Source organism: Thiohalophilus sp. (genome assembly GCF_034521165.1).
Classification (GTDB): Bacteria; Pseudomonadota; Gammaproteobacteria; order UBA6429; family Thiohalophilaceae; genus Thiohalophilus.
In genome coordinates this window covers 170,310-227,980 of record NZ_JAXHMV010000002.1, presented here as the reverse complement: position 1 = coordinate 227,980, position 57,671 = coordinate 170,310, and the positions used below count along the sequence as shown (strand labels likewise).

51 protein-coding genes (2 of these 51 cut by a window edge) are annotated in these 57,671 nt (G+C 59.2%); 33 read left to right on the top strand and 18 right to left on the bottom strand.

Going from position 1 to position 57,671, the window contains the following annotated elements; genetic code table 11:
- The 5 genes from U5K34_RS02840 to yccX form a co-directional block, all read left to right on the top strand.
- Positions 1-205 carry the final stretch of a LysM peptidoglycan-binding domain-containing protein gene (locus U5K34_RS02840; protein ID WP_322567007.1) on the top strand. 254 nt of this gene lie to the left of the window's left edge, so 205 of the gene's 459 nt are visible here — the last part of the coding sequence; its start codon lies off the left edge, out of view; its stop codon occupies positions 203-205.
- A gap of 339 nt (positions 206-544) precedes the next feature.
- A complete protein-coding gene (locus U5K34_RS02835) occupies positions 545-1,075 on the top strand; it encodes a thioredoxin family protein (protein WP_322567006.1) in 531 nt (176 codons plus the stop codon).
- A gap of 9 nt (positions 1,076-1,084) precedes the next feature.
- Positions 1,085-2,452, top strand: coding sequence for a TolC family protein (locus U5K34_RS02830; protein WP_322567005.1), 1,368 nt, complete (start codon positions 1,085-1,087; stop codon positions 2,450-2,452).
- Complete coding sequence (locus U5K34_RS02825; protein ID WP_322567004.1) at positions 2,436-3,194, top strand: efflux RND transporter periplasmic adaptor subunit; 759 nt, start codon at positions 2,436-2,438, stop codon at positions 3,192-3,194. Before U5K34_RS02830 ends, U5K34_RS02825 begins: the two co-directional genes overlap by 17 nt.
- Positions 3,191-3,460 (top strand): acylphosphatase, encoded by a 270-nt coding sequence (yccX, locus tag U5K34_RS02820; protein WP_322567003.1) that lies wholly within the window; start codon positions 3,191-3,193, stop codon positions 3,458-3,460. Before U5K34_RS02825 ends, yccX begins: the two co-directional genes overlap by 4 nt.
- A gap of 242 nt (positions 3,461-3,702) precedes the next feature.
- Here the strand turns inward: yccX and U5K34_RS02815 are convergent, their stop codons facing one another.
- The 4 genes from U5K34_RS02815 to U5K34_RS02800 form a co-directional block, all read right to left on the bottom strand.
- Positions 3,703-4,302, bottom strand: a complete 600-nt coding sequence (locus U5K34_RS02815) for a lytic transglycosylase domain-containing protein (protein ID WP_322567002.1) — start codon at positions 4,300-4,302, stop codon at positions 3,703-3,705.
- A gap of 14 nt (positions 4,303-4,316) precedes the next feature.
- Entirely contained in the window at positions 4,317-6,020 is a 1,704-nt protein-coding gene (locus U5K34_RS02810; RefSeq protein ID WP_322567001.1) for a proline--tRNA ligase, read from the bottom strand.
- Positions 6,021-6,210: 190 nt separating this feature from the next.
- Entirely contained in the window at positions 6,211-6,555 is a 345-nt protein-coding gene (locus U5K34_RS02805; protein WP_322567000.1) for a phenylpyruvate tautomerase MIF-related protein, read from the bottom strand.
- A gap of 35 nt (positions 6,556-6,590) precedes the next feature.
- Positions 6,591-7,037, bottom strand: coding sequence for a DUF4124 domain-containing protein (locus tag U5K34_RS02800; RefSeq protein ID WP_322566999.1), 447 nt, complete (start codon positions 7,035-7,037; stop codon positions 6,591-6,593).
- Between the two features lie 273 nt (positions 7,038-7,310).
- On the opposite strand from U5K34_RS02800, the gene U5K34_RS02795 reads away from it, so the two are divergent.
- From U5K34_RS02795 to U5K34_RS02735, 13 genes are all read left to right on the top strand, one after another.
- Positions 7,311-9,029 carry an acetolactate synthase 3 large subunit gene (locus tag U5K34_RS02795; RefSeq protein ID WP_322566998.1) on the top strand — a complete coding sequence of 573 codons (1,719 nt, stop codon included), beginning with the start codon at positions 7,311-7,313 and terminating at the stop codon, positions 9,027-9,029.
- Positions 9,029-9,523, top strand: coding sequence for an acetolactate synthase small subunit (gene ilvN, locus U5K34_RS02790; RefSeq protein WP_322566997.1), 495 nt, complete (start codon positions 9,029-9,031; stop codon positions 9,521-9,523). Before U5K34_RS02795 ends, ilvN begins: the two co-directional genes overlap by 1 nt.
- Positions 9,524-9,562: 39 nt before the next feature.
- Complete coding sequence (gene ilvC, locus U5K34_RS02785) at positions 9,563-10,579, top strand: ketol-acid reductoisomerase (protein WP_322566996.1); 1,017 nt, start codon at positions 9,563-9,565, stop codon at positions 10,577-10,579.
- Between the two features lie 144 nt (positions 10,580-10,723).
- A complete protein-coding gene (pssA, locus tag U5K34_RS02780) occupies positions 10,724-11,488 on the top strand; it encodes a CDP-diacylglycerol--serine O-phosphatidyltransferase (protein WP_322566995.1) in 765 nt (254 codons plus the stop codon).
- A 303-nt stretch (positions 11,489-11,791) separates the two neighbouring features.
- Positions 11,792-13,342 carry a 2-isopropylmalate synthase gene (locus tag U5K34_RS02775; protein WP_322566994.1) on the top strand — a complete coding sequence of 517 codons (1,551 nt, stop codon included), beginning with the start codon at positions 11,792-11,794 and terminating at the stop codon, positions 13,340-13,342.
- Positions 13,343-13,522: 180 nt separating this feature from the next.
- Positions 13,523-14,272 (top strand): uracil-DNA glycosylase, encoded by a 750-nt coding sequence (locus U5K34_RS02770; RefSeq protein ID WP_322566993.1) that lies wholly within the window; start codon positions 13,523-13,525, stop codon positions 14,270-14,272.
- Positions 14,273-14,290: 18 nt separating this feature from the next.
- Positions 14,291-14,761, top strand: a complete 471-nt coding sequence (rimI, locus tag U5K34_RS02765) for a ribosomal protein S18-alanine N-acetyltransferase (protein WP_322566992.1) — start codon at positions 14,291-14,293, stop codon at positions 14,759-14,761.
- Positions 14,762-14,788: 27 nt separating this feature from the next.
- Positions 14,789-15,592 (top strand): inositol monophosphatase family protein, encoded by an 804-nt coding sequence (locus U5K34_RS02760; protein WP_322566991.1) that lies wholly within the window; start codon positions 14,789-14,791, stop codon positions 15,590-15,592.
- Between the two features lie 162 nt (positions 15,593-15,754).
- Positions 15,755-16,372: a DUF502 domain-containing protein gene (locus tag U5K34_RS02755; protein ID WP_322566990.1), complete on the top strand. Its 618-nt coding sequence runs from the start codon at positions 15,755-15,757 to the stop codon at positions 16,370-16,372.
- A 102-nt stretch (positions 16,373-16,474) separates the two neighbouring features.
- Complete coding sequence (locus U5K34_RS02750) at positions 16,475-18,055, top strand: peptide chain release factor 3 (protein ID WP_322566989.1); 1,581 nt, start codon at positions 16,475-16,477, stop codon at positions 18,053-18,055.
- A gap of 198 nt (positions 18,056-18,253) precedes the next feature.
- Positions 18,254-20,422, top strand: coding sequence for an AMP-binding protein (locus U5K34_RS02745; RefSeq protein ID WP_322566988.1), 2,169 nt, complete (start codon positions 18,254-18,256; stop codon positions 20,420-20,422).
- Positions 20,423-20,481: 59 nt separating this feature from the next.
- The gene (locus U5K34_RS02740; protein WP_322566987.1) at positions 20,482-21,753 is read left to right on the top strand and encodes an MFS transporter; all 1,272 of its coding nucleotides are present in this window, start codon (positions 20,482-20,484) and stop codon (positions 21,751-21,753) included.
- Between the two features lie 65 nt (positions 21,754-21,818).
- Positions 21,819-22,034 carry a DUF2970 domain-containing protein gene (locus tag U5K34_RS02735; RefSeq protein ID WP_322566986.1) on the top strand — a complete coding sequence of 72 codons (216 nt, stop codon included), beginning with the start codon at positions 21,819-21,821 and terminating at the stop codon, positions 22,032-22,034.
- A 384-nt stretch (positions 22,035-22,418) separates the two neighbouring features.
- On the opposite strand, the gene U5K34_RS02730 is transcribed toward U5K34_RS02735, so the two are convergent.
- The 4 genes from U5K34_RS02730 to U5K34_RS02715 are packed head-to-tail and all read right to left on the bottom strand — an operon-like array spanning position 22,419 to position 26,672.
- Complete coding sequence (locus U5K34_RS02730; protein WP_322566985.1) at positions 22,419-23,009, bottom strand: nucleotidyltransferase family protein; 591 nt, start codon at positions 23,007-23,009, stop codon at positions 22,419-22,421.
- Entirely contained in the window at positions 23,006-23,992 is a 987-nt protein-coding gene (locus tag U5K34_RS02725) for an XdhC family protein (RefSeq protein WP_322566984.1), read from the bottom strand. Before U5K34_RS02725 ends, U5K34_RS02730 begins: the two co-directional genes overlap by 4 nt.
- Before the next feature lie 11 nt (positions 23,993-24,003).
- Entirely contained in the window at positions 24,004-26,202 is a 2,199-nt protein-coding gene (locus tag U5K34_RS02720; RefSeq protein WP_322566983.1) for a xanthine dehydrogenase family protein molybdopterin-binding subunit, read from the bottom strand.
- Positions 26,199-26,672, bottom strand: coding sequence for a (2Fe-2S)-binding protein (locus tag U5K34_RS02715; RefSeq protein ID WP_322566982.1), 474 nt, complete (start codon positions 26,670-26,672; stop codon positions 26,199-26,201). The genes U5K34_RS02720 and U5K34_RS02715 overlap by 4 nt, the downstream gene beginning before the upstream one ends.
- Positions 26,673-27,261: 589 nt before the next feature.
- On the opposite strand from U5K34_RS02715, the gene U5K34_RS02710 reads away from it, so the two are divergent.
- Positions 27,262-27,462 carry a cold-shock protein gene (locus tag U5K34_RS02710; protein ID WP_322566981.1) on the top strand — a complete coding sequence of 67 codons (201 nt, stop codon included), beginning with the start codon at positions 27,262-27,264 and terminating at the stop codon, positions 27,460-27,462.
- A gap of 164 nt (positions 27,463-27,626) precedes the next feature.
- Here the strand turns inward: U5K34_RS02710 and U5K34_RS02705 are convergent, their stop codons facing one another.
- Positions 27,627-30,443, bottom strand: a complete 2,817-nt coding sequence (locus U5K34_RS02705) for a valine--tRNA ligase (RefSeq protein WP_322566980.1) — start codon at positions 30,441-30,443, stop codon at positions 27,627-27,629.
- Positions 30,444-30,589: 146 nt separating this feature from the next.
- Here U5K34_RS02705 and U5K34_RS02700 point away from each other — a divergent pair, with 146 nt between their 5' ends.
- A complete protein-coding gene (locus U5K34_RS02700) occupies positions 30,590-32,086 on the top strand; it encodes an ArnT family glycosyltransferase (RefSeq protein ID WP_322566979.1) in 1,497 nt (498 codons plus the stop codon).
- A 92-nt stretch (positions 32,087-32,178) separates the two neighbouring features.
- Here the strand turns inward: U5K34_RS02700 and U5K34_RS02695 are convergent, their stop codons facing one another.
- Genes U5K34_RS02695 through U5K34_RS02685 form a run of 3 tightly spaced genes read right to left on the bottom strand, consistent with a single transcriptional unit; the run spans position 32,179 to position 34,633 of the window.
- On the bottom strand, positions 32,179-32,694 hold the full coding sequence (locus tag U5K34_RS02695) for a hypothetical protein (protein WP_322566978.1): 516 nt from the start codon (positions 32,692-32,694) through the stop codon (positions 32,179-32,181).
- Positions 32,695-32,696: 2 nt separating this feature from the next.
- Positions 32,697-33,131: a DNA polymerase III subunit chi gene (locus U5K34_RS02690; RefSeq protein WP_322566977.1), complete on the bottom strand. Its 435-nt coding sequence runs from the start codon at positions 33,129-33,131 to the stop codon at positions 32,697-32,699.
- Positions 33,131-34,633, bottom strand: a complete 1,503-nt coding sequence (locus tag U5K34_RS02685; protein ID WP_322566976.1) for a leucyl aminopeptidase — start codon at positions 34,631-34,633, stop codon at positions 33,131-33,133. Before U5K34_RS02685 ends, U5K34_RS02690 begins: the two co-directional genes overlap by 1 nt.
- Positions 34,634-34,757: 124 nt before the next feature.
- Between U5K34_RS02685 and lptF the strand changes: the two genes are divergently transcribed.
- Both lptF and lptG read left to right on the top strand, forming a co-directional pair.
- Positions 34,758-35,849, top strand: a complete 1,092-nt coding sequence (gene lptF, locus U5K34_RS02680) for an LPS export ABC transporter permease LptF (protein ID WP_322566975.1) — start codon at positions 34,758-34,760, stop codon at positions 35,847-35,849.
- A complete protein-coding gene (gene lptG / locus U5K34_RS02675) occupies positions 35,846-36,907 on the top strand; it encodes an LPS export ABC transporter permease LptG (RefSeq protein WP_322566974.1) in 1,062 nt (353 codons plus the stop codon). Before lptF ends, lptG begins: the two co-directional genes overlap by 4 nt.
- Positions 36,908-37,167: 260 nt before the next feature.
- On the opposite strand, the gene U5K34_RS02670 is transcribed toward lptG, so the two are convergent.
- On the bottom strand, positions 37,168-37,686 hold the full coding sequence (locus tag U5K34_RS02670) for an RDD family protein (protein WP_322566973.1): 519 nt from the start codon (positions 37,684-37,686) through the stop codon (positions 37,168-37,170).
- 216 nt (positions 37,687-37,902) lie between these two features.
- Between U5K34_RS02670 and U5K34_RS02665 the strand changes: the two genes are divergently transcribed.
- The 3 genes from U5K34_RS02665 to U5K34_RS02655 are packed head-to-tail and all read left to right on the top strand — an operon-like array spanning position 37,903 to position 38,989.
- Positions 37,903-38,259, top strand: coding sequence for a DUF2173 family protein (locus U5K34_RS02665; RefSeq protein WP_322566972.1), 357 nt, complete (start codon positions 37,903-37,905; stop codon positions 38,257-38,259).
- A gap of 49 nt (positions 38,260-38,308) precedes the next feature.
- Entirely contained in the window at positions 38,309-38,647 is a 339-nt protein-coding gene (locus U5K34_RS02660; RefSeq protein ID WP_322566971.1) for a DUF2173 family protein, read from the top strand.
- A gap of 9 nt (positions 38,648-38,656) precedes the next feature.
- Positions 38,657-38,989 carry a DUF2173 family protein gene (locus tag U5K34_RS02655; RefSeq protein WP_322566970.1) on the top strand — a complete coding sequence of 111 codons (333 nt, stop codon included), beginning with the start codon at positions 38,657-38,659 and terminating at the stop codon, positions 38,987-38,989.
- Between the two features lie 48 nt (positions 38,990-39,037).
- On the opposite strand, the gene U5K34_RS02650 is transcribed toward U5K34_RS02655, so the two are convergent.
- Entirely contained in the window at positions 39,038-40,156 is a 1,119-nt protein-coding gene (locus U5K34_RS02650; protein WP_322566969.1) for a glycosyltransferase, read from the bottom strand.
- Positions 40,157-40,352: 196 nt separating this feature from the next.
- Between U5K34_RS02650 and purL the strand changes: the two genes are divergently transcribed.
- From purL to U5K34_RS02630, 4 genes are all read left to right on the top strand, one after another.
- Entirely contained in the window at positions 40,353-44,249 is a 3,897-nt protein-coding gene (purL, locus tag U5K34_RS02645; RefSeq protein ID WP_322566968.1) for a phosphoribosylformylglycinamidine synthase, read from the top strand.
- Positions 44,250-44,291: 42 nt separating this feature from the next.
- Positions 44,292-45,536: an HD-GYP domain-containing protein gene (locus tag U5K34_RS02640; RefSeq protein ID WP_322566967.1), complete on the top strand. Its 1,245-nt coding sequence runs from the start codon at positions 44,292-44,294 to the stop codon at positions 45,534-45,536.
- Between the two features lie 289 nt (positions 45,537-45,825).
- Positions 45,826-46,746 (top strand): ABC transporter ATP-binding protein, encoded by a 921-nt coding sequence (locus U5K34_RS02635; protein WP_322566966.1) that lies wholly within the window; start codon positions 45,826-45,828, stop codon positions 46,744-46,746.
- Entirely contained in the window at positions 46,743-47,516 is a 774-nt protein-coding gene (locus U5K34_RS02630) for an ABC transporter permease (RefSeq protein ID WP_322566965.1), read from the top strand. Before U5K34_RS02635 ends, U5K34_RS02630 begins: the two co-directional genes overlap by 4 nt.
- A 214-nt stretch (positions 47,517-47,730) precedes the next feature.
- Here U5K34_RS02630 and U5K34_RS02625 read toward each other — a convergent pair whose 3' ends face one another.
- From U5K34_RS02625 to U5K34_RS02610, 4 genes are all read right to left on the bottom strand, one after another.
- Complete coding sequence (locus U5K34_RS02625) at positions 47,731-48,573, bottom strand: SDR family oxidoreductase (RefSeq protein WP_322566964.1); 843 nt, start codon at positions 48,571-48,573, stop codon at positions 47,731-47,733.
- 261 nt (positions 48,574-48,834) lie between these two features.
- The gene (locus tag U5K34_RS02620; RefSeq protein WP_322566963.1) at positions 48,835-49,488 is read right to left on the bottom strand and encodes a DUF1614 domain-containing protein; all 654 of its coding nucleotides are present in this window, start codon (positions 49,486-49,488) and stop codon (positions 48,835-48,837) included.
- 3 nt (positions 49,489-49,491) lie between these two features.
- Positions 49,492-50,373, bottom strand: a complete 882-nt coding sequence (locus U5K34_RS02615; protein WP_322566962.1) for a ribose-phosphate diphosphokinase — start codon at positions 50,371-50,373, stop codon at positions 49,492-49,494.
- Positions 50,374-50,391: 18 nt separating this feature from the next.
- A complete protein-coding gene (locus U5K34_RS02610) occupies positions 50,392-51,957 on the bottom strand; it encodes a thymidine phosphorylase family protein (protein ID WP_322566961.1) in 1,566 nt (521 codons plus the stop codon).
- Positions 51,958-52,140: 183 nt separating this feature from the next.
- Between U5K34_RS02610 and U5K34_RS02605 the strand changes: the two genes are divergently transcribed.
- The 4 genes from U5K34_RS02605 to U5K34_RS02590 form a co-directional block, all read left to right on the top strand.
- Positions 52,141-52,389: a zinc ribbon domain-containing protein gene (locus tag U5K34_RS02605; protein WP_322566960.1), complete on the top strand. Its 249-nt coding sequence runs from the start codon at positions 52,141-52,143 to the stop codon at positions 52,387-52,389.
- 102 nt (positions 52,390-52,491) lie between these two features.
- Positions 52,492-54,282 carry an aspartate--tRNA ligase gene (gene aspS, locus U5K34_RS02600; protein ID WP_322566959.1) on the top strand — a complete coding sequence of 597 codons (1,791 nt, stop codon included), beginning with the start codon at positions 52,492-52,494 and terminating at the stop codon, positions 54,280-54,282.
- Between the two features lie 176 nt (positions 54,283-54,458).
- Positions 54,459-56,993 carry a serine/threonine-protein kinase gene (locus U5K34_RS02595; RefSeq protein WP_322566958.1) on the top strand — a complete coding sequence of 845 codons (2,535 nt, stop codon included), beginning with the start codon at positions 54,459-54,461 and terminating at the stop codon, positions 56,991-56,993.
- 13 nt (positions 56,994-57,006) lie between these two features.
- Positions 57,007-57,671 carry the 5' portion of a Stp1/IreP family PP2C-type Ser/Thr phosphatase gene (locus tag U5K34_RS02590; RefSeq protein ID WP_322566957.1) on the top strand. It continues 145 nt past the right edge of the window, so the window shows 665 of its 810 coding nt (coding positions 1-665); its start codon is at positions 57,007-57,009; the stop codon falls past the right edge of the window.

Genomic DNA, 57,671 nt, shown 5'->3' with positions numbered 1-57,671 from the left:
CAATCCTTATCAGTGGCCGCTGATTTACAAGCAAAACAGTAACAAGATCGAGGACGCTGATCTGATCTATCCGGGTCAGGTTCTGGATATTGATAACAATCCGTCCAGCATGGAAGTCGATGCGGCAGTCCGTCATGCCCGGACCCGCGGTAGCTGGTCTGTCGGTGTGGTTGAAGATTCCGATCGCGACTACCTGGCACGCTAAAACAAGTTACAGAATTTCTTTGTAACTGCCAAAAGGGCCCCTCGCGGGCCCTTTTTGTTGTCTGCTCTTCTTCTCCCCTTTTTCAGGTTCTTCCCCTCTTGCACGGGTTCCTCGCTGCGCACTGCCCGGCTGGTTGCTGTTCCCGGGCCCGATTGTGAGGGCTGTGTTAAAATTTGCCGCCGCTCGATCTGGCGGTGGATCCGATGAGGGTAACGGGTTTAAAAGCCGGGGAAACGCGGTAGAATAGCCGAGCCGGTCAACCCTGCTATCTGGCGGGAATTTTTTCGTTTTGTGACGGTCACAGACTGATGTGGCATTTCAAACATAATGGTGTGATTCATGCGTAAACTGTTTGGCTCTATTTTCGTATTGCTGCTGGCGCTGGGTACGGCGACGCTGGCCGCGGAAACCCGCGATCCCTATAAGCATTTTTTCCATGAAACCTGGGGCGATTATCAGGAAGAGCTGGAAAATGCCCGGGAGCAGGGTAAAAAAGGCGTACTTATCTTTTTTGAGATGGACGAGTGCCCCTTTTGCCACTACATGAAGGAAAACGTCCTCAATCGTCAGAAAGTCCAGGAATACTATCGTGAGCATTTTCTGAACTTCTCCGTGGATATCGAAGGGGATGTCGAGATTACCAACCTGCAGGGCGAACAGAAAAAGCAGAAGGATTTCGCGTTCAAGGAAAATCGCGTGCGGGCCACGCCGGTCTTTGCTTTCTATAATCTCGAAGGCGAGCGGATACACCGGCATACCGGCAAGACGTCCGGCGTGGAAGAATTTATGTGGATGGGTGAATACGTTGCCAACGGAATCTACAAGGATATGTCGTTTACCCGTTACAAACGTGAAAAACGAAAAGAATAATCTTACGACATGAATCGAGCAATCGTGTTTCGCCCGCACGCCTGGTTGTGCGGCCTGCTGCTGTTGGGCATGACGAGCGGTTATGCGCAGCAGAGCGATGAAAAACCCGAACCGTTGCCGGAGCCGCTGACGCTCGACAAGGCCCTGGCGCTGGCCGATGAACCGCATCCCGATCTGCAAATCGCGGAGGCGCGCATCCAGGTGGCCGAGGCGGAACTGCAGGGAGCCCGTGCCGGGGACGATCTGGATGTCTATGTCGATGGCGCGCTGGCCCATGTGGAACCGCCCGATTACGCCTTCAATCAAAGTAACGATGATCATCGCCTGTTGCTGAATGTCGATAAAACGCTCTACGACTTCGGTCGAACCCGCTCGGCCAGTGCTGCCGCAGCCCGACAACTCGACAGTCACAAACTTCTGCGCGTCAACACGCGCCAGCAACGGCGCCTGGCGATCATGCAGCGCTATTTTGATGTGGTGCTGGCCGACTTGCAGTACTACCGCTATAACGAGGAGATGGCGGTCGAGTTTGTCGAGCTGGACAAGTTGCGCGATCGGCACGAGCTCAAGCAAATCTCCGATCTGGAACTGCTGGAGCAGGAAGCGGTTTTTCAGCGTTCCCGTTACCGGCGTTCCCGGGCCCAGAACCGCCAGCGTGAGACCCGGGCCCGACTGGCGCAGGCACTGAACCGGCCCGGCCAGTTACCCCGCAATGTGGTCCCCCCTGCCTTGCCGGACATCGAACGGGAGCTGCCGGAAGTGGAACAGCTGCAAGCGCTGGCACTGCAGGAAAACCCGGTGGTGAAATCGCTGCGGGAACGGCTTGAAGCCGCGCACGCGCGGGTCGAAGGGGCCCGCGCTGGTGATAATCCGACTGTCAGTGGCAAGTTGCAGGCCGGCGCCTATTCCCGGGAGCGCAACAGTTACGACGATTTTCGTGCCGAACTGCAAGTGACTATCCCGCTGTACGATGGCAGCCGTACCGATGCCGGCGTGGCGCGCGAAAAGGCTCGCCTGTTCGAAACGCGGGCGATGCTGACACGGGCGGAACGCGATGTCCGCCAGCAGGTGCTGGAGCTGTGGTTGCAACTGGATTCGCTCAAGGCCCGACGCGAGCAGCGCCAGAGCGAAAAACGTTATCGCGAACTTTATCTGGATCGCAGTCGTGCTCTTTACGAGCTGGAAGTCAGAGCGGATCTGGGTGATTCCATGGTGCGTTATACCGAAGCGGAACGGAACACCGCCGAAAGCGATTATGAGACCGCCCTGGCCTGGGCTCGGCTGAATGCCTTGCTGGGCCGGCTGGATGTCGAACAACCCTTTGTGCCTCCGCAGAATACGACGCAAAAGGAAGAGAGCAATGAACAGGCAAATTAAATTCGTGGCGGCGACGTTATTGCTGCTCAGCGGCCACGCTGCAGCAGCCGAGTACGATGCCCGGCTGGAATGGGAGCGGCGCGTTGAACTGGGCACGCCGGTACAGGGCGTGATCAGCGAGGTGACCGCGCAGGCCGGGCAACGGGTGAAGGCCGGTGCCGTGCTGGTGCAACTGGACGATCGGGGCTTCAGGGCCGATGTGAGCAAGGCCCGTAGCCGACTGGAGAGTCTCAAGGCCGTGCGCGCGGAAGCTCGCCGCGAGCGGGATCGCGCCGAGGAACTGTATGACCGTACCGTGTTATCGGATCATGAGCTGCAAATGGCGTTAAACGACGCCAAGCAGGCCGAGGCGGATTATGCCGCGGCCCGCGCGGCACTGGTGCAGGCCCGGTTGAACCTGGAATACAGCGCGGTGCGTTCTCCGTTTGATGCCCTGGTGATCAGCGTCTTTGCCGAACAGGGTCAGACAGTGATCAATGATCTGCAACCGCTGACACTGGTTACCGTGGCCGATGCCAATTCCATGGTTGCCCGTGCCGAACTCACCGAAGCACAGACTCGCTCCCTCGAAGTGGGTCAGGAAGCGGCGGTGAACATCGCGGGTCGCCGGCATACCGGCCAAATCAAGAGTATCGGCCTGGAACCGGTCGAGGGCACGGAACGGTATGCCGTGGCGGTCAGCTTCCCGCTGGAAGACCAGCGTTACCGGGTCGGGCAAACCGCCAGCATCGAACTGCCATGAATCTCTGTCGCCAGTGTCGGGTCACGGGCCGGGTGCAGGGGGTGTTCTTCCGCGACAGCACCCGCCACGAAGCGCAACGCCTGGGCCTGACCGGTTACGTCCGTAACCGGGACGACGGCTCGGTGGAAGTCCTCGCCTGCGGCTCCGACGCCAGAGTCCGCCAGCTCTGCGACTGGCTGTGGGAAGGCTCGCCCATGGCCCAGGTTGACCAGGTCGACTGCGAAACCGTCGACACCCCGCCGCCATCACATTTCACCACTGAATAGAACGCTGTAACAAACACTTTTCAGGTTCTCTGGAAGGAAACGCGGAGGACGCAGAGACGCAAAGAACACAAAGGAATAAATTATTGTTGTGAAGCAATCGGACAGGTGGCCTGGGTTTATTGCAATACAAACGTTTTGAAAAAATTTACGCAACTTGATTTTTATTCTTGTCCTTTGCGAACTCTGCGCCTTTGCGTTCTTTGCGTTGTTTCCAGCGACTGTGAGAAGAGATTATTGCTTTGTCAGTACCGCCGCCAGCGGTTGTCGAGGGCAGTGTAGATTTTGGTGGTGTAGCGGTGGCTGCCGTAGCTGCCGTTGTAGCGGGCGAGGGCGGGGGTGAGGTTGCCGTTTTCCTTTTCCAGGTAGTATTTGAGGATGGTGCAGCCCATACGCAGGTTGGTGCGGATGTCGAACAGGTTATCGCCGGGCTGGCCGATTTCGTCCAGCCAGAAGGGCATGACCTGCATCAGGCCCATGGCGCCGGCGCTGGAGATGGCAAAGCGATCGAAGTTGCTTTCCACCTCGATGACCGCCAGCACCAGTTCGGGCCAGAGCCCGGCCCGTTTGGCTTCAAAGTGAATCTGTTTGAGCAGCGAAAGGCGGCGCTGCGGATCGGGCACTCGTGCCTTGAGCCGTTGGGACATGTCGACCAGCCAGACTTCCGCCTCGAACCGATCCTCGAAACTGTCGTTTTCGTTGATCGCCTGCTGTAGCAGCTGGCGCAGTTCGGGATCGACATTGCCCTGTTCCGCCGCCAGTGACGGGCCAACAAGCAGTCCCCCGAACAGGAATAACGTTGCGGCCCGAATCAGGGAGGATGCTTGTTTTGCCAGCGGCCGCATCACGGTGTCCCGGGTTATTGCAGCTGTTGCCGGATATGGTCGATGATCTGATCGACCGGGATTTCCTGCGCGTCGGTCTCGCGGCGGGTTTTGTATTCCACGACCCCTTTGTCCAGGCTGCGATCGCCGATGACAATGCGATGCGGGATGCCGATCAACTCCATGTCAGCGAACATGACCCCGGGGCGTTCCTTGCGATCGTCCAGCAATACATCGATACCGGCCTGCTGTAAGTTTGTATACAGCTGTTCGGCGGTGTCGCGCAGTCGTTGCGACTTGTGCATGTTCAGCGGCAGGATCGCTACCTGCCAGGGCGCGATGGCGTCGGGCCAGATGATACCGCGCTCATCGTGGTTCTGTTCGATGGCGGCGGCGACCACCCGCGAGACGCCGATGCCGTAACAGCCCATGGTCATCACCACCGAGTGACCGTTTTCATCCAGCACGGTGGCCTTCATGGCATCGCTGTATTTATCGCCCAGCTGGAAGATATGCCCGACCTCGATGCCGCGCTTGATCGAGAGCGTTCCCTGGCCATCGGGGGAAGGGTCGCCCTCGATCGCATTGCGGATGTCGACCGTGGCCGGTTGCGGCAGATCGCGCCCCCAGTTGACACCGGTCAGGTGTTGGTCCGGTTGATTGGCGCCGCAGACAAAGTCGGCGATCAGGGCGCCGTGATCCACCTGCAAGGGAACTTCCAGACCCACCGGCCCGATGGACCCGGGCTCGCAGCCGCAGGCCTGTTTGACTTCCGCGTCACTGGCGAAACGCAGCGGCGGGGTAATGCCTTCGAGCTTTTCCACCTTGAGCATATTCAGTTCGTGATCGCCGCGCAGAATCAGGGCATGAACCTGTTCCCCGGCATCGACCACCAGCAGGGTTTTGAGGCACTGGCTGGCGGGCACATCGAGGAACGCGGCCAGCTGTTCGATGGTGTGCTGGCCGGGCGTATCCACGCGCTGCATCGTGGCGCCGGCGGGCGGCAGGCTGTCACTGACCGGCTGTGTGGGTGCCAGTTCCACATTGGCGGCGTAGTCGCTGTCGCTGCTGAAGGCGATGGCATCTTCCCCCGAGTCGGCCAGCACATGGAATTCATGGGAGAGCTTGCCACCGATGGAGCCGGTGTCGGCCTGGACCGGGCGGTAGTCGAGCCCCAGGCGTGAAAAAATACGGCAATAGGTGTCGTGCATGCGGTGGTAGGTTTCATCCAGCGAGGCATCGTCCAGATGAAAGGAGTAGGCGTCTTTCATCAGAAACTCGCGGGCCCGCATCACCCCGAAGCGGGGGCGGATCTCATCGCGAAACTTGGTCTGGATCTGATAGAGATTGGTCGGCAGCTGCTTGTAGCTGCGGATTTCGCGCCGGATCAGATCGGTGATGACCTCCTCGTGGGTCGGGCCGAAACAGAAGTCGCGCCCGTGGCGATCGGCCAGTCGCAGCAGTTCCGGCCCGTACTGTTCCCAGCGGCCCGACTCTTCCCACAGCTCGGCCGGTTGCACCGCCGGCATCAGCACCTCCTGGGCACCGGCACGGTCCATCTCTTCGCGGATGATATTCTCCACCTTGCGCAGCACCCGCAGCCCCATGGGCAGCCAGGTATAGAGCCCGGCGGCGAGTTTGCGAATCATCCCCGCGCGCAGCATCAGCTGGTGACTGATGATTTCGGCGTCGGCCGGGGTTTCCTTCAGGGTGGAGAGCAACAGACGGGAGCTACGCATAATTTTCGCTTTGTTATGTGATGGAGTTAAATGGCCATTTTATCCCAAATTTTCAGGCAGGGACGAGGGCCGAGGGACGAGTTACGAGGAAAACAGCACAAAATCTCACCACGAAGACGCGAAGATACGAAGTGAATTGACTGGTCTCCTTCGTGTCTTGGTGTCTTCGTGGTTAAGCTTTTGGGGTAGTCTAGAAAGTCGAGCTGTTCCAGCCCCACATGGCGCGCGGGGCGTTGGCGAATTCGATGTAGACCCGTTCAGGATCGATGCCCAGTTGTTCCTGGATGAGACCACAGAGGGCCTCGGACAGGGCCGGGGTCTTGTCCTGCGGCAGGCCGATGCTTTTCAGTTCCAGGTAGGCCAGCGGGTCGGTGCTGCCGCCGAAGGACATGGGAACCGGCGGCTCCAGGGCCACCATCACGTAGCGCTCGGGCTTGCCCAGTTGCCCGGCCACCAGGGCGGAGGCGGCACTGACCAGTTGTTCGGCCCGCGCCGGTTCGACGGATTGATTGCTCTGAATCTTGAGTAGCGGCATGCTAAAACTCCCTCACGCAGGTCAGTCCCCGTAAGTCAGTCACAGAAATCCCGGATCGCCTGTTTGGCTTCGTCGATTTTTTGCTGACGTTCCTCGTCGCTGATGCGCACCACTTCGCCTTCTTCATTGCGAATCCGGCGATAGACGGTGTAAATCTCCAGGTTCTTTTTCGCGGCTTCGCAGTTTTCTTCGCGCATCTGTTCGGCCTGTTGCTGCTCGCGGGCGACGGTGTCACTCTCTTCTTCGTCCGGTTGCAGGTTGGGCGACGGGCGGCTGCTGGCCGGCGCGGAGTTGCTGCCGGGCCTGGCCTGGGAGGAGATGTTGGTCATTACCTCGTAGGGCGTATCGGGGTTCTCGGGCGGATTCTGGGAATAGACCGTGTTGCCCGACTCGTCCTGATACTTGTAGGTGGCGGCCAGCGCGGTCGGGGTCGCCAGGGCGAGCAGCAGGAGTAGAGCGAAAAGCTTGTTGATTGTTTTCATGAGCGTATTCTGCGCAGGTTGCGGTTAAGGGGTTGTAAAGCCTGTCTCAGGAGTGGTTTTCGCATGTCGCGCCCGCCGGGTCAAGTTACTGTCGGCAACAACCACGGCGAGGGTCCGGAAATTGTGTCGCGGCGGCAGGTTTTGCCGGCTTTCTGTCGACATTCCGTGTATTTATACCGTTTTACCGATTATAATGGGCGTCCCTGCCCGTTGCGACGGGTATTTTTTTCGCAGCGACGCAACATTTCTGGAACGCATCTGGGAGTACACAACGTGAAACTCAGTGGAGCCGAAATCGTAGTCCAGTTCCTGAAGGACGAGGGCGTTGAATACGTCTTCGGCTATCCGGGCGGCGCGGTTCTGCATATCTATGACGCCCTGTTCAATCAGGATGAGGTCAAGCACATCCTGGTTCGCCACGAACAGGGCGCGACTCATTCGGCCGACGGCTATGCCCGCGCGACCGGCAAGCCGGGCGTGGTGCTGGTCACCTCCGGTCCGGGGGCGACCAATGCCGTGACCGGCATTGCTACCGCCTACATGGACTCGATTCCGATGGTGATCATCACCGGTCAGGTGGCGACCCATTATATTGGCAGTGACGCGTTCCAGGAGGTGGATGCGGTCGGCATTACCCGTCCCTGCGTGAAACACAACTTTCTGGTGAAACGGGCCGAGGATCTGGGCGAGACCCTGCGCAAGGCCTTCTATGTGGCGAGCACCGGCCGGCCCGGCCCGGTGGTGGTGGATATTCCCAAGGACACGACTGATCCGAACATCAAGATCGATTATGAATACCCGGGCGAAGTCGAGATGCGCTCCTATCAGCCGGTGGTCAAGGGCCACCCCGGCGAGATCAGCCGGGCGATGGAGCTGATCCTCGCGGCGCGCCGGCCGATGATCTACACCGGCGGCGGGGTCGTGCTGAGCAATGCCGACGCCGAGCTGATCGAATTCACCCGCACCCTGGGCTATCCCATTACCCAGACCCTGATGGGCCTCGGTGCCTATCCGGCCAGCGACAAGCAACATCTGGGCATGCTCGGCATGCACGGTACCTACGAGGCCAACATGGCGATGCACGAGTGCGATGTGCTGATCGCCATCGGCGCGCGCTTCGACGATCGGGTGACCGGCGACGTCAAACAGTTTTGCCCGGATGCCAGGATCATTCACATCGATATCGATCCTTCGTCCATTTCCAAGAACGTGCGGGTGGATGTGCCCATCGTCGGCGATATCAAGCATGTGCTGTCGGATATGAACAAGGCGATCAAGGCCTCGAAGAAAAAGCCGGATGCCAAGCCGCTGGATCAGTGGTGGCAGCAGATCGAGGCCTGGAAAAGCAAAAACTGCCTGCGTTACGATCGCAACAGCGCGCTGATCAAGCCGCAGTTCGTGATCGAAAAACTGCACGAGGTGACCGGCGGCGACGCCTATGTGACCTCCGACGTGGGCCAGCATCAGATGTTCGCGGCGCAGTTCTATCCGTTTGACAAGCCGCGTCGCTGGATCAACTCCGGCGGCCTGGGCACCATGGGCTTCGGCCTGCCGGCTGCGCTGGGCGTGCAACTGGCCTATCCCGACAGTCAGGTGGCCTGTGTCACCGGCGAGGCGAGTATCCAGATGTGTATCCAGGAGCTGTCCACCGCGCTGCAATACATGCTGCCGGTCAAGATCGTCAACCTGAACAACCGTTATATGGGCATGGTGCGTCAGTGGCAGGAGTTCTTCTACGACAGCCGCTATTCCCATTCCTATCTGGATGCGTTGCCCGATTTCGTCAAACTGGCGGAAAGCTACGGCCACGTGGGCATGCGTATCGAGCAGCCGGGGGACGTGGAAGGTGCGCTCAGGGAAGCCTTCGCCATGAAGGACCGGCTGGTGTTCATGGACTTCATTACCGATCAGACCGAGAACGTCTATCCGATGATTGCCGCCGGCAAGGGGCATCATGAGATGCACCTGTCACCGGAGAGGGAGCTGGCCTGATGCGACATATCATTTCACTGTTGATGGAAAACGAGGCCGGGGCCCTGTCCCGGGTGGCGGGGCTCTTCTCGGCGCGCGGTTACAACATCGAATCGTTGACCGTGGCGCCGACCGAGGATGCCTCCCTGTCGCGCATGACGATCGTGACCAGCGGTTCGGACGAGATCATCGAGCAGATCTTCAAGCAGCTGAACAAGCTGGTCGATATAGTCAAACTGGCGGATATTTCCGAGGGCAATCATATCGAACGGGAACTGATGATGGTCAAGGTCTCGACCCCCTCGGATCAGGCGCGTGCCGAACTCAAGCGTATGGCGGACATTTTCCGCGGCCGCATACTGGATGTCACTGACGAGACTTATATCATCGAACTGACCGGTAACGGCACCAAGCTGGATGCCTTTCTCGGTGCAATCGACGCGGAGCTGATTATCGAAACGGTTCGTTCCGGTGCTACGGGTGTTGCACGCGGCAGCCGGGCATTGCACGTTTAATCTTCAATTAATTAAAAACTGGATTGGCAGGTATTACGTATGAATATCTATTACGACAAAGATTGCGATCTCTCCATCATCAAGGGCAAGAAGGTAGCTGTTATTGGTTACGGCTCCCAGGGCCATGCCCATGCGAACAACCTGAAGGACTCCGGCGTGGATGTCATCGTCGGCCTGCGTGAAGGTTCCGCTTCCGCCAAAAAGGCGCAGGAAGCCGGCCTGAGTGTCAAGAATGTCCCCGAGGCTGTCGCGGGCGCCGATGTAATCATGGTGCTGACCCCGGATGAGTACCAGGCCCGGATTTACAAAGATGATATCGAGCCGAGTCTGAAAAAGGGCGCGACCCTGGCCTTTGCCCACGGCTTCAGCATTCATTACAACCAGGTGGTGCCGCGCGAGGATCTCGACGTGATCATGATTGCGCCCAAGGCGCCGGGCCATACCGTGCGCAGTGAATTCGTGCGCGGTGGCGGGATTCCCGATCTGATCGCCGTGTTCCAGGACGCCTCCGGCAAGGCCAAGGAGACCGCCATGTCCTATGCCTCGGCCATCGGTGGCGGTCGCACCGGCATCATCGAAACCAGCTTCAAGGACGAGACCGAAACCGATCTGTTCGGCGAGCAGGCCGTGCTGTGTGGTGGCGCGGTGGAACTGGTCAAAGCCGGTTTCGAGACCCTGGTGGAAGCCGGCTATGCGCCGGAGATGGCTTACTTCGAATGTCTGCACGAGCTGAAGCTGATCGTGGATCTGATGTACGAAGGCGGTATCGCCAACATGAACTACTCCATCTCCAACAACGCCGAGTATGGCGAGTACGTCACCGGTGCCAAGGTGATCAACGAGGAGAGTCGCTGGGCGATGAAAGAAGCCCTGCACAACATCCAGACCGGCGAGTATGCCAAGAAGTTCATCCTCGAAGGCATGAGCAACTATCCGGAGATGACCGCCATGCGCCGGCTCAACGCCGAACATCCGATCGAGCAGGTCGGCGAGAAGCTGCGCGAGATGATGCCCTGGATCAAGGCCAACGCCCTGGTCGACAAGAGCAAGAACTGAGCGCGTCGCGTTTCGCTTGATAAAAGGCCGGTTTTCTAACCGGCCTTTTGCGTTTGGGCCGCTGAAATTCCCTTGCACGGGGCTCTGCAGCGGAGGGGGTTTACGTTATGATCGGTATCTCGTTCTTAACACGCGTTTGATTTGATGAGCAGAAAATCCCAGACCGATCAGCATCGTCGCGGCATCTATCTGCTGCCTAACCTGTTTACCACGGCGGCCCTGTTCTCGGGGTTTTACGCTATCGTGGCGGCCATGCATGGCCGCTTCGAGCCGGCCGCGATTGCCATTTTCGTGGCCATGCTGCTGGATGGGATCGACGGGCGGGTGGCACGCCTGACCAACACCCAGAGCGATTTTGGCGCCGAGTATGACAGCCTGTCGGACATGGTCTCCTTCGGGCTGGCGCCGGCGCTGGTGATTTACGAATGGGCTCTGTCGGATCTGGGCAAGCTCGGCTGGCTGGCGGCCTTTATCTACACCGCCACGGCGGCGCTGCGGCTGGCCCGGTTCAATACCCAGGTGGAGCATGCCGACAAGCGTTATTTTCAGGGGCTGGCCAGTCCCTCGGCGGCGGCGATCATTGCCGGCGGGGTCTGGGTGGGTGAGCACTACGACGTGTTCCCCGCCCAGTTCGATTATCTGGTCTGGGCGATCACGGTGCTGGTGGGCCTGCTGATGGTCAGTAATGTCCGCTACTACAGCTTCAAGACCTTCAATCTGCGTAACCGGGTGCCGTTTGTGGCCATTCTGGTCATTGTCCTGATCCTGGTGCTGGTGTCGGCCAATCCCCCGGTGGTGCTGTTCAGCGTGTTCGCGGTTTACGCCCTGTCGGGGCCGGTACTGACCCTGATCCAGTTGCGCCAGCGCCGTGCCGAGCGGGATCAGGCCCATCGCCACGAGGAGTCGTAACAGGGCTTGGAAAACGGCGCAAGAGACGTTATATTGAGTCTAAATGATTGAGCGAAATGCCCGGACAATGACGCGTTCGAACCACAGCGACATCTCTGTCACTGCTTCCCCGATGCAGGGCCTGCCCCTGTTCGTCCGGTTGACCTCCCTGGATGCTCTCCTGAACCTGCGACTGCTGCCCTGAGGGGCAAATAACAGCAGACGACGCGCCGGGCTGGGCGCCACAACCTCACAGCCCAACAAGCACAGAATTTTCAGGTTAACTGCCAACCCATGCCATAATGGGTTATCAGGAGAGAGACAATGAGCGACGACAGATTAATCATATTCGATACCACCTTGCGCGACGGCGAGCAGAGTCCCGGGGCCTCCATGACCAAGGAGGAGAAGATCCGTATTGCCCGCGCCCTGGAACGTATGAAGGTGGACGTGATCGAGGCCGGTTTCCCGGTGGCCAGTACCGGCGACTTCGATGCCGTGCGCGCCGTGGCGCGCAGTATCAAGGACAGTACCGTCTGCGGCCTGTCCCGCGCGCTGGACACGGACATCGATCGTGCCGGTGAGGCATTGAAGGAGGCCAACAGCGCCCGCATCCACACCTTCATCGCCACCTCGCCGATTCATATGCAGATGAAACTGCGCATGGAGCCGGACCAGGTGGTGGAACAGGCGATCCGCGCGGTCAAGCGCGCCCGCCAGTACACCGACAACGTCGAGTTCTCGGCCGAGGACGCCGGGCGCTCCGAGCTGGACTTTCTGTGCCGCATCGTCGAGGAAGTCATCAAGGCCGGCGCCACCACCATCAACATTCCGGACACGGTCGGCTATAACGTGCCGCAGCAGTTCGGCGAGACCATTCGCCAGTTGATCGAGCGGGTACCCAACTCGGACAAGGCGGTCTTTTCCGTGCATTGCCATAACGATCTGGGGCTGGCCGTGGCCAACTCCCTCTCCGCGGTATTGAATGGCGCCCGTCAGGTCGAGTGCACCATCAACGGACTGGGCGAGCGGGCCGGTAATGCCTCGCTGGAAGAGATCGTCATGACGGTCAAGACCCGCAAGGACATCTTCCCCTGCAGTGTCGATCATCTCGATACCCGCGAGATCGTCCCGACCTCCAAGCTGGTGTCGGGCATCACCGGTTTTGCCGTGCAGCCCAACAAGGCGATCGTCGGCGCCAATGCCTTTGCCCATGAATCGGGTATCCATCAGGATGGCGTACTCAAGAGCCGCGAGACCTACGAGATCATGAGCGCCGAGGATGTCGGCTGGTCGGCCAACCGCATGGTGCTGGGCAAACACTCGGGGCGCAACGCCTTCCGTTCGCGGCTCAAGGAGCTGGGCGTGGAATTCGATTCCGAGGATGAATTGAACGAGGCCTTCGCCCGCTTCAAGAACCTGGCCGACAAGAAGCACGAGATCTTCGACGAGGACTTGCAGGCACTGGTGACCGAAACCGGCATCTCCGCCGAGAACGAGCATATCCATCTGGTGGCCATGCGGGTCTGCTCCGAAACCGGCGAGACCCCGCACGCCAACGTGACCCTCAACGTGGACGGCCACGAACAGCAGGCCGAGGCCGACGGCGGCGGGCCGGTGGATGCGGCCTTCCGGGCCATTGAACAGGTGATCCACAGCGGCAGCGAGTTGCTGCTCTATTCGGTGAACAACATCACCAGCGGCACCGACGCTCAGGGCGAGGTTACCGTGCGCATGGAAAAGGGCGGGCGGATCGTCAACGGCCAGGGCGCCGACACCGACATCGTCATCGCCTCCGCCAAGGCGTATATCAACGCCCTGAACAAGATCGTCTCGCCGGTCGAGCGGGAACATCCGCAGGCCGCCGACGTCTAGTCGGCGGCCAGGGGCGAGGTCCGAGGGACGAGGAAAAAAGCTTAAAAACTCACCACCAAGACACCAAGACACCAAGGCACGAAGAAAATAATTGTGCATTCTTGGTGTCTTGGCGTCTTGGTGGTTAACGCTTTTCCTCGTCCCTCGCCCCTTTTCTTTCGTAGGTGGTAAACTCATCCCATGTCTCCTGTCACGCCACAACAACGCCGCTATCTGGACGCGATGGGGATCGATGTCTGGGTGCGGCGGGATCAGGTGTTGCCGGAGGCGGCGGCTGTGGCGCAAGCCGAATCGGCCTCGATTGAGTCTGCGCTGGCGCCGGAACCGGCGGTGCCGCTGGAGGCGCCGGGCGAGGGGCTGCCGGATGTCAGTGAACTGGACTGGGATGGCCTGCGCCAGCGGGTGGCCGGTTGCCGGTTGTGCGAGTTGCACCAGAGCCGCACGCAGACCGTGTTCGGGGTGGGGGATCAGCAGGCCCGCTGGCTGATCGTCGGCGAGGCCCCCGGGGTCGATGAAGATCGCCAGGGTGAGCCGTTTGTCGGCCGGGCCGGCAAGTTGCTCAATGCCATGCTGCAGGCGGTGGGATTGTCTCGCGAGCAGGTCTATATCGCCAATATTCTCAAATGCCGGCCGCCGAATAACCGGGATCCCCGGCCCGAAGAGGCGGCCTGCTGTTTTCCCTATCTGCGTCGCCAGATCGAACTCATTCAGCCGGACTTGATTATTGCGGTGGGTCGTATCGCCGCCCAGCGGCTGCTCGACTGCAATACGCCGCTGAACCGGTTACGGGGCAGTGTGCAGCAGCTGGAATCCACCGCTACCCCGGTCATCGTGACTTACCATCCGGCCTATCTGCTGCGTAGTCCGGCGGACAAGCGCAAGGCGTGGGAAGATTTGCTGTTTGCCCGCTCCCTGACAACCGGCGAATAACCGGTATACTTGTTCGGTATGAGCGCGGTTTTCAAACAGGCAGATGACGGCATCCGCGCCATGACCCTGGCGGATCTGGATGAGGTCATGGCAATCGAGGAGGCGATCTATTTTTTTCCCTGGACTCGCGGGATATTTCGCGATTGTATGGCCGTCGGCTATCCCTGCCGGGTTTTGCAAATCGACGGCCGGCTGCGGGCCTATGCGATTCTCTCCATTGCCGCCGGCGAGGCCCATATTCTGACCCTGTGCGTGCATCCCGATTCCCATCGCCGCGGTTACGGTGAACTGATGCTGGGCGATATCTTGCAAGTGGCCCGGGAATATCACGTCGATTCGGTCTATCTGGAAGTGCGCCCTTCCAATCAGGCGGCCATACGGCTGTACGAGAAAACCGGCTTTCAGGAGATCGGCATTCGCCCCGATTATTATCCCGACGAGTTCGGCCGCGAAGATGCGCTGGTGATGGCGCTGTCGCTCGGCGACTGAGTCCTTCCTCTTAACGGATTGGCTTTTATGCAGTCAGACACGCTCATCTCGCTGATCCGCGCCGCCGCGCGCGAGGAACTGATGACCCGCTTTACCCACGTCAAACGCGGCATCAAGGCCGACGGCAGTTTTCTGACCGAGGCCGACCTCGCCATGCAAAACCGGGTTGCCCGTGAATTAAACCGCCATGAGCCCGATATCCTGTTTCTGGGTGAAGAGATGCCCCCCGAAGAACAACAGGCCCTGTTGCAAAGCGGCAAACCCCTGTGGGTGCTGGACCCGCTCGATGGCACCAGTAACTATGCCTCGGGCATTCCCTGTTTCTCGGTGTCGCTGGCGCTGATCGAGGCGGGCGCGTTGAAACTCGGCCTGGTTTACGACCCGGTGCGTGACGAATGCTTCTTCGCGCAACAGGGCCAGGGCGCCTGGCTCAATGGTGAGCGGCTTGTTCCAATCGATATCGGCCTGAGTCTGAAACAAAGTACCGGCCTCATCGACTTCAAACGGCTGGCACCCGCGCTGGCGACCCGGCTGGTTACCGATATCCCCTATTCATCGCAACGCAGTTTCGGTTCGGTGGCACTGGACTGGTGCTGGATTGCCATCGGCCGCAGTCATGTCTATCTGCACGGCAAGCAGAATCTGTGGGATTACGCCGCCGGGCACCTGATCCTGGCCGAGGCCGGGGGACAGTCGTGCACCCTGGAGGGCGAGGCGGTGTTTAACAACCGTTTGCAACCGCGCTCGGCGGTGGCGGCGCTGGATCCGGGGTTGTTTGCCGCCTGGTCCGACTGGCTGGGAATCCAGTGCAAAGACAAGGGTACTGGATAAGCCTCCGGGGGCCCCTGGCAAGTGCCTGCTGAGTCGGTTATTCGTTGTTCAGCGTAAAAGCGTGTAAGCAAGCGTGTTACGGCGCCATCTCGACTGATATAGTCGGCAGAGGTGTTCATATGGCCCTTGCCGGTTTCGGCGTTTGGCCAGCAGGAGAATGCAATGTCCTATCTATGGAAGAATGTCTTCAAGGGACTGGCGACGGTGTTGCCGGTGGCGTTGACGCTGTATCTGATTTACTGGCTGGGTCTGAATATCGAGAAGGGGCTGCATCCGGCGATTACCTCGTTTGTCCCCGAGGAGCATTACCTGCCCGGCATGGGACTGGTGGCCGGGGTGGTGCTGCTGTTTTTTATCGGTCTGGCAGTGAATGCCTGGGTGGTGCGGCAGCTGATCTGGCTGGTGGAGAAGCTGCTGGAGCGGATTCCGCTGGTCAAATCGATCTACGGCTCGCTGAACGATTTCATGGATTATTTCGCCGCCGGCAAGAGCCGCGGCGGGCTCAAGCAGGTGGTGCTGGTGAACTTCGGCGGCGCCCGGTTGATCGGCTTTCTGACCCGCGATCATATTGAGGATATTCCCGGCCTGAGCGCGCCGGCGGGGGACGATATTGTCGCGGTCTATATGCCGCTGAGTTACCAGATCGGGGGCTATACCCTGTATATCCCGCGCTCGCAGATCGAACCGGTGAATATGTCCATGGAGGATGCCATGCGCCGGGTACTCACGGCCGAACTGTCCAAATCGACACCGGGCGAAAAGAACCGCCCCGCAAAATAACGTCGGTCCGGCGTCCTCCCGCCAGGGCCGGAGAGGCTTCTTGCCCTGCACAGCGGCGCGGCTTTTTTGTACAATAGCGCTCTTTTAATAGCTGGACCCTTCATGAGCCGTTATCTCGACGAAACCCACCGCCGGCGCACCTTTGCGATCATCTCTCATCCCGACGCCGGGAAAACCACCGTGACCGAAAAACTGTTGCTGTTCGGCCGTGCCATCCAGCAGGCGGGGACGGTCAAGGGACGCAAGTCGGATCGCCACGCCACCTCCGACTGGATGGCGCTGGAGAAGCAGCGCGGCATCTCGGTCACCTCGGCGGTAATGCAGTTTCCCTACAAGGAACGCATTATCAACCTGCTGGATACCCCGGGCCATGAGGATTTCTCCGAAGATACCTACCGGGTACTGACCGCGGTGGATTCGGCGCTGATGGTGATCGACAGCGCCAAGGGGGTCGAGGAGCGGACCATCAAGCTGATGGAAGTGTGCCGGCTGCGCGATACGCCGATTCTGACTTTTATTAACAAACTGGACCGGGAAGGCCGCGAGCCCATCGAGCTGATGGACGAGGTGGAGGAGGTGCTGAAAATCCAGTGCGCGCCGATTACCTGGCCGATCGGCATGGGCAAGGGATTCAAGGGGGTCTATCACCTCTATAACGAGAACATTCATCTTTTCAGTGCCACCCATGGCGGCAAAATCCAGACCGGCGAAGTCATCCAGGGACTGGATAATTCCCGGCTCGATGATCTGCTCGGCAGCGCGGCCAATGAACTGCGCGAGGAGATCGAACTGGTGCGCGGTGCCAGTCATGAATTCGATCTCGACGCCTTTCTGGCCGGCAGGCAGAGCCCGGTGTTTTTCGGCTCGGCGATCAACAACTTCGGCATCGAGGAGTTGCTGGACTATTTCGTCGAGATCGCGCCGCCGCCCCAGCCGCACGAAACACGCCAGCGGATTGTCGAGCCCGAGGAAGAGAAGTTCACCGGCTTCGTGTTCAAGATCCAGGCGAATATGGATCCCCAGCACCGCGATCGGGTGGCCTTTTTGCGCGTCTGCTCCGGCACCTATGAAAAAGCCATGAAGGCCCGCCAGGTGCGCATCGGCAAGGATGTCAAACTGGCCAATGCCATCACCTTCATGGCCAGCGAACGCGAGCATGTGGAAACCGCCTATCCCGGCGATATTATCGGGTTGCATAATCACGGCACGATTCAGATCGGTGACACCTTCACCCAGGGCGAGGATCTCAAGTTCACCGGCATTCCCAACTTTGCCCCGGAACTGTTCCGCCGGGTGCGCCTGCGCGATCCCATGAAAAACAAGGCGCTGCAAAAAGGGCTGGATCAGCTGAGCGAGGAGGGCGCTTCGCAGGTCTTTCGCCCGCTCAATAACAACGACATCATTGTCGGCGCGGTGGGCGTGCTGCAGTTTGATGTGGTCGCCTTTCGCCTCAAAGAAGAATATAACGTGGAATGCAGCTTCGAGGCGGTCAACGTGAATACCGCCCGCTGGGTGACCTGCGCCGATGAGAAGATGCTCAACGAGTTTCGTAAAAAAGCCGCGGATAACCTGGCCCTGGATGCCTCGGGGAGTCTCACCTATCTGGCGCCGACGCGGGTCAATCTGGATCTGACCATCGAACGCTGGCCGGATATCGAATTCCACGCCACCCGCGAACACTAACAGACTGTTGAAAACACCCTGCGTTGCCGCTGCAGCGTTAAAAATAGCCTCAAAATGCGCATTTATTACACATAAACTCCGCTTTTTCGGCCATTTTTGCCTTGCATCGGCGGCCTCGCCAACGTTTTCAACAGCCTGTTCACCGGACAATACGTAAAGCCCTTTACAAACCGGTCAGTGACCCGGTATCAATAGCGGATGCGAACCTTACTCAAGATCGTTTTCCGCGCTCTGCTCAGGTTGCTCTATCGGGTCGAGGTGCAGGGGCTGGAAAACCTGCGACAGGCCGGTCCGCGCACCTTGCTGATTGCCAACCACACCTCCTTTCTCGACGGGCTTTTGCTGACGGTCTTTCTGCCGCGCGATTTCAGCTTCGCCATCCATACCCGTATCGTGAATCAATGGTTCATGCGGCCGTTCAAACCGCTGGTGACGCTGTTTGTGATGGAGCCGAGCAGTCCGTTTTCTCTCAAATCGCTGATCCGTTATATGCAGGACGATCACAGCGTGGTGCTGTTCCCCGAAGGGCGGATCACCGTGACCGGGGCATTGATGAAGATCTATCACGGCCCGGGGCTGGTGGCGGACAAGGTCGATGCCGACGTGTTACCGGTGCGCATCGACGGCGCCCAGTATTCGCCGTTCTCCCGCCTGCGCAAGCGCATCCGGGTGCGCTGGTTCCCGCGCATTACCCTGACCGTTCTGCCGCCGCGCAAAATCAAGGCGCCGGACGAGATACGCGGACGGGCGCGGCGTATCTATGCCGGCGAGCAGCTGACCGACATCATGACCGAGATGATGTTCGCCACCAGCCATTATCGTTGCACGATCTTCGAGGCCCTGCTGGATGCGCAGCGCATTCACGGCGGCCGGCACAAGATTGCGGAGGATTTCGAGCGGGTACCGATTAACTATCGCCAGCTGATCCAGCGCAGTTTTATCCTGGCCGATGCCCTGGCGTCGCGGACCCGGCGACAAGAGCACGTCGGTATTTTGTTACCCAATACCACCGCGACGCTGATCACCCTGTTTGCACTGCAGATCTATCACCGGGTGCCGGCGCTGCTCAATTATTCCGACGGGGTGCAAAATCTGCTCGCGGCCTGTCGCATCGGGCGCCTCAACACGATCTATACCTCGCGCCGGTTTGCCGATTATGTCCGTTTGCACGAACTGCTGAGCGAACTGGGCCGGGAAGTGAAGGTGATTTACCTCGAAGAGGTGGTCAGTGGTTTGCGCTGGCGGCATAAACTGCGTGGCAGGTTCGCGGCCTGGTTTCCGAGACTGGGGTATCGCGGACGTGCCGGTGAGGCCGGGCCGGATGATCCGGCGGTGCTGCTGTTTACTCCCGGCTCCGAAGCTGAACCCAAGGGCGTGCTGCTGTCGCACGCCAATCTGCTGGCCAACTGTTCGCAACTGGTCAGCCGCAGCGATTTCAGTTCACGGGACGTCGTGCTCAACACCATGCCCATGTTCCATGCCTTCGGGCTGACCTGCGGTACGCTGCTGCCGGTGGTCTCCGGGTTGCGGGTCTTTTTCTATCCCAATCCGTGGCACTACCGCATCGTCCCCGAGATCGCCTACGACATCAACGCCACCATCGTCTTTGGTACCGACACCTTCCTGGCCGGTTATGCCCGTTTTGCTCATCCGTATGATTTTTACAGCGTTCGGTATGTGTTCGCCGGCGCGGAAAAACTGCAGGCGACAACCCGCCGGATGTGGAGCGAGCGATTCGGGGTGCGCATTTTCGAAGCTTACGGTACCACCGAGACCGGCCCGGTGATCGCCATGAACACGGCCATGGAAAACCGCCCCGGCACGGTCGGCCGGCTGCTGCCGGGCATGGACTACCGGCTGGTGGCCGAACCGGACGTGGAAGCCGGCGAACGTCTGTGGGTGAAGGGGCCCAACGTGATGCTCGGCTATCTGCAATCCGATCAACCACAAACGGTTCAGCCGCCGGCCACCGCCGCCGGGCCCGGGTGGTATGATACCGGCGATATTGTCCGGGTGGATGCGCGCGGGTTTTTGACCCTCCTTGGCCGGGCCCGGCGTTTTGCCCGGGTCGACGGCGAAACGGTGTCGCTGGCACAGCTGGAGGAATTTGTCAGCGGCGTCTGGCCGCAGGCAACCCATGCGATCATTCGCGTGGGTGATACCCAAAGCGGTGAACAGCTGGTGCTGATCACCACCCGGCCGCAGGCGCAATGCGGTGATCTGCTGGATGCCGCGCGCGAGCAGGGTATCCCCGAGGCCGGTGTGCCGCACAGGCTGGTCTCTGTGACCAAGCTGCCGCAACTGGGCAGTGGCAAGATCGACTATCGGCAATTGCAACAGCAATACGGTCAACCGTCACAGGCCTGACCGATACCGGCAGGGCAGGGGCCTTGCGCGAATAACAACAAACACACAACGAGACCGGCATGTGGAAACTGCTCACCGAAAAGAAAGTGCTTTCCTGGGCATTGTATGACTGGGCTAATTCGGCCTTTGCCACGGTCATGCTGGCGGGACTGTTTCCGGTCTTTTTCAAACAGTACTGGAGCGCCGGACAGGCAGCGACCACCAGCACCTTTCATCTGGGGGTGGCCAACTCCGTCGCCGGCATCGTGATCGTTTTGCTGGCGCCAATTCTCGGGGCCATCGCCGATGCCGGTCAGGCCCGCAAGCGGTTGTTATTGTCGTTTGCCGCGCTGGGCATGATCATGACCGCGGCACTGTACGGCGTGGAAAAAGGCGCCTGGCTGGCGGCGGCCGTCCTGTATGCGCTGGGTGTGATCGGCTTTATGGGCAGCGTGATCTTCTACGATGCGTTGATCGTCAAGGTCACCCGCCCCGAGCATTACGATCTGGTCTCCGGTTACGGTTTTTCCCTGGGGTATCTCGGCGGCGGATTGTTATTTACCCTGGATGTGCTGATGACCCTCTATCCGACCTGGTTCGGTTTCACCGATGCCAGCGAGGCGGTACGCTTTGCCTTTATCACCGTGGCCATCTGGTGGGCCCTTTTTACCCTGCCGCTGGCATTCAACGTGCCGGCCGATGAAGGATTGCGGTTGCCGGTGTTCAAGGCGGTGCGCGGCGGCTTTCGGCAATTGCGCAATACCTTTGCCGAAATTCGCCGACTGAAAGTGGTGTCCCTGTTCCTGGTAGCCTACTGGCTCTATATCGACGGGGTCGATACCGTGGTGCGCATGGCGGTGGATTACGGCATGTCGATCGGCTTTGACAGTAACGATCTGATTGTTGCCCTGTTAATTACCCAGTTTGTCGGGTTTCCGTCCGCGCTGTTGTTCGGTATCCTCGGCAACAGGATAGGTGCCAAGGCCGGCATACTGATCGCGCTGTGCGTCTATTTTATCGTCACCACCTGGGCCTATTTCATGCAGGAAGTGTATGAGTTTTACCTGCTGGCCGTGGTGATCGGCCTGGTGCAGGGGGGCGTACAGTCACTGAGTCGATCGCTGTACGCGCGCATTATCCCGCCGGAGAAATCCGGCGAGTTTTTCGGCTTTTACAACATGATGGGCAAGTTTGCGGCGGTGATCGGCCCGGTACTGATGGGTTCGGTGGCCGTGCTGACCGACAGTTCGCGGCTGGCCATTCTTTCGGTGACGCTGTTGTTTCTGATCGGGGGCATTCTGTTGCTGATGGTCGACGTGAAAGAAGGCGAGCGCATGGCGCGCCAGTTATAATACCGGGCGTAAATTGCCGATCAAACAAACAATCAAGCTAACCAATCGACAAGGCGGATAGTGCAGTGAGTGATGAGAATAAACAGGCCCCGGGTCTGTGGGACGTGGCCAAGAGCGTGATGGCGGCGTTTCTGGGTGTGCAGAAAAGCAAGCATTACGAACGGGATTTTACCCATGGTAAACCCTGGCAATACATTACCATCGGGCTCATTGGTGTGGTGATTTTCATCGCCGTTATCATCGGCGTAGTCAAAGTGGTGATGTCGCTGGCCGGAGTGTAAATCAGTGCCGAGTTCTGAGTTCTGAGTGCTGAGTGCTGAGTCCTGAGATTGACCGACTGATGGGTATTTCGTGTTTATAAAAATCAGCGGGAAACCACCGGGGACACCGAATACACTGAACTCACCGATAAGGATATTTCGGATAACCAGTCCAGTTACGTAGGTTACGCTGGCGATAGCCTGCGTGACACCCCTGCTGATCTCTCGCAGAGACGCCAAGACGCAGAGAAACTGAACGCGTTTATTCTTCGCGCGCTCTGCGTCTCTGCGAGAGTCGGGCACAAAATTAATTCTAAATGGATCTCGCAAGCTATCTTCTGGTTGGTTTGTCAGGGAGCGCTACGCGCACCCTGACCTACCCGACTAAGTACTAAGTACTAAGTACTAAGAACTTGGTACTTGGTGCTCAGCACTCGATAAATCTTCCGGATAATCCACATCCCGCAATATGCCGGGGTCGTTGACCGAAACCAGGGTCAGATGTTGCGGGTTGGCGTTCACAATGGCGCGCGCACCCTGGTCGCCGTCCAGGGCGATCAGATCCCGGACATAGGCACTGCCGAAGCCGACCGGGTGGCCGCGTCGATCGCCGTACAGCGGTGCGACGATGTCGCGCGGCTGTCGCAGTTCGGTGGCGACCGCCCGAATTGTTTGTTTATCGATCCAGGGCATATCTCCCAGCATAACCAGCCAGCCCGACGCTTCGTGCACGGCGCGTATCGCGCAGGCGAGACTGCTGCCCATGCCGGCGTCGGGGTGCGGGTTGATGACAACCTGCAGGCCTTCGCGGCTTAACAACTCGGCGGTGGTGGCATCATCGGGACCGACCACGGCCACGTTTTCGGATAGCACCGCTTTCAGGCGACGGGCGCAATGCACCACCATCGGCGTTTGATCTGACAGGGGCTGTAATAATTTATTGCTGCCGAAGCGTTGGCTCAGGCCGGCGGCCAGCAGAATACCGGTAATGCTCATGCCACGTTGACGGCATGGGGGTTGCGTACGACGGCGGTGGCCGAATTGCGCAGGGCGGTGATTTCCGCCAGGATGGCGAGGGCGATCTCCGGTGGCGTATGGCTGCCGATATCCAGTCCCACCGGCGCATGCAGACGGCGGATTTGCGCTTTAGACAATCCCAGTTCCTGCAGGCGCCGCCGCCGCGCCTCGCAGTTGCGTTGCGAACCAATGGCACCGACATAAAAGGCGTTGGAATCGAGTGCATCGAGCAGCGCCATATCATCCAGTTTGGGATCGTGAGTGAGGGCAAGCACGATGCTGCGGGTATGACCGGCATATTCGCCGACCGCCTCGTCCGGCATCATGCCGGTCAGTTGCGTGCCGGGCACCTGCCAGCCGGCGGCGTATTCCTGGCGCGGATCGCAAACGATGACCTGGTAATCGAGCATCAGGGCCAGTTGCGAGACATACCGGGACAGGTGCCCGGCCCCGATCAACAGCATTTGCCATTGCGGTCCGAAGACCTTGCTGACCGATGCCTCGCCATAGGCAAACTCCTGATTGGCACTGGCCGGTGCCAGGGTGACGTCGCCGCTGGCCAGATCCACCCGGCGGCTGACCAGTTCCCCCTCTTGCATGGCGCTGAGCAACGGCTGCAGTTGATCCGGATCGTTTAATTGTTCCAGTAACAGTTCCAGCCGTCCGCCGCAGGGCAGACCGAAGCGGGTGGCTTCCTGGCGATCGACGCCGTAATCCAGACGGGTCGGCAGCTGTTCGCTCAGCTCATTGTTGGAAAAGCGGGCCAGCAGATCCTCCTCCACGCACCCCCCGGAAACCGAACCGGCATGCACGCCGTCCGGGCGCATCACCAGCAGCGAACCGGGCGGACGGGGTGAGGAGCCCCAGGTTTTCAATACGGTGACCAGTACCAGCGCGTGGCCCTGTTGCAACCACTGGTGGGCGGTACGGATGACTTCACGGTCGGTTCCCCAGGCTTCCATGGCCGTCTCCCTCAGGCGGACAACGTCAACGGCAGGCGTTGAAACGCCTGGCCGGTCAGAGCGGTCAGGGCATTGGCCACCGCCGGCGCGATGACCGGCGTGGCCGGCTCACCCACCCCGGTGGGCGGCTGGGTGGATTCGACAATATGGACTTCGACTTCGGGCATCTGATCGAGTGTGATCATCCGAAAGTCGTGGTAGTTGCCCTGTACCACTGCGCCGTTATCCAGGGTGATCTCGCTGAGCAGGGTGGGCGAGAGGCCAAAGCCCATGCCGCCTTCCATCTGCGCCCGGATCACGTCCGGGGTGACGGCGATGCCGCAGTCGATGGCAATAATCACCTTGTCGACGCTGAACCGGTTGTCACTGTGCAAGGTCACTTCCGCCACCTCGGCGACATAGCTGTTAAAGGACCTGTGCAGGGCGATACCACGGGCCCGGCCTTCGGGCAGCGGCGTTCCCCAACCGGCTTTTTGCGCGGCCAGATCGAGAATCACTCGATGACGGGGCCGATCGTTGAGTAACTCGCGTCGGAATTCGACCGGATCCCGGCCGGCGCGACGCGCCAGTTGATCGATCATGGTCTCCACCGCAAAGGCCGTATGGGTGGAGCCGACCGAGCGCCACCATTGCACCGGTACCGGGAGTGTGGGCGAATGCAGATCGACCGTGATATTCGGGATGGCGTAGGGCAGATTGGCGGCGCCTTCCACCGAGGTGGCATCGACGCCATTTTCCACCATGTTCGATTCAAACCCGGTCCCGGTCATGATCGACTGGCCAACGATACGATGTTGCCAGGCCACCGGTTTGCCGTTGTCATCCAGCGCGGCGGAGAGGGTGTGATAGTAGAGCGGACGAAAGTACCCGGCCCGGGTGTCGTCCTCGCGCGTCCAGACCATTTTCACCGGCCTGCGGGTATCCAGCGCCTTGACGATGCTGGCGGCTTCCACCACGTAGTCGGAGTGGGGATTGCCGCGTCGGCCGAAGGAACCGCCGGCGTAGAGCATATTGATTGTCACCTGTTCCGGTTTGATACCAAACAGCCCGGCCACGGCCTGCTGATCGGCGGTTTGCGATTGCACCCCGTTCCAGAGGGTCACCCCGTCATCGGTGCGCTGTACCACGCAGTTGAGCGGCTCCATGGCGGCGTGGGCCAGATAGGGAAATTCAAACTCCAGATCGATCCGTTCGGCAGCCTCGTTGAGTGCTTTCTCGCTGTCGCCGTTTTGATGTGCGACGTTACCGGGGTGCCGGGCCCGTTGCTGGTAATCGGCGAGGATTTCATCGCTGCTCAGGTTAAACGCGTTACTTTCATCCCACTCGACGACCAGGGCATCGCGCCCCTTGATCGCGGCCCAGGTATGCTCGGCCAGCACCGCCACGCCGTTGGGAATCTCGATCACTTCGCGCACGCCTCGGACCTTGCGGGTTTCGACGGCATCGAAACGTCTGACCCTGGCGCCGAAGCGGGGCGGATGGGCGACGACCGCCACCAGCATGTCGGGCAGCTGGATGTCCTGGGTGTAAATGGCCGTGCCGTTGACTTTTTCCTTGCTGTCCTTGCGCGGTACGGTGGTGCCGATCAGGGTGAACTGTTCCGGTTCCTTGAGAAAGACGTCGTCGGGGACGGGCTGCTGCGCGGCGAGATCGGCCAGCTCGCCGAAGCGGGCCTGTTGTCCGGAATCAGGATGCTTAAGGATGCCTTTTTCCACCTGGATGTCATCGCTGTCCACATGCCACTGTTGTGCGGCCGCGGCGACCAGCATGTGCCGGGCGGTGGCGCCGGCCTTGCGCATCTGGTCAAAGGAGTTGGGCATGGCGGTACTGCCGCCGGTGCCCTGGATCTGTCCCCAGAACAGGTTGTTATAGCGACTGGCATCGGCCGGGGCACCTTCACTGACGATTTGCGTCCAGTCGGCATCCAGCTCTTCGGCGACCAGGGCCGCCAGCCCGGTATAGGTGCCCTGACCCATTTCCAGGTGTTTGATAATCACGATGACCTTGTCGTCGTCGGTAATGCGCACAAAAGCATTGGGTTTAAAGAGGATCTCGCTGCTGTCGTCAGCCGGATCCGGTCCGATTGGGGTCGGTTTTTTCCCATTTCGATCGCAGCCACCGAGATAAAGTCCGAGGGTCAGGCCGGCACCGGCACCCAGGCTGGTGATCAGAAACTCGCGCCGCCGGATGTCAAAGCGCCGGCGGCTCATGCCACACCGCCCTGGTCAGCGAGGGTCCGGGCCGCGCTGTGAATGGCCTGGCGAATGCGCACATAGGTGTGACAGCGGCACAGGTTATCGCGCATGGCGTCGTTAATTGCCGCATCATCGGGCTGCGGGTTGTTCTCCAGCAAGGCGATGGCGCTCATGATCTGGCCGGACTGACAATACCCACACTGCACGACATCATGCTCTTCCCAGGCGTTTTGCACCGCTTTGGCGACCGGGGAGCTGACTTTTTCGATGGTGGTAATCGCCTTGCCCTGCACGGAATCAACCGGCGTAATGCAGGCGCGTACCGGTTTGTCGTTCACATGTACCACGCAGGCACCGCACACCGCGATGCCACAGCCGTACTTGGTGCCGGTCAGCCCCAGTATGTCGCGCAGCGCCCACAGCAGCGGCATGTCGGGCTCGATATCGAGGGAGTGTGATTCGCCATTGACGAAAAGTGTGACCATGCGAGACGCCTTTCTTCATTGTATGAAGCCTTATTAGCCTAGCATGCCTTTTGTGGATGTCACACCGGGCCATCTGAATACGTGTTCCGACTACCCGTCCATTTTACTGAGTCGCCTGGAACAAGGCGCAACGCGCCAGATCCCGGTTTTGCCGGGGCTCAGGTGGAACCGCGTCGCTTGTTCCACCCTGCAGGGGGGGGAGCGGGTATTGGGAATTTTTATTTAGTTGCTTTGTGACAAATCCGGGTCAGCTCGCGGTTTGTGATACGTCGGATTAACCATCAGCTGTATTGAGGGATTACAGGGGCGGGCGGTATTTGTGAGCCGACGTTAATGCCCGGGTCCGGCCAGGACGGGGATTTAAACCGGTATTTTGCTGTTTTGTGAGTCGGGAGGGGTTGTAATGACGATATTTGGCCCAATATCGTAAAAATGTGTAGTATTTCCGGTTCAACTTCGGTATATAATACACCCACGCTACATTTCTCTGGTTCTTGTCAGTATTTCTTACCAAGATAATACCTGTTGAAAACCTCGCAAGACGTGTATCGCATTTTTTATTAATAACTTTATGAATAGGTAAATTATCATGGTAACAGGAACCGTTAAGTGGTTTAACGAATCCAAGGGCTTCGGCTTTATTTCTCCTTCTGACGGCAGCAAGGACGTGTTTGTTCACTTCTCTGCTATCTCAGGTTCAGGCTTCAAGACCCTGACTGAAGGTCAATCTGTGACTTTCAATGTCGAGAATGGCCAGAAGGGCCCGCAGGCGACAGATGTCCAGGCCTAAGCCTTAAAACATCTGCTGTCTCAAAAAAGCCCCGCGAGAAATCGCGGGGCTTTTTTTATGGCGGTGTGAGTTACCCGGTTGGGGGATAGGGAAAGCTCACCGTCATGGATAAAAACAGCGACGGGGACAGGGCATGAAGGCCTCGAAAGAGGCCTTTACCGGGGTCAGAGGTTGGCGATTTTCTCTTTCTGGCTTTTGAGCTGCTGCAGGGAGCCCTGAATCTCCCGGAGTTTGTCGCGCTCTTTTTGCACCACGGCCTCCGGTGCCTTGTCGACGAAATTGGGATTATTCAATTTGCCGTCGATCCGTCTGGCCTGATCGTCGAGTTTGTCGATCTCCTTGCCCAGACGGGCCAGTTCGGCTTCCTTGTCGATCAGGCCGGCCATGGGGATGAGGATCTGCAAGTCATCCACCAGGGCGGTGGCCGATTCCGGGGCTTCTTCGTTCCCGGACAGCCACGCGATAGATTCGATCTTCGCCAGGTTCTGCAGATAATGCCGGTGTCGCTCGACCCGTTCTTGATCCGTATTGCTGTAGTGCTGCAGCATCACCGGCAGCGGTTTGCCCGGTTTGATGTCCATGCCACTGCGGATCTGGCGAATACCGACAATGAACTGCTTGACCCACTCCATCTCCTCGACCGCGGTATTGTCGATTTTGTTCCTGTCCGCTTCGGGGTAGGGCTGGGTCATGATGGTCTCGCCCTGCCGGGCGGCCAGGGGGGCGACTTTTTGCCAGATCTCCTCGGTAATGTAGGGCATGATCGGGTGCGCCAGGCGTAATATCGCCTCGAGCACCCGGACCAGGGTGCGGCGGGTACCGCGTTTGGCGGCGTCACTGGCGGCGTCACTCATCAATACCGGTTTGGACAGCTCCAGATACCAGTCGCAGTATTCGTTCCAGGTAAATTCGTACAGTGCGTTGGCGGCACGATCGAAGCGGTACTCGCCGATGGCCTTGTTGATCTGTTGTTCGGTTTCCTGCAGGCGGCTGATGATCCAGTTGTCTGCGACGGATAACGCCACTTCGCCGCCCTCCTGCCCGCAATCCTGGCCCTCGGTGTTCATCAGCACATAACGGGCCGCGTTCCACAGTTTGTTACAGAAGTTGCGATAACCCTCGATACGGCCCATGTCGAAGTTGATGTCGCGGCCGGTGGAGGCGAGGGCGGCGAAGGTGAAGCGCAATGCATCGGTGCCGAAGGCGGGAATCCCGTCGGGGAAATCCTTGCGCGTCTGTTTGGCGATCTTCTCGGCCAGATGCGGTTGCATCATGCCTCTGGTGCGTTTTTCCACCAGGGCCTCGAGTTCGATGCCGTCGATGAGATCGATGGGATCGAGCACGTTGCCCTTGGATTTGGACATCTTCTGGCCGTGCGCGTCGCGCACCAGGCCGTGGATATAGATCTCGCGAAACGGGACATCGTCCATGAACTTGAGCCCCATCATGATCATCCGCGCGACCCAGAAGAAGATAATGTCAAAACCGGTGACCAGCACACTGGTGGGGTAGAAGGTGTTCAGACGTTCGGTGTCCTCGGGCCAGCCCAGGGTGGAGAAGGGCCACAGCGCGGAACTGAACCAGGTATCGAGAACATCCTCGTCCTGCTGCAGGGCGAGAGCATCGGGCAGGCTATGCTGGCGACGGACTTCCTGTTCATCGCGACCGACGTAAATATTACCGTCCTTGTCATACCAGGCCGGAATCCGATGGCCCCACCAGATCTGGCGACTGATGCACCAGTCCTCGATATTGCGCATCCATTCGAAATAGGTGTTTTTCCAGTTCTCCGGCACGAAACGGATACGCCCGTCTTCCACCGCGTCGATGGCCGGCCCGGCCAGTGGTTTGATCTTGACGTACCACTGGTCGGTCAAAAATGGTTCGATGACCGCGCCGGAACGATCGCCGCGCGGCACCATCAGTTTGTGCGGTTCGATTTTCTCCAGCAGATCCTGCGCCTCGAGATCGGCGATGATCTGTTTGCGCGCCTCGACGCGATCCAGGCCGATGTAGGCGGCGGGCAGCAACTGCCCCTCGTCGGGCAGGTTGTCGCGCACGGCGGCACTGTCGGTAAAGATATTGATCAGACCGCCATGGGGCTGCTCGGCAATCGGCGTTTCATCGCGATGACGTTGCCAGACCTGGTAGTCGTTGAAATCGTGCGCGGCGGTGATCTTGACGCAACCGGTACCGAATTCGGGATCGACATACTCGTCGGCGATGATCGGGATGCGTCGGCCGGTCAGGGGCAGTTCGACGAATTCCCCGAGCAAATGTTTATAGCGTTCGTCGCCCGGGTGAATGGCGACGGCACAGTCGCCCAGCAGGGTTTCGGGACGGGTGGTGGCGACGATCAAATGGCCGGTACCGTTGGTCAACGGATAGCGCATGTGCCACAGCTGGCCGTTTTCTTCCCCGGAGAGTACTTCGAGATCGGACACGGCGGTATGCAATACCGGATCCCAGTTGACCAGGCGTTTGCCGCGATAGATCAGTCCTTCTTCATACAGTCGGACGAAGACTTCCTTGACCGCGTCGGACAGACCGGCGTCCATGGTAAAACGTTCGTGCTGCCAGTCGGGGGAGGCGCCCATGCGGCGCAGCTGGCGGGTGATGGTGCCGCCGGATTCTTCCTTCCATTCCCAGATCTTTTCGATGAATTTCTCGCGCCCGATGTCGTGGCGGGTTTGGCCTTCGGCATTGACAATGCGTTCGACCACCATCTGGGTGGCGATGCCGGCATGGTCGGTACCCGGTTGCCACAGGGCATTGTCGCCTTTCATGCGATGATAGCGGGTCAGGGCATCCATAATGGTGTCCTGGAAGGCGTGACCCATGTGCAGGCTGCCGGTGACATTGGGCGGCGGGATCATGATGCAGAAGGGCTCGCCCGTTCCGGCGGGGGCGAAATAGTCGTTCTGTTCCCAGCTGTCATACCAGCGCTGTTCGATCGCTTGCGGGTTATAAGTCTTGTCCACGGAACATCCGATTCGGTTGCTTGCCAGTGAGTTGATGGTCACAAACCCGGCATTATACCGAATCCCGGCGCAGGGCCATATCCTCCACGGCGTAATTGCCGGATTTTTCCGCCATCCGCGCCACGGCCATGCTAGACTGCGCTCCCATGAGTGCACTGGCTATCGACACCCGGCTCTGGATTTATCTGCTGCTGACTCTGGCAGCCAAGCTGGTGCTCGCCTACACCCTGCCGATGACCGGCGACGAAGCCTACTTCATCCTGTGGGGCAATTATCCCGATTACGGTTATTACGACCACCCGCCGATGGTGGGCTGGCTGCTGACGGCCATGCTTTCGGTCAGCGACGCACCGCTGTGGTTGCGTCTGCCACAGGTGCTTTTGACCACGTTCATCGGCCTGGCCATCTACCTGTTACTGCGCCGTACCCACGAAGCCGTGGCGGTCGCGGTGGCGGTGTTGTATCTCGTTGCCCCGGTGAATGTACTGGGCGTCCTGACGACCACCGATACGCCGCTGATTTTCTGGTCGTTCCTGTCGGCGGTGAGTTTCTATTTTGCCCAGCGCCGCGACAACCTGTGGTGGTATCTGCTGTGCGGCCTGTTTCTGGGGCTGGCATTTTTCTCCAAGTTTTTTGCCGGGCTGCTGGGCATTGCCTATTTCCTGTATATCGTGCTGTATACCCGCCGCGGCTTGCGGCCCTATCTCGGCCTGTTGCTGATTATCCTCGGCACCTTGCCGTTTATCGGGCTCAACCTGTGGTGGAACTACAATAACTGCTGGAATAACTACCTGTTTAACCTGGTCAACCGGACCGCCGGCTCGGGCTTTTCACCGGGGACCATGCTGGCCTACCTGGTGATGCTGGTTTATCTGGTGACCCCGCCGATTCTCTATTACCTGTTCCGGCAGTGGCGGGATTTCAAGGAAAGTCTGACCAGCCGCCAGAGTGTCTTTGGCGGGCTGTTTCTGATTCCCATCGGGCTGTTCTTTCTGCTCTCCTTCTGGAAAGAGATCGGTCTGCACTGGTTGCTGAGTTTCTATCCGTTCCTGTTTCTGGCGCTGGCACCGATTCTCAGTACTCAGCAGCTGCGCAAGTGCCACTATTTCATGCTGCCGTTCACCATCCTGCACCTGGTCTTTATCGGTGCCTTGCTGGTGCTCGCGCCGGGGATTGCCAAGGAGATTGACGAGAAAACCTATCGCGACGCGGTGTTCGGCATGCGCACCGAACAGATCATCAACACCATGTCGGAACATGAGGGGGCGATGTTGATGACCGAAAGTTACGCCAAATCAGCTTTGCTCGCCTACCACAGCGGAGAATCTGTGCCGGTTTTCAGCGTCAGCTCCTATCACGGTCGTGAAGCCGACAAGCGCACCGATTTTCGCAAGCTGGATGGCCGGGATATCGTGATCTTCAGCTATCACCGGCAGGAAAAATACCGGCCCTATTTCCGCGAGTCAAAAATTCGTCGTATCGATGTGGAAGATACCCACTTCTATCTGTTTGTCGGCAAGGGGTTCGACTATCAGAGCTATCGGGATGACATTCTGCGCGAGGTGGTGGAGCGCTATTACCAGATCCCCGACTACCTTCCCACCGGCCAGTGCTACATGTACGAACGCTACGGCTTTAGATAATTTTGAATTTTGAATTGCGGTTTTGTACTTGATTCAACACTCAAAATTCAACATTCAAAATTATCTCTCCGCGCCTCTGCGGTGAAAGCTTTTCATTTTTTGTTGCGGATTTGATCTCGAATAGTATCGAGCTGTTCGGCGATGGTTTTTTTGACTTCTTTTTCGATGTTGACCACGGTGCGCATGAGGGTGTTGCGGACTTCTTTTTCCAGGCTGGCCTGCAGGTGATCGAGGAATTCCAGCATGGTGTCGCTGTCGCTCTGGGTCGGACTGCTCATGGTCTGCGGCTCTTCTTCGTTGTCGGCTGAGGGCGCTTCGTCGTTCGGCTCGGCTTCGTCGGTGACTTCGGGGATTTCCAGTTGTTCGGCGGCGGGCGGGTAGGCGTCCGGTTCGACAATATCATCCAGCACCGGTACTACCGGTTCGTTGTCGGACCGGGCACGGGAGGTTTTGAGGCTGCCGGGTTCGTTGGCGCGGTTGATGCTGTCGCGCGCGGCGGTCAGTTTGGTCTCGCTTTGTTCCAGCAGCCCCTTGATCGACTCCAGCGCATTGAGCAGGTTGTCTTCCACTGCATCATCGGAGTCAGTCTTGTCGTTCTGCTTGCTCATGCTCACTTGCTATCCAGGTTATGCGTGTTGAGCTCATAGCCGCGATCGCGATAAAACCTGAAGCGCTCGCGTCCGGCCTGGCGGGCCTGTTCATCCCCGGCGATCACTTCCGCCACCCGTTCGAAGCGGCTGAAGAAGGCCGGTACTGCCTCGCCCAGATTGATCAGCACTTCGTTGTGCTGTTCCGGTTCGTCGGCGTGTCCGATGACGATGGCGGCCTGGGGGGCCACTGTATCATCCTGCAGGCAGTGCGGGATAAAACTGCCGTCACGAAACGTCCACAGCAGCTGGTCGAGCTGTTCCGCCTGTTGCCGGTCATCGGTGTGTATATATATAGCGTGATTCCGGGTGTAGGCTTTTTCCGCCAGGCGGCAGGCCAGCCGCTGGCGGGCCTGCTCGCGGGAATCCTCGGTGATATAAAAGTCGACCCGGGTCATCAGAGCTGGTATTTCTTGCCGCATTGATCCAGCAGGTACTGGGTGAGCAGCGGGACCGGGCGGCCGGTCGAACCTTTCTCGGCGCCGCTTTTCCAGGCCGTGCCGGCGATGTCCAGGTGGGCCCATTTGAGCTTTTTGGTGAAACGCGACAGGAAGCAGGCGGCGGTGATGGTGCCGGCTTCGCGGCCGCCGATATTGGCCATGTCGGCGAAGTTGCTCTTGAGCTGTTCCTGATACTCATCCCACAGCGGTAACTGCCAGGCACGGTCCTGGCTGGTCTGGCCGGCGGCGAGCAGCGCGTCGGCCAGCGGCTGGTCGTTGCTGAGCAGGCCGCAGGCCTGATTGCCCAGGGCGATGATGCAGGCGCCGGTCAGCGTGGCGGTGTCGATGACCGTTTTGGGTTTGAAGCGTTCGCTGTAGGTCAGGGCATCGCACAGGATCAGGCGTCCCTCGGCGTCGGTATTGAGAATCTCGATCGTCTGTCCGGACATGCTGGTGACCACATCGCCCGGTTTGTTGGCGTTGCCGTCGGGCATATTCTCGCAGGACGGTACGATGGCCACCACATTGATGGGAGGTTGCAGCTCGCCGATGGCCTGCATGGTGCCGAGAACCCCGGCGGCGCCACCCATGTCGTATTTCATCTCGTCCATGGCGGCGGCCGGCTTGATGGAGATGCCGCCGGTATCGAAGGTGATCCCCTTGCCCACCAGCACATAGGGTTTGGTGTCTTTTTTGGTGCCCTGGTATTCGACCACGATCAGTTTGGGCGGCTGGCGGCTGCCCCTGGCGACCGACAGAAAAGCGCCCATTTTCAGCTCTTCAATGGCCTTCTGGTTGAGCGCCTTCACTTTCATGTTGGCGTAGTCCTTGAGCTGTTTGCTTGCCTGGCTGGCCAGGTAGGTCGGGGTGCAGATATTGCCGGGCAGGTTGCCCAGATCCCGGGTGAAGCTGGCGCCCTTGCCGATCGCTTCGCCGATCTTCAGCCCGGTGCGGGCACTCTTGAGCGCTTTGTCGTCCACGCACAGTTGCAATTTGCCCAGCGGGTAGTCGGGCTTCTCGGGTTTGCTGAATGTCTGTTGGTAGCGATACAGTGTTTGGTGTACCAGCTCCGCCACGCGGCGGACATTCCAGGCCTTCGAGCGCGATTTGACCTCCAGATCGGTGAGATAGCAGGCGGCATCCCGGGCGCCGGAATCGTTAACCGCCTGGATCGCGGCAGTGAGCGCCTTGTTGTACTGTTTCTCATCGAATTCGGACTGCTTGCCGCAGCCGACCAGCAGGACGCGTTCGGCCTGGATGCCGGACAGGTGGTGCAACATCAGGGTCTGGCCGGGTTTGCCGTCCATGTCGCCCTGTTTGAGAATCCGCTGCAGGGCGCCGTCGCTGGCCTTGTCTACGGCCTGGGCGTGCGGGCCGGGCTGGCGTTTTTCAAACACGCCGACGATCAGGCACTGGCTGGATTGTTGTTCGACGGGGGTACATTTGAGCGTAATATTCATACTGGATCCTGTGATTGCCTGTGGGACACGGGGTGCTGCGTATCAATTCAGCGATGTGGGCAATATAATACAGTATTGTTTCTGTACATAAAGAACGAACCGGTTTTCAACCCCTGATTCTGACGTGATTATTGCCCGTTACCTGGTCAAGGAAGTTTTTCTCACCTTCGCGGCGGTGGCCCTGGTGCTGTTGCTAATCGCCCTCAGCGCGCAGCTGGTGGGGTTGTTCAACGACGTGGCCCGGGGGTCGCTGCAGGTGGACATGGTGCTGCAGATCTTCGGCGTACGGATTCTGAGTCTGCTGGTGTTTATCCTGCCGCTGGCGCTCTATCTGGCCATTTTGCTCGCGCTCAGCCGTCTGTATCGCGATAGCGAGATGGCCGCCATTGCCGCCTGCGGGATGGGTACCGGTTATATCCTGCGCGCCATACTGGGGCTGGCGCTGGTGGTGGCGGTCCTGCAGGGCTTGCTGAGTCTGCAGCTGTCCCCCTGGGCCGAACACCAGGTTCAGCGTCTGACCGCCGCAGCACAGGCCCGGGGAGATATCCAGGGTATTATCCCGGGCCGTTTTCAGGAAATGCGTGAGGGTGGCGGGGTGCTCTATGTCGAGGAACTGGAGCGCGAACAGAAGCGGATGCGCAATGTGTTCGTGCAGCAACAGCGCGAGGGCGGCAGTTCGATAATCCGTTCTCGCTCCGGCCACCAGATGGTAAAAGAGGAAAACGGCGATCGCTTCATGGTCCTGGAAGACGGTTATCGCTACGAGGGGGAACCGGGCAGGGAGAATTACACGATCATTGCGTTTGAAAAGCACGGCATCCGCATTCAGGAAAAGCCGCCCGAGGTGACCAACCGCAAACACAAGGCTATTCCCACGCTTGAGCTCTGGGATGAAGATAACCGGGGTTATACCGCCGAGCTGCAATGGCGTATTTCCTCCGCCCTGATGTGCCTGGTGCTGGCGGTCCTGGCCGTGCCGCTGAGCGTAACCTCACATCGCCAGAATCGCTACGGCAAACTGGCGATCGCGATAGTCCTGTACATGGTGCTGACCAACCTGCTGACCGTGTCCCGCAACTGGTTGCTGCATGACAAAATATCTCCCTATATCGGCCTGTGGTGGGTTCATGTTGCGGTATTGCTGATTGCCGTGGTGTTGTTGTTGCGCCAGGATGGCATTCGACACTGGTGGCACAGGGGAACGACAGCCCGATGAAGTTACTGGAACGTTATATCGGTCAGGCGGTTATTATCGGCGTGTTTTCCGTGCTTGCCGTCCTGGTGGCCCTGTTTGCCCTGATTGGCTTTGTGGATGAGCTCGATCAGATCGGTCGTGGCAGTTACACCCTCTGGCATGCCTTGCTCTATACCCTGTTGAACATGCCGCGCCAGATGTACGAGATCTTTCCCATGGCAACCTTGCTGGGCACCATGCTGGGGCTGGGCATGCTGGCCAACAATCGCGAGCTGGTGGTGATGCGTACCGCCGGATTGTCACTGACCCGGATTGTCTGGGCCATCATGAAAACCGCCGCGATGTTGATTCTGCTGGCGATGGTGATCGGCGAAGTCATTGCGCCGCCGGTGTATGAATACAGCAATCAGAAGCGCCTGCAACTGATGGGGGCGAAAATCAGTCTGAATACCCAGTACGGCCTCTGGGCCCGGGACGGGGAAACCTATATCAACGTCCGTCGCGTTGACAGCCAGGCAAAACTGCGGGGCATACACCTGTATACCTTCGAAGGTCAGCGTATGCGGACCCTGATGCGGGCCAAAAGCGCCCGTTACGACGGGGAACAGTGGTTGTTAAAAAATGTGACGCGCTATGATATTGACGATCAGGCGTTGCAAAAACATAAAGTGGATGAATTGCCATGGCGCACCTTGCTCGATCCGGCCTTGATTAATGTGGTGTCGGTGGATCCCGATACACTGCCGGTCTGGAAACTGTATAACTATATTGATTATTTGCGTGAGAATGGCCTGGATTCGGGACAGTACGAACTGGCGATGTGGGGCAAGGCCGTGATGCCCTTTACCCTGGCCGCGATGGTATTGCTGGCGGTGCCGTTCGTCTTTGGCGCACAACGCCACACCGGCATCGGCCAGCAGATCCTGATCGGGTTTTTGATCGGGATCGTGTTTTATATCGGTAATCGCCTGGCCGGGCAGATGGGACTGGTCTATGAATTCCCGCCGGCGCTGGCGGCAGCCCTGCCGACCGCGCTGGTGATCGGCATTACCCTGTTCTGGTTCCGGCGATTACGCTAGACCGCCATTTGCATACTTTTCTCAGATGCCCTGGAAATTAACGCAGAGGACGCAGAGGCGCAGAGGACGCAAAGTAAATATTATGTGGGGCATTCTCACCGGTGTGTCGCCTCCTGGCGCAGGCGTCGATCATGCCAATACTGGCAAGCAATTTTATGTAATCAATTCTCCGCGTTCTTTGCGCCTCTGCGTTCTTTGCGTTATTTACAGTTCCATTTGAAAAGACCGGTTGCCGGATATCACGGTCCGTGCCAGGCACATCAGGGCCTGGGGAGTAGAATGACACGGGTATGGGTAATGCGTTCCCGCCAGCCGTTAGGCCAGTTGTCGAATCCCAGCCAGAGCAGGCCGAACAGGGCGATGCTGCCGTGGGGCAGGCTTTGCAGCCCGCGCAGGAGCCCCGGCAATGCGATTTGCGGGTTGAAGTACACCACCAGTCCCAGAATCAATACCAGCCAGGCGGGTAGCCCGCTCAAAAAACGCAACAGGGCGGCGAGCCAGTCCAGCGCGCCACCGTCGTCGTCAACCACCTGCAGGCGCCAGACCCGCATGCCCAGCGTCTGTCCGCCGTGGGTCCAGAACCCGCCAAAGAACCCAAAACAGATGAGCAGAAAATAACCGGTCAGTAGCAGATTGTGCCCCTCGATCGCCTCGCCGCCGGTGAAAATCAGGGGGATGGCCGAGGCAATCAGCAATATCGCCAGAAGCAACAGGCCGTCGTAGAGCATGGCAAGCAGGCGCCGGTAAAGCGGCGCGGGGGAGGGTGTTGAAGTGGTCATGGTCAAATCCTGAGCAGCGATAAACGGTGCGATTCCGACAGATCTGCCGGGGAACCGCCTGATTTTATAGGGGCCTATAAAAAAACTCTATATGGCATTCTCTGTCGGTGTCTGTTATTAATTAAAAAACGGTTGTCATTGATCCATATCAAGCAATGGCAATCAGCCGCAACTTGCCAGGCGGCAACATAACTATAAAACACAAGAGGGGACTGCATGAGCGTCATATCCGATCTGGTGGCGACACCGGGCGTCATCGCAGCAGGCGAGTATACCTACCGGGGCGATCGATTTACCTACGACGGCCAACTCGATTATGAAACCGCACGCATGGCGTCGATCATGTGCCGCGCCACCACCATGGCCGTGCACATGGAAACGGACATGCTCAAACACCTCAAAGCCGATTGTGGCTGTGCGCCGGCCCGCGGCTGGGTGGTTCGCGGTGACAAGGTAACAGTCTGTGTTATGGCCAACATCTTCTGCTTCATCGACAATGCTTCGAGTTCACTGAATGAAGTGATGGCGTATATGCGCGAACATGTGGCGCGTCCGGAAGAGATGCTGGTCTGACCGGCTGCAATAAAATAATAAATCAATATCAGTCTTGAAGGAGTTAGCAATGGCCGATCTGGAGAAATTGATCAACCTTGACGGTGCGGTTGCCGCATTCAATTTCAGCAGCAAAGGGGAGTTGCAGGAATCCCGCCTCAGTGCGGACAGTGAAATGAATGACACGATTCTGGATCTGGTGGCGCATGTCTGCGTTGCCAATACCTCGATTGCCACCATGCAGGCCCGGGGCTGGGAAAATGTTACCGGTTCGGGCGGCTTCTATCCGGTCAGGGGTTGCTCGTTAATCGGCTTTGACTGGACGGTCATCGCCAACGAAGAGGCCGGGGTAATCATGCCCAATGACAAAGTGGATTACGAAGCGGCCTATGCGGCGCTGGAAGCCTGAGGAGGCAACATGATTAAACAGATCATGATCCTCGACGGCGTCATGGCCGTGGCCCACTTTCGTGATGACGGTGAACTGATCGAAGGCTACGGCATGGGCGGGCAGGAAGAACTGGCCAGCCTGGCCCACTTCGCCCACGACTACAAACGTCTGGTGCAGGGCAACGCCGATCAGCTTTCCATGTTTACCGGTATCCGTGGCTGGACGCCGCCCGGTGGCTGGGTCGTGCGCGGTGAGCGTTTTACCGTCTGCAGCGTCGGCAATGTGGTCTGCCTGTTTGACGGCAACGAAGGCCGGCTCAACGAGGTAATGCAGGAGTTACGCGGCGCCTCACAGTGGTAGCAGCAGGGCCGGCTATTCAGTGCCGGCCTGTGTCATTCGATGGCGTGTTTACGCGCAGCCACCGGTGACATCCCGTCCTAAAAGTTCCGAATAGACCGCCAGGGTTTTTTCCACGGTAATGTCCGGGTTGAAGCAGGTCCGGATACGTTGTTCGGCGGCGATGCCCATCTGCTTGCGTTGCTCGGGATCGCCGAGCAATTCGTCAATGGCGCTGGCCAGTGCATCCGGATCGCCGGAGGCAACGATGCGACCGCTGACGCCATCCTCAATCAGTTCCGGGCTGCCCCCCGAGTCGGTGACCACCGACGCGACCTGCTGGCTCATTGCCTCGATGACTGAACGGGGCAGGCCTTCGCGGCGCAGGGAGGGGAGCACGAAAAGATCGAGTGCGCCAATCAGGCTGGCGGCATCGGCGCGCCAGCCCGGCAGATGAATCCGATCGGCCGCCGGACTGCGGGCGATGCGTTTGGCGATGTGCTTGTCGTTGACCTTGCCGACCAGCAGCAAGTGCGCCTTCGGGGTGGCCAGTTTTTCAAAGGCCTCAATTAAAACCGGTATCCCCTTGCGCTTGCGCATCTGTGCCATCGAGCCGATCACCAGCGCATCGGCGGGGATCCCGAATTCGCTGAAGTCGGCGGGGACGTTCTCGCGGGGCCACCAGTCCGTTTCGTGCCCCTTGTGCACGGTCACGACCTTTTCCTCAGGCAGGCGCCAGTTAAGGAACCGGTTCTGCAGCAGATCCTGCCGAATGGCTTCGCAAACACAAATGATGCGATCGACTCTCGGGTGAAAGAAGCTGTTACGGGAGGTCGGGTTCAGCCAGTGCAGATTGCCCACGATGCCCCGATAAGCGACCAGCCTGGGGGGCAGATCGTCAATGGCTCGAATCGTATTGGACAGGGCGGTTTTGGTATAGACGTGAACGATGTCCGGCTGTTCGCTTTGTACCAGCTGTCGGAGCCGGGCAATGGCCTCGGGGTCCCGGCGCCTGTGCATATCCAGTTGATGAACGGGAATCCCGGCGGCCTGTATTTCCTCCAGGAAGCTGGCGCCGGTTTTACAGACCACCACCACGTCGATACCCCGGGCTTTGGTTCTGAGTAACTGGTGGCGCTCACCGAGATCCATCTCCTGGAAAACGTGCAGAACCTTGACTGGCTGATCCATATTCTATGCTGACCCGGGTATATCGTGAAAACCGCCAGTATACCCCGAGTGTGGTGAATTCCGGTACTCCCGGGCTTGTCGGGTGCACCGGTTATTCCCGCGTTCACGGTTTCCCCGTGTCTCTCGCTCCGCGCCTGGCAGATCGTGTATGATTGCCGCTCACTGTTAACGCCAATCAATTCTCAGGATTCCGCGCATGTTGCAACTCCGAGGTGGCTCGGCCCTGTCGTCCTTTCGTCTGGAAAAATGCCTGGGGGCCTTGCGGGCCGCGGTACCCGAGGTGGGGGAACTGCAGGCGGTCTATCTGCACTTTGTCGAGAGCGAGCCACAACTGGATGGTGAACAGCAGCAGCGGCTGGCGCGTTTGCTCGACTATACCGACCCGCCTGCACAAATGCTGCAGGGACATGACTTTCTGGTGGTTCCCCGGCCCGGCACCATCTCGCCCTGGTCGAGCAAGGCCACCGATATCGCGCACAACTGCGGGCTGGACTCGGTGCAACGGATCGAGCGCGGGATTCTCTATACCCTGACGCTCACCGACGGCAATGATCTGAGCGCGGAGCAGGTCCAACGTCTGGGCGCGCTGCTGCACGATCGCATGACCGAGGCGGTGTTTCGCGATGTCGACGAGGCGCAACGGCTGTTCCGGCATCCCGATCCGGCCCCGCAGACCGAGGTCGATGTGCTCAACGGGGGGCGGGACGCCCTGCAGCGGGCCAACGCCGAGCTGGGGCTGGCCCTGGCCGATGATGAGATCGATTATCTGGTGGAGAATTTCCAGACCCTGGGGCGTAACCCCAGCGATGTGGAGCTGATGATGTTCGCTCAGGCCAACTCGGAGCATTGCCGGCACAAGATTTTCAATGCCGACTGGGTTATCGACGGCCAGGCCCGCGACAAGTCCCTGTTCGGGATGATTCGCAACACCTACCAGCGGCACAGTGACGGCATTCTGTCCGCCTACAGCGATAACTCGGCGGTGATCGCGGGCCATAGTGGCGGCCGGTTTTATCCCGAGTCCGGCACCCGCGAGTACGCCTATCACGCGCAGGACATCCATATCCTGATGAAGGTCGAGACCCATAATCATCCCACCGCCATCGCGCCCTTTCCAGGCTCGGCCACCGGGGTCGGCGGCGAAATCCGCGACGAGGGGGCGACCGGCCGCGGCTCAAAGCCCAAGGCCGGCCTGTGCGGTTACTCGGTCTCCAACCTGCGCCTGCCCGATTGTCCCCGGCCGTGGGAGACCGATCACGGCAAGCCGGGACGCATTGTCTCGGCGCTGGAGATCATGCTCGAAGCGCCCATCGGTGCGGCCGCCTTCAATAACGAATTCGGCCGGCCCAACCTGTGCGGCTATTTTCGCACCTATGAGGAGCGGGTGGCGGGGCCGCAGGGCGAGGAAGTGCGCGGTTATCACAAGCCGATCATGCTGGCCGGCGGTCTGGGGAATATCCGCGACGATCACGTCGCCAAGAACGACATCCCTCCCGGCGCGCAGATCGTGGTGCTCGGCGGCCCGGCCATGCTGATCGGCCTGGGAGGCGGGGCGGCCTCGTCCATGGCCACCGGGGAAAGCCTGGAGGATCTCGATTTTGCCTCGGTGCAGCGCGGCAACCCGGAGATGGAGCGCCGAGCCCAGGAGGTGATCGACCGTTGCTGGCAGCTGGGCGAGGCCAACCCCATCATCAGTATTCACGATGTCGGCGCCGGCGGTCTGTCCAACGCCTTGCCGGAGCTGGTCAATGACAGCGGTCGCGGCGGGCGCTTTGAACTGCGGGCCATACCCAACGATGATCCGGGTATGTCGCCCATGGCCATCTGGTGCAACGAGGCCCAGGAGCGGTATGTGCTGGCGGTGGACCCGGAGGATCTGGATCACTTTGCCGGGATCTGCCAGCGTGAACGCTGTCCCTGGGCGGTGGTCGGCGAGGCCACCGGGGAGCGGCAGCTGGTGCTGGGCGATGGCCATTTTGACAACACGCCGATCGACATGCCGCTGGAAGTCCTGCTGGGCAAGCCACCGAAGATGTTGCGCGACGTCCATCATGCCCCATTTACCAAACCGGATTTCGACACCGCCGGGCTGGATCTGGCGGAGGCCGCCGAACGGGTGCTGGCCCTGCCCACGGTCGCCGACAAGGGGTTTCTGATCACCATCGGTGATCGCAGTGTGACCGGGCTGGTGGCGCGGGATCAGATGGTGGGACCCTGGCAGGTGCCGGTGGCCGACGTGGCGGTGACCGCGACCAGTTTCGACAGTGAGTGCGGCGAGGCCATGGCCATGGGCGAACGCACGCCGGTTGCGCTGCTGCATCACGCCGCCTCGGCGCGCCTGGCCGTGGGCGAAGCACTCACTAACCTGGCGGCCGCTCCGGTCCCCGAATTGTCGCGCGTGGTCCTGTCGGCCAACTGGATGGCCGCCGCCGGCCATCCGGGCGAGGATGCCGGCCTGTACGAGGCCGTGCAGGCGGTGGGCATGGAGCTGTGCCCGGCGCTGGGCATCACCATCCCGGTGGGCAAGGACTCCATGTCGATGCGCACCGTCTGGCAGGAAGCCGGCGAGACCCGCTCGGTGACGGCGCCGCTGTCGCTGATCGTCTCGGCCTTTGCGCCGGTCAGCGATGTGCGCCGGACCCTGACCCCGCAGTTGCGTCGTGACCAGGGCCCGACCCGGCTGCTGCTGATCGACCTGGGCAAGGGCGCCAACCGCCTGGGGGGCTCTTGCCTGGCGCAAGTCTATAAACAGCTCGGCCACCATCCGGCCGATCTCGACGATCCGCTGGCATTGAAACACTTCTTTGATGTTATTCAACGGCTTAACGAGCAAGGGCGGTTGCTGGCCTATCATGACCGGGCCGACGGCGGGTTGTTTGCGAGCCTCTGTGAGATGGCCTTTGCCGGGCGCACCGGCCTGCAGATCCGGCTCGACGATCTGGGTGACGATTCGGTCGCCAGCCTGTTCAGCGAAGAGCTGGGCGCGGTCATCCAGGTAAGCGAGAGCGAGCTGGCGGCGGTGCAGGACGCCCTGCATGAAGCCGGCCTGGGCCATTACAGCCATGTGCTTGGCACGCTGCGCGACGATGCGCAGCTGGTTTTCGAACACCGGGGCCAGACGGTACTGACGGGGACACAGACCGACTGGCGGCGTGTCTGGAGCGAAACCAGCTATCGGATGCAGGCGCTGCGCGACAACCCCGAGTGCGCCCGGGAAGAGTACGACAATCTGCTGGACAAGACCGATCCGGGGCTGTCGGCACAGCTGAGCTTCGATCCCCGCGAGGATATTGCCGCGCCGTATCTGAACCTGGGGCACCGTCCGCGAGTGGCCGTGTTGCGCGAGCAGGGGGTCAACGGCCAGATCGAGATGGCCGCCGCCTTCGATCGGGCCGGCTTTGCGGCGGTGGACGTGCATATGAGCGATATCCTCGCCGGGCAGCTTTCGCTCAACGACTTTTCCGGGCTGGCCGCCTGTGGCGGTTTCTCCTACGGCGATGTGCTGGGGGCCGGTGGCGGCTGGGCCAGTTCGATTCTGTACAATTCGCGCGCCCGCGACGAGTTCGAGGCGTTTTTCAACCGTCCGGACAGTTTCGGGCTGGGTGTCTGTAACGGTTGCCAGATGCTCTCCCAGTTACGGGATCTGATTCCCGGCGCCGGCCACTGGCCCCGCTTTGTGCGCAATCGCTCCGAACAGTTCGAGGCGCGACTGTCCCTGGTCGAGGTGCTCGATTCGCCCTCGATCCTGCTGGCCGGCATGGCCGGTTCCCGGCTGCCGATCGTCGTGGCCCATGGCGAGGGGCTGGCGCATTTTGACAAGAGGGCGCAAATCGAGCATGCGCAGGCTGAACAACTGGTCAGTCTGCGCTATATTAATAATGACGGTGAGGCTACTGAACGGTATCCCTTCAACCCCAACGGTTCCCCGCAGGGGATTACCGGCCTGACCACCACGGATGGGCGCTTCACCATCATGATGCCACACCCGGAGCGGGTATTTCGCACGCTTCAGTATTCATGGCATCCTGATAACTGGGGTGACGACGGTCCCTGGTTACGGCTATTCCGAAACGCCCGCCGCTGGCTGGGCTAGCCACTGCCGTACGTCACTCGGTGGCAAGAGACGGGAAATGGTATGAAAGTGAAAGTGAATGTCGACCGTCTCAGGGAGGGGATGTTTGTCAGTGATCTGGATTGTGACTGGACACAAACCTCGTTTCTGCTCGAAGGCGTATTGATCGCCGGCGAGGAGGAACTGGCCGAACTCCAGCGCTGCTGCAACTTTGTCTATGTCGACACCGAACGCTCCCATGACTCGGTGATCCCCGATCTGCAAACCCTGGCCCGTGAGCCAGCACCGGCCTCGGCAGCCGTTTCTACCAAACAGCAGGCTGAAAAAGAGGCCGAGCGCGAAGAGAAGCATTTCCAGCAGGCCCTGCAGGAAGCCCGGCCGGTTCACGGCCGGACCAAAACCTATATTGAGACCCTGCTCGAGGACGTGCGCCTTGGCAACAGCCTGGATACCAATACGGCCCGCGAACTGGTAACCGAGATTACCGAGAGCATCACCCGCAGCCCCAATGCCATGGTCTGGCTGTCGCATCTCAAACATCGCGACGAATACACCGTGACCCATTGTATGAACACCTGCATCCTGGCGGTGACCTTTGGCCGGTATCTGGGCATGGACAAGGACGCGCTGGAACTGATGGGGCTGGGCGCGCTGCTGCATGATATCGGCAAAATGTGTATCCCGCTGGAGATCCTTAACAAGCCGGGACGCTTGACTCCCGAGGAATACGAGATCGTCAAAACCCATGCGCAAAAGGGCCACGAGTTACTCGTCTCCAAAGGGGGGATTCCGCAGGAATCACTCGATATCGTGTTGCATCATCATGAACGGATCAGCGGCAAGGGCTATCCCCACGGGCTGATGGGCGAGCAGGTCAATCGCATGACCAAGATCGTCTCCATCGTCGATGTCTACGATGCCATCACCAGCGATCGCTGTTATCACGACGGCATCGCGCCCTACGAAGCGCTGAAAAACATGTACGATTGGATCAGCGAGGATTTCGAACAGGAGCTGGTCGAGCAATTCATCAAATGCCTGGGCATCTATCCTATCGGCAGCATGGTACAACTCAATCTGGGCCAGGTGGGTATCGTGGTTTCCGCCAGTGAAAAAAGCCGCCTGCGGCCCATCGTCCTGCTGGTCATAAACAGCAAGGGCGAGCGCTACGTTAAACCCAAGCTGATCAACCTGGCCCACCCGCGCTGGCGTGAAGGTAAACAGAAACTCGAAATCCGCAAAATCCTCCAAAATGACGAATGCGACATCGACCTGCCACCCATCATCCAGGACGAATCGCTGATCTGAGTCTCCTTCTGGAATCTGATAATCAACGCAAAGGTCGCAAAGACGCAAAGAACGCAGAGGTATAATTTTAAATATTGAATTTAAATTTTGAATTTCAGAGTTCTATCCAAATTCATAATTCAACATTTAAAACTCAAAATTGTCTTTCTCTGCGTCCTTTGCGTCTTTGCGATCTCCGCGTTAAATTACCCATTTTCTATAACCACGTGTTTGTGGTATGCCATGTTTCTGTCTATTAGCGGGTGTCTTTTGTTAGAATACCCGCCGGTTCGGTTTTTCTAGTGAGTTTATGTCCAACGCGCTGACCATCAGAGGTTTGACCAAGACCTATCGCGGCGGGGTGCGGGCCCTCAAGGGGGTCGATCTCGATGTGCGCGAGGGGGATTTTTTTGCCCTGCTGGGGCCCAACGGAGCGGGAAAATCCACCACCATCGGGATCATCTGCTCATTGATCAATAAAACTGCCGGGACCGTCGAGGTTTTCGGCCACGATATCGACCGCGATCTGGAGGCAGCCAAAAGCTGTATCGGTCTGGTGCCGCAGGAGTTCAATTTCAACCAGTTCGAACCGGTGGTGGAGATCGTGGTCAATCAGGCCGGCTATTACGGTATCGATCGCAAGCTGGCCTACGAGCGCGCCGAAACCTATCTGCGCCAGCTGGAGCTGTGGGACAAACGCCATGTCATGGCGCGGGAACTGTCCGGCGGAATGAAGCGTCGCCTGATGATTGCCCGCGCGCTGGTGCATGAACCAAAGCTTTTGATACTCGATGAACCGACCGCCGGGGTGGATATCGAGATCCGCCGTTCCATGTGGCAGTTTCTCAGCAAGATCAACGCCCAGGGCACCACGATTATTTTAACCACCCATTATCTGGAAGAAGCCGAACAGCTGTGCCGGCATATCGCCATCATAAATCATGGCGAGGCGGTGGAACATACCGAGATGAAAGCGTTGCTGATGAAATTGCACGTGGAGACCTTCGTGCTGGACCTGCGCGAGACCATCGACACGGCGCCCCGGGTCGAAGGCTATAACCTGTCCATGCTCGACAGAAGCACACTCAGCGTGGATATCAGCAAGGAACAGAGCCTGAACCAGTTGTTCGAGGCACTGAGTCGCCAGGGCCTGCATGTGCTGAGTATGCGCAACAAGACCAACCGGCTGGAAGAGCTATTCGTGCGCATGGTCGAGGAGGACAACGCATGAAGCTGTCACAGCAATATGTCGCCTTCACCACCATTTTGACCAAGGAGTTCCTGCGCTTTATCCGCATCTGGATCCAGACGGTATTGCCGGCGGCGATTACCACCGGACTCTATTTTATTATCTTCGGCAACCTGATCGGTTCCCAGTTGTCGGATATCGGCGGTTTGACCTACATGGAATATATCGTCCCCGGGATCATTCTGATGGCGATTATCAACAACTCCTACGCCAACGTGGTCTCCTCGTTCTACGGTGCCAAGTTCCAGCGCCACGTGGAGGAGATGCTGATCTCGCCCATGCCCAACTATCTCATCGTGCTGGGCTATGCTACCGGCGGCATGGCGCGCGGTCTGATAGTGGGCGCGGCGGTCACCGCTGTCTCCCTGATCTTCGCCGAGCCGCAACTGCATCATCTGCTGGTGACCCTGTATGTGGTGCTGATGACCTCGCTGCTGTTCGCGCTGGGTGGTTTCGTCAATGCCGTCTATGCTAAAAGCTTTGATGATATTTCGATCATACCCACCTTCGTGCTGACCCCGCTGACCTATCTGGGCGGAATATTCTATTCCATCGACATGTTGCCCGGATTCTGGCAGAACGTGTCATTAATCAATCCAATCCTCTATATGATCAACGCCATGCGCTACGGCATGCTGGGCGTTTCCGACATCGACATCCGCGCGGCGCTGCTCATCATCACCGGCTTCGTCGTCGTGCTCTACCTGTTCTGCCTTTACCTGCTCAACAAAGGCGTCGGCATCCGAACCTGATAATAGAGAGATCGGTGGAAGTGACGCCAAGGACGCCAAGAACGCAAAGTTTTATTTGAAAAACAAAGAAACTATTAGAGCACGTCTAACAAAACGAAAAAATCGCACTGCCACAATCACCTTGGTGCCTTGGTGCCTTGGTGCCTTCGTGGTTAATATTTTCTTTGCGTGCTCTGCGTCTTTGCGTCCTTGGCGTTTCATCCCAGAGAGTGAGCTATATACGCGTGAGGAGTTTGTCCAGAAGGCGGGTGGACAGGAAACGTTTCAGGGTGCCGAACAGGTAGGTGGGGAAGGTGACGTAGTAGCGGGGTTTCGGGCGACGGCTTTCCAGAGCGTGGATGACGCGTTTCAAGACCGCCTCCGGTGGCAGGGTGAAGGGGACGGCGGGGCCTTCTTTGGTCAGGCGCTGTTCCATGGCCAAGTAGTGGTCCCGGAACGGGCTGTTGTCGCGGTCGATGTTCTGCTGATAGGCAACGAAGGAGTTGGCGCGAAAGCGACTTTCGATCGGGCCCGGTTCGATGAGCGACACATGAATGTCAGTATCGCGCAGTTCCAGGCGCAGGGTGTCGGACAGGCCTTCGAGGGCGTATTTGCTGGCGTTATAGGCGCCGCGAAACGACAGGGCGATCAATCCCAGGATGGAACTGTTTTGAATAATCCGTCCGTAGTCCTGTTCGCGCATGATGGGCAGGATCCGGCAGGTCAGTTCATGCCAGCCAAACAGATTGGTCTCAAACTGCCGGCGCAGCACGTCACGGCGCAGATCTTCCACCGCCCCGGCCTGACCGTAAGCGCCGTTATTGAACAGGGCATACAACGTGCCGCCGGTGCGCTCCAGAACTTCATCTACCGCGGCATTAATCGAATCCGAATCATCCAGATCCAGCCGCAGTGACTCCAGTCCTTCGTTATTGAGACGCTCGACGTCTTCCTGCCGACGCGCCGTGGCAAACACCCGGTAACCGCGTTGTTTTAATCCCCGCGCAACGCACAGGCCTATGCCGGACGAACAGCCGGTAATCAGAACACTTTTCCTGTCTTTATTAATGTCGTTCATAGTCCCGAGAATAGCCTTTATGAGAAATCGATTTCAACGCAAAGGACGCAAAGGCGCAAAGTACGCAAAGAAATGATTAACCACGAAGACACCAAGACACGAAGGGAATTATTAGCAAGCAGTTTTATTTATCGTGTTGCGTGCTTCGTGTTGCCTCTGTTTTTGAAAAAATAATACTTTGCGTACTCTGCGTCTTTGCGTTCTCCGCGTTAATTCTAGAGTGTGGAGAAATGTTTTAGCGGTGCAGATGGTTATTTTCTTTTATGCCAGCAGTACGGCGATGATGCCGGTAAAAAATATCCCGTCGAAGGTCCCCGCGCCGCCGATGGAGGCGAGGGGTGTGCCCAGTTTGGGGATGTCCTTGAGTCGCAACAGGTCGGCGCCGATCAGCACGCCGAGGGTGCCGCAGATGTAGGCCAGCGGCGGACTGTGCTCCGGGGCGAGCAGCAGGGCGGTGACGGCGGCGGTCAACGGGGCGATGAAGATCGGCATACCGATGCCCAGCCCGGCAATGGGCCGGCTGAAGCCGTAGCTGATGGTGCTGACGATACCAATGGCCAGCAGGACGCTTGGCAGCGGCAGGGGCTGGCTGAGAAACAGGTAGAGCGAAAACAGAATCGGCACCATGGCGCCGCCCACGTTGATGGCGATGACGGTATAACCGGTGAACGGCGGCAGTTTGAATGGCCAGTAAGCCGGCTGTTGCGGTGGCGGTTCGGGCGGCTTCTCGGCTTTGATCCTCGCCAGTGGCAGATTGACAGCACTGCCGAACAGGGTCGTGATCAGTAACAGGGCGGCCGAGTCGGGGGATAACCCGAGCTTGCTCAACACCAGCGAGAAGATCTGGATATGGATGAACAGGATCAGCAGCAGGGCAACGAAAAACAGCAGCAGATAATTGCCGGGGGAACGCATAACCTAGTTGAATATCTCCGTGAGGCTCTCGGCCAGTAGCGGGGCCAGTTGTACCGTATTACTCGGATGCTGGACGCTGTCGCAGCTCCAGATGGTCTCAATCCCGGCCTGTTTTAACATCCGGGCTGCCTCAAGGTCATACAGGGCATGGGTGCACAGAGCGTCGACCTTGCCGGCCCCGATGCGGTACAGCTGGCCGGCGGTTTCCGCCAGGGTGTGGCCGCTGCTGATCATGTCATCCACCAGCACCACATGCCGTTGCCGGTAATCCAGGTCGGGCAGGCGAATCTCCACCTGGCGATCGCCGTGGCGCACCTTGTCGGCGACGCCAAACTCAAAATCGCCTTCGCTGGCTACCTGTTCCACCCACTGGCGGGACTCTTCGTCCGGACCGAGCAGCAGGGCGTCACGGGTCTGTTCCAACAAAAACTGTCCCAGCAGTGGCGCAGCGCTGAGGTTACGGGCCTGGGGCAGGGGGATGGCTTCATTGAGGTGAGCGATGCGATGCAAATGGGCATCGACGGTGATCACCGCGTCCACCAGCCCGGCCAGGAAATGACCGATGATTTGCTGACTGACGGCCTCGCCGGGATGAAAGGCCATGTCCTGGCGCATGTAACACAGATAGGGGCTGACCAGGATAATCCGTTCGGCGCCCAGCTGCCGGGCGGTTCGGGTTGCCAGCAGCAGCTCCACGAGTTTGGCATCGGGATGATCCAGACTGCGATACAGCACCACGGTCGGCGGCAGGGCCGGCGGCAGGGTAAGGCGGCTTTCGCCATCGGGAAAACGGTGCACCTCGATGGCGGCATAGTCGAGTCGCAACGCGGCCGCCAGCCGTTGCACCGGTGCCGGGTCGTCGGGAAAACCGAGAACGAGTGTCATAGGCCGATCCCCACCAGGTCAGATTTCCATATAGGTGTGGCTGATCTCATCCGGGTGACCGATTCGGTAGCCGCTGTCCTGCTCGGCCAGATGGCGGGCAAAATTGAAATCGGCACTGAAGGCGGCGTGGATGCGATACAGCGGCTCGCCCCGGGTCACCGGGTCACCCAGTTTTTTGAGCAAGTCCACCCCGGCGGCCCGCTCCATCGGTGCGCCGGCCAGGCTGGCGATTTTGGCCAGTCGGAAATTGTCGATGGTCGTGACCACGCCATCCTCGGCGGCGGTAATCTCGATGTTCAGGGGCCCGGCAATAAAGGCGTAGTCGATCTTGCCCTGGGCGGCGATGATTTCCTGCATCTTGCGCAGGGCGCGACCGTCCTCGAGGATGTCACGGGCGATGCCATAGCCCTGGCCGCCGCGCACGTCCGGATCGAACTCCAGAATCCGGCCCGCCAGGCGCAGCGATTTCTGGCGCAGGTCGCTGGGGGCATCCGGATCGCCTTCGAGGACCTGCATGACATCGCGGGCTTCGAGCATGGGACCGATGCCGCAGCCGATGGGCTGGCTGCCGTCGCTGATCACCACCTCCAGATGGATGCCGATGCGATCGCCGATGTATTCGAACAGTTTGCGCAGACGCAGGGCCTGACTCATGTGCCGTACCTTGGCGGTGGGACCCACCGGGATATCGATCAGCAGATGGGTGGCTCCGGCAGCCAGTTTCTTGGACAGGATGGAGGCGACCATCTGCGATTCGGAGTCGATACCCAGCGGCCGCTCCACCGAGATCAGGATGTCGTCGGCCGGGGCCAGGTGCGCGCGCCCGCCCCAGGCCAGGCAGGCGCGGGTTTTGTTGACCACCTGGTGCATGCTGCGCGGACTGAGATCCACTTTGGCCAGTACCGACATGGTGTCGGCGGTGCCGGCCGGCGAGGTGATGGCACGGCTGGAAGTCTTGGGCATCAGCAGGCCGTGGGCGGCGACGATCGGGGTGATCAGCATGGTAGTGCGGTTCCCGGGCAGGCCGCCGATGCAGTGTTTGTCGGCGACCACCGGGGCATCCCAGCGCATGTGTTCGCCGGTGTCGGCCATGGCGCGGGTCAGATAGAGGGTCTCCTCGCGATCCAGGCCCGACTGGGTGCAGGCCACCAGAAACGCAGCCATTTCCATCTTGGAATAGCGGCTGGCGGCGATGTCACTGGCGATGTCCTGGTAATCCTCGCGCAACAGCCGCTCACCACGGATCTTGCGTCGGACCGCATCCATCGATTCGACCGGTTCGGCATGGATCACCCAGGCCGGTTCCCCCGGCTGCATGTCCAGCTGGGCGAAGGCCTGTTCGGCCAGGCCGAGTTCCTCGGTGCCGACGATAGCCTCATCATCCACCACATTCAGCACGGCGTGGATGCGCCGGCCATTGGCCTGGATGACGATCTTGCTCAGGGCCTGAAAGCCCTCGGCGCGGTACAGCTCGCAATTGCGGTGCAGGTAGGCGACGTTCTCGTGATAGGTGTCGATGGCCACGCGACGCAGTTTGAGCCGGGCCTTGTCGTCGCTGTCGTCGGGGGAAGGGGATAGTGTCATGCTGTAACCGCTTGAAATAAAGGGATTGTGGCACAATGGGCGGCGAATCCCAACTGCCTGTTCGGGTCTTGAATCGGGTAAATCCGGCCCTATTTTGAATCAAACAGGTGTGTCCGCCTCAAACCGGTTATATAATAACCTGACTTTGGCCCGTTAATCCGCTTGCGTACGAGGAATTGCCCCATGCCGATTTATGAATACCAGTGTGAGCAATGCGATCATGTTCTGGAAGCGATCCAGAAGATGAGTGATGCCCCCCTGAGTGAGTGCCCCGCCTGCGGCAAGCCGGCGCTGAAAAAACTGATCTCCGCCTCCGGTTTCCGGCTCAAGGGCAGTGGCTGGTATGAAACCGATTTCAAGTCGGGCAATCGCAAGAACCTGGCGGGCGAGGGGAATAAAAGCAGCGGCAGCGACAGCAAGAAAACCGCCTGAAACCCGCCCCATGCGTGCCACCGGGGTGATTCCCCGGTTGCACAGACCCCCGCCAATCCGTAAGATTCCCGCCTTGTCCCAAGCACAAGGCCCCAAATTCTCATGCGTAGCCATTACTGCGGCGAGATCAACGAATCTCACATCGATCAACAAGTCACTGTCTGCGGCTGGGTTCACCGGCGTCGCGATCACGGCGGGGTGATTTTTATTGATCTGCGCGACCGCGAAGGGCTGCTGCAGGTGGTCTTCGATCCCGACAAGCCCGACTCCTTCATGCTGGCCGAGAAAGTCCGTAGCGAATATGTGCTGCGGGTCACCGGCCGGGTGCGCCGCCGTCCCGAGGGGACCGAGAACGCCAACATGTCGACCGGCCAGATCGAAGTGCTGGGCCTGGAGCTGGAGATTCTCAATCACTCGGAAACCCCGCCCTTCCAGCTGGATGACGAGGATGTCTCCGAGGAGCACCGTCTGCGCTATCGCTATGTCGATCTGCGCCGCCCGGAAATGCTGCAGCGCATGAAACTGCGCTCAAAAATCACCACCGAATTTCGTAACTATCTGAATGAAAATGGCTTTCTCGAGATCGAGACGCCCATGCTGACCCGGGCGACCCCGGAAGGGGCACGCGATTACCTGGTCCCGAGCCGCACCCACGACGGCGCTTTTTTCGCCCTGCCGCAGTCCCCGCAGCTGTTCAAGCAGCTTTTGATGGTCGCCGGCATGGATCGCTATTACCAGATCGTGCGCTGTTTCCGTGACGAGGATCTGCGCGCCGATCGCCAGCCCGAATTTACCCAGCTGGATATCGAGACCTCGTTCCTCGACGAGGAAGCCATCATGCAGATGATGGAGGGCATGCTGCGGCATGTCTTCGCCCAGGTGCTGGAGATCCCGCTGCACGATCCCTTCCCGCGCATGACCTGGGACGAGGCGATCCGCCGCTTCGGCTCGGACAAGCCCGATCTGCGTATTCCGCTGGAGCTGGTCGATGTGGCCGATGTGATGCAGGGCGTGGAATTCAAGGTCTTCAGCGGCCCGGCGAAGGATCCGGCCGGCCGGGTGGCCGCCCTGCGGGTGCCCAAAGGCGGCGAGCTGACCCGCAAGGAGATCGACGATTACACCGATTTTGTCGGCATCTACGGCGCGCGCGGCCTGGCCTATATCAAGATCAACGACATGGACAAAGGTCGCGAGGGGCTGCAATCGCCGATTCTCAAATTCCTGCCGGATGAGGCCGTCGAGGCCATATTGCAGCGCACCGGGGCCGAGAACGGCGATCTCATCTTCTTCGGCGCCGACAAGGCCAGCGTGGTCAACGAGGCGCTCGGTGCCCTGCGGGTCAAGCTGGGCCACGACAAGGGGCTTCTGGAGCACGGCTGGCAGCCGCTGTGGGTGGTCGATTTTCCCATGTTCGAGTGGGACGAGGGCACCCGGCGCTGGTACTCCCTGCACCATCCGTTTACCTCCCCTGCAGAGGCCGATCTCGACAAGCTCGAATCGGATCCGGGCAACTGCGGCTCGCGGGCCTTCGACATGGTGCTCAACGGCACCGAGATCGGCGGCGGTTCCATGCGTATCTATCGCGAGGAAGTCCAGCGCAAGGTGTTCCAGGCCCTGGGGATTGGCGAGGCCGAGGCGCAGGAGAAATTCGGCTTTTTGCTGGATGCGCTGCATTACGGTTGCCCGCCCCACGGCGGCATGGCCTTCGGCCTGGACCGGCTGGTGATGCTGATGGTCGGCGCCCAGTCGATCCGCGACGTGATGGCCTTCCCCAAGACCCAGAGCGCCAGCTGCCTGCTGACCCAGGCCCCCTCAGCGGTCAGCGAGGCCCAGTTGCGCGAATTGCACATTAAACTGCGTAATCCGCCGGTCAGGGAAAAATCAGGCGGCTGAGCAGGGCACGGTTGCCACGCAAGTTGTGCGATTGAGCCTTTAGTAACTTTTATTAATAGTCAAGCTCATGTCATTCTCTTTTCTGCCGATAATGGCTATTGGCAGATTCCCGGCGGCCCGGGCCGCACCGGGCGGGCATAAACCGATAATCACAAGCCCGTTGTAATGGAGCAAGAGTGAAGCAGATACCCTACTGGCGAACCGACTGGTTTCTCGGCCTCGTTGTGGCCGGGCTTTTCCTGTTGGGCGGCGTGACCGATGTCACCCGGCCGCTGGAGAACGTGGGGTATGATTTCGGCGCCCGGTTTGCCGCCAGCCAGCCCGTGGATCGTAACGTGGTGGTGGTGGCGATCGACGAGGCGGCAGTCGACCAGCACGGCGGCTGGCCCTGGCCGCGCGATCTTCTGGCCCGGGCGACCCGCCAGATTGCCGCCATGAAGCCCTCGGTGATCGGTTTTGCCCTGCCCTTCGATGGTGAGCAGAACGCCATCGGTCTTGAATATCTCCAGGAATTGAAAGACGCCTTGCAAACGCAGGGCGGCAATCGGCGCCTGCTCGAGCTGGCCAATCAGGCCGAGCAGCGGATGCAGACCGATCAGGACTTTGCCAATACCCTGCGCTATGCGGGCCGGGTGGTGCTGGCGATCCCCTACGCCGGTAACGGGGCGACTCGCCGTGATGTCCAGCTTCCCGATTACCTGCACAAATACCGGCTGGAACAGGTCAACGGTATCCCCGATCCCGAACGCTGGTACCAGCCGTTTTTGCCCGAGCCGGTGCCGGTGATCGATCGTATCTATCCGCCGATTGAAACCCTGGCCGAATATTCCGGGGGTGCCGGCGTTATCAATCTCGGGAATGCCGGACAGGCCAGTCTGCGTGCCGAACCGCTGGTGTTCCGTTACGGTGAGCATTACCTGCCGTCCTTCACTCTGATGGTGGCCGCGCGCACCCGCAATCTGAACTCCTCGCAGATTAACGTGCATCTGAAACGGGGCGTTGAGTTGGCCGAACAGCACATCAATACCGACGATAATCTGCGTATCTATCCACGCTTTTACCGCGGCAAGGAAGGCAAGGCGGCCTTTCCGGTGGTTTCCATTTTTGATGTGTTGGACGACAAGCTCGACAGTGAGCTGTTGCGTAATAAAATTGTTCTCCTCGGGCTGACCGCGCCGCAATATACCCGTAATTTGCAAACCCCGATTGGGGAAGCCATGCCGCCGGTGCTGGCTTCGGCGCACAGCGTCTCCAGCCTGTTAAGCGCCGATCTGTTCGAGGTGCCGCCATGGGCCAGTTTTGCACAATGGCTGCTGATCCTGATCATCGGTCTGTATCTGATGTTTGTTCTGCCGCGTTTTCGACTCAGCACGGGCCTGGCGTTGACCGCGCTCATTCTGATCGGTCTGCTCAATGCCCACTTCATAGCCATGCTGGCCCATTCCATGTGGTTGCCCCTGATGACCCCGGTGGCTTTATTGCTGTTCGGTCATCTGGTACTCAGTGCCAAGCATTTTTTGCAGGATCAGGTGCAGCATATCCATCTGGAACTTTCCGAGGCCAACCAGGCCCTGGGTCAGCAGTACCACACCCAGGGACAGCTGGATCAGGCCTTTGAAAAATACCGCCATTGCATTGTCGATGCCTCGTTGTTAAACCAGTTGTATAACCTCGGTCTGGATTATGAGCGCAAGCGTCAGTACAACAAAGCGGTCGCGGTATTCAAATATATTGCCTCGCACGATGAGAATTTCAGTGATGTACAGGAGCGGTTACAACGTAACCGGGAAGTTTCCGAACAATTTGTGGTGGGGAGTGGCAAGAGTGCGGCGCCGTCCGATGGCACGCTGATTATCAGCAACCCCGGCGTGCAAAAACCGATGATCGGCCGCTATGTGATCGACAGCGAGCTGGGACGTGGCGCCATGGGCATGGTCTATCTCGGCCACGATCCGAAAATCGGCCGCAGTGTTGCGATCAAGACCATGAGCCTGGCTCAGGAATTCGAGGGTGACAAACTGGCGGATGTGAAGGAACGGTTTTTCCGGGAAGCGGAAACCGCCGGGCGCTTGCATCATCCCAATATCGTGACAATTTATGATGTCGGTGAGGATCAGGATCTTTCTTATATTGCCATGGACTATCTCAAGGGCGAGAACCTGATGGCGTATGCCAAGTCGGAGGGATTGTTGCCGGCTCAGGAAACGTTTGATGTCATTGTGCAGGTGGCCGAGGCCCTGGATTACGCGCATAACGAGCGCGTCGTGCACCGGGATATCAAACCGGCGAATATGATCTATGACCGGGATAACGGTGTCGTCAAGGTGACCGACTTTGGCGTGGCCTGTTTGACCGATACCAGCAAGACCAAAACCGGTACCATCCTCGGCAGCCCGTCTTATATGTCACCGGAACAACTGGCCGGTGCCAAGGTGGATGGGCGTTCGGATCTGTTTTCCCTGGGCGTCACTTTGTATCAGATGCTCACCGGCGAGCTGCCGTTTATTGCCGATTCACTGGCCAGTCTGATGTACAAGATTGCCAATGAGAAACACCCGGACATTCGTATGTTCCGTCCGGATCTGCCGTCCTGTGTCAGCCAGGTTATTAACAAGGCACTGCACAAGGAACTGGAACGCCGGTTCCAAAGTGGCGCGCAGATGGCCAAGGCCCTGACCCGTTGTCGGGAACGGTTAACCAAGAAGCATTAGGGTAGGAAAATCAATGTTGGGTGATTCGGCAAAACTGGTTATTTACGGAGTCTCGGACGTCGGCCAGATGCGTGAACACAATGAGGATCACATCGCCTGGGACAAGGATCTCGGGCTGGTGATCGTGGCTGACGGCATGGGCGGCCACAATGCCGGCGAAGTGGCCAGCGAAATTGCCGTCAACAGTATTCAGGAGGCCCTGCGCGATGTGCTGGACCCGGATATGCAGGTCAGTCACAATATTGATTTGTGCGATGCGGTGCGCGAGGCGATTATCTATGCCAATGACGAGATTAACCGCGAGGCGCGGGAAAACTTTGCTTATAATGGTATGGGGACAACCATTGTCCTGACCCTGTTCCAGGGCGATCGGGTTATCAGCGCCCATGTGGGCGATTCCCGCGCCTATCGACTGCGGGATGACAAACTCGAGCAAATCACCACCGACCATTCCCTGGTACAGGAAATGGTGGATAATGGCTATCTGAGCCAGGAAGAAGCCCAGTTGTCGGCCAGCCGTAACCTGATCACCCGGGCGCTGGGGATTGCCGACACAGTGGATGTGGATGTTACGGAATACAATGTTAGCCACAATGACATGTATCTCATGTGTACCGACGGGTTGACGGACCTTGTCAGTGACGAGGAGATTATGAGCCTGCTGCGGGACTACCGTTC

Coding starts and splice junctions, on each gene's coding strand:
- U5K34_RS02835 (WP_322567006.1), top strand. CDS start 545: ATGCGTAAACTGTTTGGCTCTATTTTCGTATTGCTGCTGGCGCTGGGT.
- U5K34_RS02830 (WP_322567005.1), top strand. CDS start 1,085: ATGAATCGAGCAATCGTGTTTCGCCCGCACGCCTGGTTGTGCGGCCTG.
- U5K34_RS02825 (WP_322567004.1), top strand. CDS start 2,436: ATGAACAGGCAAATTAAATTCGTGGCGGCGACGTTATTGCTGCTCAGC.
- yccX (WP_322567003.1), top strand. CDS start 3,191: ATGAATCTCTGTCGCCAGTGTCGGGTCACGGGCCGGGTGCAGGGGGTG.
- U5K34_RS02815 (WP_322567002.1), bottom strand. CDS start 4,302: ATGCGGCCGCTGGCAAAACAAGCATCCTCCCTGATTCGGGCCGCAACG.
- U5K34_RS02810 (WP_322567001.1), bottom strand. CDS start 6,020: ATGCGTAGCTCCCGTCTGTTGCTCTCCACCCTGAAGGAAACCCCGGCC.
- U5K34_RS02805 (WP_322567000.1), bottom strand. CDS start 6,555: ATGCCGCTACTCAAGATTCAGAGCAATCAATCCGTCGAACCGGCGCGG.
- U5K34_RS02800 (WP_322566999.1), bottom strand. CDS start 7,037: ATGAAAACAATCAACAAGCTTTTCGCTCTACTCCTGCTGCTCGCCCTG.
- ilvN (WP_322566997.1), top strand. CDS start 9,029: ATGCGACATATCATTTCACTGTTGATGGAAAACGAGGCCGGGGCCCTG.
- ilvC (WP_322566996.1), top strand. CDS start 9,563: ATGAATATCTATTACGACAAAGATTGCGATCTCTCCATCATCAAGGGC.
- pssA (WP_322566995.1), top strand. CDS start 10,724: ATGAGCAGAAAATCCCAGACCGATCAGCATCGTCGCGGCATCTATCTG.
- U5K34_RS02775 (WP_322566994.1), top strand. CDS start 11,792: ATGAGCGACGACAGATTAATCATATTCGATACCACCTTGCGCGACGGC.
- U5K34_RS02770 (WP_322566993.1), top strand. CDS start 13,523: ATGTCTCCTGTCACGCCACAACAACGCCGCTATCTGGACGCGATGGGG.
- rimI (WP_322566992.1), top strand. CDS start 14,291: ATGAGCGCGGTTTTCAAACAGGCAGATGACGGCATCCGCGCCATGACC.
- U5K34_RS02760 (WP_322566991.1), top strand. CDS start 14,789: ATGCAGTCAGACACGCTCATCTCGCTGATCCGCGCCGCCGCGCGCGAG.
- U5K34_RS02755 (WP_322566990.1), top strand. CDS start 15,755: ATGTCCTATCTATGGAAGAATGTCTTCAAGGGACTGGCGACGGTGTTG.
- U5K34_RS02750 (WP_322566989.1), top strand. CDS start 16,475: ATGAGCCGTTATCTCGACGAAACCCACCGCCGGCGCACCTTTGCGATC.
- U5K34_RS02745 (WP_322566988.1), top strand. CDS start 18,254: ATGCGAACCTTACTCAAGATCGTTTTCCGCGCTCTGCTCAGGTTGCTC.
- U5K34_RS02740 (WP_322566987.1), top strand. CDS start 20,482: ATGTGGAAACTGCTCACCGAAAAGAAAGTGCTTTCCTGGGCATTGTAT.
- U5K34_RS02730 (WP_322566985.1), bottom strand. CDS start 23,009: ATGAGCATTACCGGTATTCTGCTGGCCGCCGGCCTGAGCCAACGCTTC.
- U5K34_RS02725 (WP_322566984.1), bottom strand. CDS start 23,992: ATGGAAGCCTGGGGAACCGACCGTGAAGTCATCCGTACCGCCCACCAG.
- U5K34_RS02720 (WP_322566983.1), bottom strand. CDS start 26,202: ATGAGCCGCCGGCGCTTTGACATCCGGCGGCGCGAGTTTCTGATCACC.
- U5K34_RS02715 (WP_322566982.1), bottom strand. CDS start 26,672: ATGGTCACACTTTTCGTCAATGGCGAATCACACTCCCTCGATATCGAG.
- U5K34_RS02710 (WP_322566981.1), top strand. CDS start 27,262: ATGGTAACAGGAACCGTTAAGTGGTTTAACGAATCCAAGGGCTTCGGC.
- U5K34_RS02700 (WP_322566979.1), top strand. CDS start 30,590: ATGAGTGCACTGGCTATCGACACCCGGCTCTGGATTTATCTGCTGCTG.
- U5K34_RS02695 (WP_322566978.1), bottom strand. CDS start 32,694: ATGAGCAAGCAGAACGACAAGACTGACTCCGATGATGCAGTGGAAGAC.
- U5K34_RS02690 (WP_322566977.1), bottom strand. CDS start 33,131: ATGACCCGGGTCGACTTTTATATCACCGAGGATTCCCGCGAGCAGGCC.
- U5K34_RS02685 (WP_322566976.1), bottom strand. CDS start 34,633: ATGAATATTACGCTCAAATGTACCCCCGTCGAACAACAATCCAGCCAG.
- lptG (WP_322566974.1), top strand. CDS start 35,846: ATGAAGTTACTGGAACGTTATATCGGTCAGGCGGTTATTATCGGCGTG.
- U5K34_RS02670 (WP_322566973.1), bottom strand. CDS start 37,686: ATGACCACTTCAACACCCTCCCCCGCGCCGCTTTACCGGCGCCTGCTT.
- U5K34_RS02665 (WP_322566972.1), top strand. CDS start 37,903: ATGAGCGTCATATCCGATCTGGTGGCGACACCGGGCGTCATCGCAGCA.
- U5K34_RS02660 (WP_322566971.1), top strand. CDS start 38,309: ATGGCCGATCTGGAGAAATTGATCAACCTTGACGGTGCGGTTGCCGCA.
- U5K34_RS02655 (WP_322566970.1), top strand. CDS start 38,657: ATGATTAAACAGATCATGATCCTCGACGGCGTCATGGCCGTGGCCCAC.
- U5K34_RS02650 (WP_322566969.1), bottom strand. CDS start 40,156: ATGGATCAGCCAGTCAAGGTTCTGCACGTTTTCCAGGAGATGGATCTC.
- purL (WP_322566968.1), top strand. CDS start 40,353: ATGTTGCAACTCCGAGGTGGCTCGGCCCTGTCGTCCTTTCGTCTGGAA.
- U5K34_RS02640 (WP_322566967.1), top strand. CDS start 44,292: ATGAAAGTGAAAGTGAATGTCGACCGTCTCAGGGAGGGGATGTTTGTC.
- U5K34_RS02635 (WP_322566966.1), top strand. CDS start 45,826: ATGTCCAACGCGCTGACCATCAGAGGTTTGACCAAGACCTATCGCGGC.
- U5K34_RS02630 (WP_322566965.1), top strand. CDS start 46,743: ATGAAGCTGTCACAGCAATATGTCGCCTTCACCACCATTTTGACCAAG.
- U5K34_RS02625 (WP_322566964.1), bottom strand. CDS start 48,573: ATGAACGACATTAATAAAGACAGGAAAAGTGTTCTGATTACCGGCTGT.
- U5K34_RS02620 (WP_322566963.1), bottom strand. CDS start 49,488: ATGCGTTCCCCCGGCAATTATCTGCTGCTGTTTTTCGTTGCCCTGCTG.
- U5K34_RS02615 (WP_322566962.1), bottom strand. CDS start 50,373: ATGACACTCGTTCTCGGTTTTCCCGACGACCCGGCACCGGTGCAACGG.
- U5K34_RS02610 (WP_322566961.1), bottom strand. CDS start 51,957: ATGACACTATCCCCTTCCCCCGACGACAGCGACGACAAGGCCCGGCTC.
- U5K34_RS02605 (WP_322566960.1), top strand. CDS start 52,141: ATGCCGATTTATGAATACCAGTGTGAGCAATGCGATCATGTTCTGGAA.
- aspS (WP_322566959.1), top strand. CDS start 52,492: ATGCGTAGCCATTACTGCGGCGAGATCAACGAATCTCACATCGATCAA.